Genomic DNA, 45,417 nt, shown 5'->3' with positions numbered 1-45,417 from the left:
GGCCTCTGGGCCCGCTCTGGGTGGGCAGGACGAGGATGACACACCCGACCCATCCACTCTTTCTGGCCGATAACCCGCGATAAACGGACCAAAAACGGATCGGGCCCCTTGTCGGGGCCCATCTGTGTTCCACATACACGTCCTCGATTTCCGCGGAATTCCGCATGTATCAAGGTGGAACTAAGTAGCAGGAGCGGGGCTTGAACCCGCGACCTCACGATTATGAGTCGTGCGCTCTCACCAACTGAGCTACCCTGCCGCGATGCATCCGTGGATGCTGCGAGCCCCGAGTCAGGATTGAACTGACGACCCCTTCCTTACCATGGAAGTGCTCTGCCACTGAGCTATCGGGGCGTGCTGCCTTCAGCAGGCAACCAGAAGAGAATACCATCTCCGCGCGGCGACTTCGAACCAACGACCGCCGCGCGCGTCGGTCACTCCGCCGTGATCTCCGAGCCGAGGAGATCCGTGAGAGCGGCCTCCGCAGCGGCCTCCTCTTCCTTCGAGTAGCGCGTGTTCGCATGCTCCTGGAGCCACGGCAGCGGGTCGGTGGTCTTCCCGTTGATGATGATCTCGAAGTGCATGTGCGCGCCGTACGAGCGGCCGGTGTTGCCCGTGAGGCCGACGACGTCGCCGGTCTCCACGCGCTGGCCCTGCGTCACCTTCAGCGAGCCGTACTGCATGTGCGCATAGTGGCTCGTGACGACCTGGCCGTCGATGACGTGGTCGATGTAGACGGTCACGCCGTACGCGCCGCCCGACTCGGTCGCGATGCGCACGACACCGTCGGCGATCGCCTGGACGGGAGCGCCGTCACCCGGCGTGAAGTCGACACCCTCGTGCATGCGGCCCCAGCGCGGCCCGTAGCCCGAGCTCATGCTCGTGCCGACCGCGAACGGCCACTGGATGTCGGCCGAGGCGTCGTTCGTGAAGAACGCGCCGGCCGTGCTGATGCCATCCGCCGACGCGAGGGTCGGGAGGGTCTCCGCCGAGTACCCCTGGGCACGCGTGACATCGGCGTTCTGCACCTCGGAGGAGGCGACGAAGGCCTGGATCTCCTCATCCTCGAGGTCCTGCGCGTCGCTGCCTGCGGCGATCGAGACGGTGGCCGCCGCGTTCGCGGCGCCGCCCTGCGCGAGGGCGCCGAGCGGCGTGGTCATGCCGACGGCGAGGAGGCCGATGACGCCCATCGCGCCGATCGACGCCGCAGCCGTCGCAACGCGACGGAAGGCGAGCCCACGACGCGGAGCGACGTGCGCCTCCTGCGCGGGAGCCTCCGGCGCGGGCTCGGGAGCCTCCGCGGCGGGAGCGACGGAGACGGGCGTCTCGCCCGTGAAGTGGAGGGCACGCGCGGCGGCGAGGAACTCATCGTCCTCAGCCGTGGGGATGGCGCCGGTGGCGGGAGCGGAGCTCGCCACCTGCTCGGCGACCTTGAGCGGCTCGCCGAAGTCGGCGTCGCCGTCGTGGATGATCTCGGGGGCGGGGGTGGCCGAGGCGAGTTCACGCAACCGGCGACGCGTCAGCGGCGGCTCGGGAAGAGTCGTCTCCACATCGTCAGCACGCGTCGTCGCACCCTGCGGGTCTGGCATGGACGTCGCGCGGAGGTCGCGACGCGAGCGGCGCTGGGGCGCAGCTTCAGCCATGGGTGTGTCGAGCGGCAAGGAGGAGTGCTTTCCGTAGGTCGCTGCGGGGGAACAGCGAGAAACGTGATCGGGGCGATCGGTCACTCCGCAAGATCGGGCTGCGAAAGTAACGATCCGGTAACCAACGTAGCGGATGTTCTCTGGGAGCGCCATCCACGGCGGGAGGTTGGGGACGAATCTAACCGACCGGGCACCCTGTGCACGAATCGACGAGAACGCCCGTCCCGCCCTCAGGTGGCGAGCACCTCGACGAGCCGGTCGTACACGGCCGCACTCGCGGCGACCATCATCCGGCGCCCCCAGGCGTCCGTCTCGAACCATCCGAGTCGCCCGCCAGCCTCGGTCACGAGGAGCGATCCCGCCGCCATGTCCCACGGCTTCAGGCCGCGCTCGTAGTAGGCGTCCAGGCGCCCAGCCGCCACGTACGCGAGGTCCAGAGAGGCGGCCCCCGCACGGCGGATGTCGCGCGCGATGGGCATGACGCGCCGCAGCTCGTCGAGAGCGCTCGCATGCGTCTCGGGGTCGTATCCGAAGCCCGTCGCGACGAGCGCTCCGGCGGGCGCCTCCGCCGTCACGGAGAGCCGCCGGTCTCCCACGAACGCGCCGTGTCCGCGCGCGGCGGAGAACATCTCACCCATCGCGGGCGCCGCGACCGCGCCCGCGATGACCTGCCATCCGAGCGGGTCGGCGGGCCCGGTAACCGCGGCGATGCTCACTCCATAGGCCGGCTGCCCGAACGCGTAGTTGACGGTCCCGTCGATCGGGTCGACGACCCACGTCACCTCGGAGGCGCCGGCGCCACCGCCCGACTCCTCCCCCAGGAACCCGTCATCCGGACGCGCCTCGGCGAGGCGGGAGCGGATGAGCGCCTCGACCTCGCGGTCGGCCTCGGTGACGATGTCGGCGAGGGTCGACTTGCTCGCGGCGATGGCCACGCCCTCGTCGCGGCGGCGCTTCGCGAGCTCACCCGCCTCGCGGGCGATGTCGATGGCGAGGTCGCGCAGGTCGAGTTCGAGAGTCATCCCTCCACGGTATCCGCGCGCGCTGGCCGGATGGCGACGGCGCCGTGAACGGGCGGCTCCCGCCTTCAGCGGGGAGCCGTCAGGACACGGGCGGGACGGGCGGGAGCGGCGGACGCGGCGGCACCTCGGCTTCGCCGGATGCGGCGGGAGTCTGCGGATAGGTCGGGTACCCGGTGTAGTACGCGTTCCAGTCGGGGGATCCGTCGGGCAGCACGGGAAGCGGCGTCACGCCGTCGTAGTACGTCGGCCACGCCGGAGGCGCGTAGCCCGGCGCCTGTGCCTGCGGATGGCCCTGCGGCTGCGCGTACGGCTGCGGCTGGACCTGCGCGTACCCCTGCGCGGAGGCCGGACCCATCGGGTGCGGCTTCCGCGGCACGAAGAGGGCGTTCAGCAGCGGCAGGAGCGTCGTGCCGACGGCCGCGAGGATGGCGAGGGACACGACGATCCGCCAGTACAGCTCGCCGAAGTCGAAGCTGTCGGGGAACGTGAAGAAGAAGACGAGCATCCCGACGAGCACGACGAGGAAGACCGTCGTCGCGATCGCGATGATCCGCGTGAACGTCGTCACGTGGCGCTCGTGGGCTCGCCAGAAGAGGCGCTGGTGCAGCAGCGCGAGCTGGAGCACGCCGATCACGAGGACGAGGTGGAAGAAGCGCTCGATCCCCTCCGCACCGTATCCGTACTCGAAGTAGTCGTCGGACTCCCACCCGCGGGGCACCACGTCGAGCCAGATCTTCACGGCGCCCACGAGCAGGACGACGACCCACGAGATCATGCTTGCGAGTGCGAACCAATCCGGACGCCGCGGCGCGAGGTTCGCGTCGAGCAGCACGACCCCGGCGAAGCCCGCCAGGAGGAGCACCGTGAGGAACGCCTTGCCGATGATGCCGTTCTGGTCGCCCACGAGCACCCACACCACGCAGATGAGGGCGGCCGCGATGAGCGCGCCGATCGCGATCCAGATGGCGCCCTTGATGAGCTTCGACATCGGACGATCGCCCGGCGCGACAGCCTGCTGCGGCTGATCGTGAGGCGGGTACGGTGCAGACATCTGGTCCCCCTTCGGCGGAGCCGGCGCTCCGATGTCGTCATCATTCCACGGCGGGCGGGCGCCCTCCCCGACCGTCGCCGAACCGTGAGCAACGCGCCCGAGAGGCGCTCACCATCCGGCGATTTCACCTTGCCCGTCTCACGGGGTAATATCGTTACTCGCGCATCCGGTCGTCTGGTGAAAGTCGGGCGGGCGCGCACTGGCAAGTTGCCCGAGCGGCCAAAGGGAGCTGACTGTAAATCAGCCGCGTCATGCTTCGGGGGTTCGAATCCCTCACTTGCCACCCACAGAGAAGGCCCCCGCGAGAGCGGGGGCCTTCTCCGTTTCCCAGTCAGCCCAGGCAACGCCCGGTGGGCACCGTGTCGGTCGCTCCGGGAAGCGCGTCGAGCACGGGCTGCAGCTCGGCGTTCGACATCGCGTAGCCGATCTCCGGACGCGCCTCGTCGCGGGCGAAGACGACCCCGGCGACGGTTCCGTCCTCGCTGAGCAGCGGGCCGCCGGAGTTGCCGGGAGCGACCTCCGCCTCGAGCGCGTAGATCGCCCGCTCGGTCGCGCTCTCGCCGTAGATGTCCTCGATGAGCGCGGGGCCGCTCGCCGCGATGCCGGCCGAGACGGTGCGGAACGGGCCGCCGTACGGGTATCCCTGCACGGCCCCGGCGTCACCCGCCTGCACGCTGTCGTCGAGCGCGAGCGGCGCGGCCTCGATGTCGACGGCGATCACCGCGAGGTGGTCGATCGGATCGAAGTACACGATCCGGCCGTCACGGGCCGGCTCGCCGAGCAGCTCGACCATGGGCGTCTCGACGCCTGCGACGACGTGCGCGTTCGTGACGATGCGGTCCTCCGCGACGACGAATCCGGTGCCGCTGGGCCTCGTGCTGCACGCCGCGGCCACCCCCGACACCCTCGCCACCGACCCAGCGGCCGCGGCGAGCGCGGGGTCGTCGAGGTCGGCCGTGCCGGGGTCGGCGGCGTCGGGCAGACCGCCGAGCAGCCCGTCGATCGTCGGGAGCACCGTCTCGCCGAGCACGGCCGAGTGGAGGCGCGCCATGGCCTCGGACAGCGGAGCCGGAGTGAGCGCGTCGATGGTCCGCAGGAGCGACGAGGACGCGACCGACGACGACACGACGGGGATGCCGGCGGACGCGATCCCCGCTCCGGTGAGCGACACCGCGAGCGTGCCGGCGACGAGCCCGAGCGCGCCGCCGAGCAGCCGCTCGAGCGCGCGAAGGCGCAGCCTGTCAGCACCGCGCCGGATGACCCCGCCGATCGCGGCCCCGAGGCTCGCGCCGAGCGCGAGCAGGAGGATCGCGCTTCCGATCACGGCCAGCCCGCGCCATCCCTCATCCGGCACGGCGGCGGCGACGAGGGGCAGGACCCACGGAGCCGCGACGCCCGCCGCGACGAGTCCGCACAGGGCGCCGAGCGCGGCGAAGAAGCCCGCGCGCAGTCCCGACAGGAGCGCGCCGAGGAGCAGCACGACGATCAGCACGTCGACGACCGAGGGCATGTCGTCCTCCTCCCCCACGCGCCGACCGCGTGTCGCCCTCAGGCTATGCACGGCACCTCCGCCTCGGCCGGGAGCGCGCTCTATGCGACACGCGCGCTTCCGCGAGGAAGGTGCGGACCGGGACCCCCGCATCGCGCCCTCTGCGCCCGATCCCGCGCGAGGATGGAATCCATCGACGCCCGTCGGGCGTCGACAGACCGCATCACAGGAGATCGCATGCTCACTGTCAACGCCTACGCGGCGCCATCCGCGACCGAGCCGCTCGTCCCGACCACCATCGAACGACGGGATGTCGGCCCGAAGGACGTCCTCATCGCCATCCGCTACGCCGGCATCTGCCATTCCGACATCCACACGGTCCGCGGTGACTGGGGACCGATCACCTACCCGCAGGTCGTCGGCCACGAGATCGTCGGCGAGGTCGTGGAGGTCGGCCCCGACGTCGTCAAGCACGCCGTCGGCGACCGCGTCGGGGTCGGCTGCATGGTCGACTCGTGCCGCGAGTGCGAGAACTGCCAGGCGGGCATGGAGAACTACTGCCTCGCCGGCAACACCCAGACGTACGCGTCGGTCGACCGCGACGGCACGATCACGCAGGGCGGGTACTCGACGCACGTCGTCGTCGACGAGGACTTCGTCCTGAAGGTGCCCGAGGCCATCCCGTACGAGGCGGCAGCGCCGCTGCTGTGCGCGGGCATCACGACCTACTCGCCGCTCGCCCACTGGAATGCGGGCCCCGGCAAGCGCGTCGCGGTCGTCGGCATGGGCGGTCTCGGCCACATGGCCGTCAAGATCGCCGCCGCGATGGGCGCCGAGGTGACGGTGCTCTCGCGCACCCTCGACAAGAAGGATGACGCCCTGCGCTACGGAGCGACGGATCACTTCGCGACCGCCGACCCCGCGACCTTCACCGAGCTGCGCAACCGGTTCGATCTCATCGTCAACACCGTCAGCGCGCCGCTCGACCTCGACCGCTACCTCTCGCTGCTCCGTCTCGACGGCACGATGGTCAACGTCGGCGCACCGCCCGAGCCCCTCGCTCTGCACGTCTTCACGCTGTTCGGCAACCGCCGCTCGTTCGCGGGATCGAGCATCGGCTCGATCGCGGAGACCCAGGAGATGCTCGACTTCTGCGCCGAGCACGGCATCGCGCCCGAGATCGAGCTGATCCCGGCCGAGCAGATCAACGAGGCGTACGAGCGCGTGCTCTCGAGTGAGGTGCGGTACCGCTTCGTCATCGACAGCTCGACGCTGTAGGTCAGGGCGGAAGGCGCCCGTTCCGGATGGTCGCGGCCGCGACACCGGGACGGGCGCCTTCTGCGGATGGGATGGTCGTCAGCGCGTGAGCTCGCGCACTGCCGCGACCACGGCATCGGGGCGCTCGCTCGCGATATAGTGCGCGGCGTCCTTGACCCAGATGGCCACGAGGTCGTCGGCGCGATCTCCGACATCATCAGTGCGGGCGGCGCGCATGATCGGGTCGCGAGCGCCGAGGAGGATGCGCGTCGGCACCGTCAGACGGCGCCCTCTTCCCAGCGCCGCCATCGTCATCATCCCCGGGAGCACGAGGCTGCGATACGTGCGCGCGAGCGCCCGCGCACGGGCGGGGTCGCGCAACGGCGCGAGGAAGCACTCGAGGTCGTCGACGTCGCACCCGCCGAGGCCGGGCGCATACCCCTCGATCATGTAGCGCACGAGCCGCTGCCGACCGCCCGCGATCAGCCGGGGCCCGAACGGCGAGATGATCGCCTGCTGGAACCAGGCCCGCCACAGCTGGAGCGCCATCCTCGGCGTGATCCCGCTCCACGGATGCGGGCTCCCGAGCGCGGTGAGGCTCGCGAGCCGATCCGGATGGTCGAAGGCGAGCCGCCAGCCGAGGAACGCGGAGTAGTCGTGCACGACGAGGTGCACACGCTCGATGCCGAGCGCGTCGAGCAGAGCGAGGACGTCCGCCGTCTGCTGGGCCTCGTCGTACCCGTGATCGGGAGCGTCCGACCATCCCGCTCCCCTCAGATCGGCCGCGATCACCCGGAGGTCGGCGGCCAGCTCGGGGATCACGCGGCGGTACTCCCACCAGTGCTGGGGCGAGCCGTGCAGGAGGAGCACCGGCACGCCGGCACCCGCCTCCGCGACGTGAAGCGCGAGCGCGTCGCCGTGCTCGTGCACCTGGACCATGCGATGCGTCACGTCGGCCAGGTCCGGCATGCGCAGTTCGAGAGCGCTCATGGCCGCATGTTACTACGATCGTAGTACCAACGCCATGACTACTCTGGAGCGCGATGGCACGCACGCGAGAGCTCGTCGTCGAGGCGGCGATCGCCCTCCTCGGCGAGGAGGGGATGCGCTCCTTCACGCATCGGAGGGTGGATCGACGGGCGGGCCTGCCCGAGGGCAGCACGTCGAACTACTTCCGCACGCGGGAGGCGCTTCTCGCGGGGGTCGTCGACGGCATCGTCGCGTCCGAGCTCGACACCGCCGAGCCCCTGCCCGCCGACCCCGACGCCTTCGTCGATGCCCTCGCCGGAATGGTCGAGTTCATCACAGGCCCCCGACGAACGCACACCATCGCCCGCCACGCGCTCTTCCTCGAGGCGTCGCACGACCCCGAGCTCAGCGCGAAGCTGTCGTCGTCGCGCGAGCGCTATGTCGCGGTCGTGTCCGACGCGGTCGCCCGGCTGGGCGCACGCGATCCCGACGCGGCGGCGGCCGCCGTGATGAGCGTGTGCGAGGGACTGATCCTGCACCGCATCGCCCGCGGCGATACGAGCGACCCGCGGCCGGCGATCGCAGTGGCGATCCGCGGAGCGCTCGCGGACTGAATCAGCGCAGGGCGAACCCGAGGATCCGGTCGTCCTCCGGGCGCGGCTCGCCGCGACCGTCGGTGTTGTTCGTCAGCACCCACAGCTCTCCGTCGGGCGTCACCACGACGTCACGCAGGCGCCCCTCCTCCACGACGAGGTGCTCGATCGAGGAGGCAGGGTCGGCCAGCGGAACCTCGCGCAGGCGCTCGCCCCGCAGGTTGGCGATATAGAGGGTGTCGCCCGCGATCGCGATGCCGCTCGGGCTCGCGTCGGCCGGCGCCCACTGCCGCACGGGGTCGATCAGGCCCGCGCGCCCGGCCGCGCCCTCGACGTCGGGCCATCCGTAGTCTCCGCCCGGCTCGATGACGTTGAGCTCGTCCCACGTGTCCTGGCCGAACTCGCTCGCGTACATCGTGCCGTCCTGCGCCCACGCGATGCCCTGCGGGTTCCGATGCCCGAGGCTGTAGACGAGCGATCCCGGGTACGGGTTGTCGGCCGGCACGTCGCCGTCGGGCGTCATCCTGAGGATCTTGCCGGACAGCGCTGCCGGGTCGCGCGCGCTCGACCGATCGCCCGCGTCGCCCGCCGTCGCATAGAGCATGCCGTCGGGCCCGAAGGCGATGCGGCCGCCGTTGTGGTTGCCTGCGGCGGGGATCCCCGCGAGCACCTCCTGGCCCGGGCCAAACGCGAGCGGGTCACCGTCGAGCGGAAAGCGCTCGATGCGGTTCTCCCCCGCCGCGGTGAAGTAGGCGTACAGCAGCCCGTCGTGCACCGCGATGCCGAGGAGACCGCCCTCGCCTCCCGCGCGGACCCCGGGGATAACGCCGACCTCGCGCACGCCGCCCTCGCCGTCGAGCTCGAGGATGCGCCCGCTGTCGCGCTCGCTCACGAGCGCCGTCGCGCCCAGGAACGCGACCGACCACGGCGCGTCGAGCCCCTCGGCGACCACGCGGCGCTCATCGAGCACGAGGGCGGATGGCTGCGGCGAGGGCGTCGGGGGCGAAGCGGCGGGCGCGGATGGCGAGGGCGATCCGGAGCCCGAGGGCGCGGACGGCGATGGCGCGGTCGGCGCGGAGCTCGCCGACGCCGTCGGGCCGTCCCCGGTCGGAGGCGACGACGGCCCGCATGCGGCGAGCGCGACGGCCGTGACGGCGATCGCCACTCCGGCGACGACCCTGCGCGCCGGCAGCCGGCCCCTGCGCGCCTGGCGCGCCCTGGCCATCCGCTCGCTCATCGTCGGCCTCGCTCGCGCGTCTCCTGCTCAGCGCACGCGCGGCGTCCGCGTCGACCACAGCGCGAGGGCGACGAGGAGCGGCTGGAAGAAGAGGCGCGCGAAGCGCTTGCCGTCGGTGTCGAGTCCGAAAGCGCTCCGGCGATGCCGCCACTGCGCGATGTTGCCCGGGAAGACGGCGGCGAAGAAGAGTGCCGCGAGCGTGCCGACCCGGCGGCGTCGACGGCGCGCGAAGAGCAGCGCGGCTCCGAGACCGACCTCGACGACGCCCGAGGCCACGACCGTCGTGTCGGGGTCGAGCGGCACGAAGTCGGGCACCTGCGCGCGGAACTCCTCGCGCGCGACGGTGAGGTGCGCGACGCCCGCGAATGCGAGCGCCGAGCCGAGGAAGAGGCGGCCGATCGTGCGGACGGGCGTGCTCATGCGGCGAGTCTAGGCGCGCCAGCGGACGTCAGGCCGCTTCCTCCAGAACCCGCTCGACGAACGCGCGCGAGCGCCGCGCCGTGCCGTCGATCTTCATGTCGACGCTCGCGCGGTACTCGTTCGGGGCGAGCGGCAGGGCGAGACGCACGTTCTCGTGGCACGAGAGGTCGGCGCAGATGTACGTGCCGACGCTGTCGCCCTTCTGCCCCGCACGCCCCGCCTTGCGCGCCGTGAACATGGTCACCTGGTTGCCGGGCTGCATCGTGCGGCAGATGTTGCAGATGCCGTGCCGCGCGCCCGAGGTCGTCGAGGCCGCCCGCAGCACGACGCCGGTCGGCTCGCCGTCGATCTCGGCCACGATGTACCCGCGGCTGTGGGTGTGCGGATCGCGCCAGGCGAGGAAGTCGAGGTGATCCCACTCGGTGAGTGGGAAGTCGTGGGGAAGCTCGACGAGCTCGAGCTCACGGTCGTCCGCGTTCACGAACGACTCGAGGACATCCTTCTCTGTCAGCGGGCGCATGGCCATCCTCCTCGCCGTGTTCTCGCGGGCCATTCTACGAAGCCCCGCGCCGCCCGGGATCGGGTGAGTAGGCTTTTCGACATGGCCGACAGCTCATTCGACATCGTCTCCAAGATCGACCGCCAGGAGGCGGACAACGCGCTCAACCAGGCACGCAAGGAGGTCGAGCAGCGCTACGACTTCAAGGGCACCGGCGCCTCCATCGAGTGGAGCGGCGAGGCCATCCTCATCAAGGCGGACAGCGAGGACCGTGCGAAGGCCGTGCTCGACGTCTTCCAGTCCAAGCTCATCAAGCGCGGCATCTCGCTCAAGAGCCTCGAGTCGGGCGACCCCGTCGCGAGCGGCAAGGAGTACCGCATCACCTCCACGCTCAAGGAGGGGATCTCGCAGGAGAACGCGAAGAAGATCGGCAAGATCATCCGCGACGAGGGCCCCAAGGGCGTGAAGTCGCAGATCCAGGGCGACGAGCTGCGCGTGTCGTCGAAGAGCCGCGACGACCTGCAGGAGGTCATCCGTCTCCTGAAGGCCGCCGACCTCGACATCGACCTCCAGTTCATCAACTACCGCTGAACCTGAGGGGTTCCTGAGCCCGCGTCATGGATGGGCCGCTCGGCGGTCTCATCGACGGGGGCTCCGACGCAGGTCGGGTCCCTGCGGGGGCGGGGCTTCTGGGGAGCACCGCCTCCGCTCGGGGGATACGCGCAGGAATGCGGATCGGCCCGGCGCCTCGAAGGCGCCGGGCCGATCGCGTCTCAGTCCCGCGGCGGCGTGGACGGCGGGTTCGCCGTGCCGCCCGGGTAGGACGGTCCCGATCCCGGCGAGCCGGGGTGCTGCGGCCCCGCATATCCCTGCTGCGGCGGATACGGCGCACCGGGTCGGGGCGCGAGCCCGCGCGCCGCGCGCTCCTCGTCCGCGCGCAGGATGCCGTTCTTCACGGCCGTCCGCATGATCAGGTACCCCACCCACAGCATGAGCGCCAGGATCCCGAGGTAGATGACGAGCCCCAGGATCATCATCCCCACGCCGAGCCCGGCCATCCATCCGTAGTCGTCGTTGTACATCGCGTCCCCCTTCATCCGCGGACTTGTCTGCAAGCACAGTATCGAGCGGCGGCCGCCCGCACATCAGGGAGAGGTGCCCCAGGCCGCGCTCAGCGCCGGATGCTAGAGTCGGGATCTGCGCGACCCGAGTGTCGCGCGTCGTCGTGTCTTGATCGCGCGGAGGGACTCCCCCGCCGCGCCTCGCGAACATCCTGCCGCGGCGAACGGATCCGGCATCCGCCGAGTTCGCCATCTGCCGTCGTGCCCCGCGATCAGCGTGTTCCCCTGCACGACGGCCCCTTCTCGAAAGCAGTCATCTGTGACCACTGCGACCACGCAGCCCGAGACCACCTTCGCCGACCTCGGCGTCCCCGCGCACCTCATCGAGGTGCTCGTCGCCGAGGACCGCCCGACCCCCTTCCCCATCCAGCGCGAGACGCTGCCCTCCACCCTCGCCGGCCGCGACGTGCTCGGCCGCGGCAAGACCGGCTCGGGCAAGACGCTCGCGTTCGCCATCCCGCTCGTCGCGCGCCTCTCGGCCGCGAAGCCGAAGCGCATCGCCGGGCGCCCGTCGGGCCTCGTACTCGCCCCGACCCGCGAGCTCGCGACCCAGATCGCGCGCGTCGTCACGCCGCTCGCGAAGGCCTCCGGCCTCACCGTCGCCGTCGTGTTCGGCGGGGTCTCGCAGAAGCCGCAGGAGGCCGCGTTCCGCGCCGGCGTCGACATCGTCGTCGCCTGCCCCGGCCGCCTGGAGGACCTCATGAGCCAGGGCATCGTCAACCTCGACCGCGTCGCGGTGACCGTGCTCGACGAGGCCGACCACATGGCCGACCTGGGCTTCCTGCCCGGCGTCACGCGCATCCTCGCGAAGACGCCTGCCGGCGGTCAGCGCATGTTCTTCTCCGCGACGCTCGACAACGGTGTGGACAAGCTCGTCACGCGCTTCCTCAAGGACCCGGTGCGCCACTCGATCGACCCGGCCGAGTCGCCGGTCCCCGCGATGACGCACCACGTCTTCGAGGTCGACGACGAGGACAAGACCGAGCTCGTCCGCACCCTCGCGTCGGGCGTCGCCCGCCGCATCCTCTTCACCCGCACCAAGCACCAGGCGAAGAAGCTCGCCAAGCAGCTCACGGCGCGCGGCATCCCCGCGGTCGACCTGCACGGCAACCTGTCGCAGAACGCCCGCGACCGCAACCTCGCGGACTTCTCGTCGGGCCGCGTCCGCGTGCTCGTCGCGACGGATGTCGCCGCGCGCGGCGTGCACGTCGACGGCGTCGACCTCGTGGTCCACGTCGACCCGCCCGCCGAGCACAAGGCGTACGTCCACCGCTCGGGCCGCACCGCGCGCGCGGGCTCGGCCGGCGACGTCGTCACGGTCATGCTGCCCTCGCAGCGCCAGGACACCAAGCAGCTGCTGCGCAAGGCGGGCATCGCCGCGCAGCCGCAGCGCGTCACGCCCGAGAGCGCTGCCGTCACGGCCCTCGTCGGCGAGGTCGCGCCGCGCGTCGCACCGGTCCCGGGCGGCCCGGGCTCGGGCAACGCTCCCGCGCCGTCGGCTCCCGGCACGTCGCAGGGGGCGAACGCCCGTCGCAAGCGCGCGGCCCGGGAGGGTCAGGGCGGCCAGCAGCCGGCCGAGCGCGCGGGCGGCCGCGGCGGTGCATCGGCTGGTCGCAACGGCGGCGGCGGTCGCAACGGCGGCGCGGCGCGCGGTCAGGGCGGCCGCGGGCGCGCGCAGGGCGGCTCGCAGCCGATGTACTCGACCTCGTCGGGCGACACCGCTCCCCGCACGCACGCCGCAGGCGCCGAGAGCGCCCCGTCGCGCCCGCCGCGCCGTCGGCAGCCGCGCCGCGTCTCGGCTCCCGCGCAGTCGACCCAGGGCTGATTCCCGTCGACAGAGCCCCGGCCATCCGCTCTCGGATGGCCGGGGCTCTGTCGTTCACTCCCGATGCGGGACAGAACGCAGGAGATCCCGGCCCCGCGCGCACCGCGACCCGCAGGAATCCGGGGCGCAGCCATCCGCACCCCGAAGGAACTCCTGCAATATGTCCCGCAGGGCCGCTCCTAGGCGCGGACCGCAGACACGTCGAGGGGCCCGCGCCCCAGCGCGAGCCCCTCGACGAGCGGTGCGGCCTACTTCACGGCGCCCGCCGTCAGCCCTCCGACGATGTACTTCTGGAGGAAGAGGAACAGCGCCACGACGGGCAGCGCCGCGATCACGGCGCCCGCCGAGAACGCGCTCCAGTCGGCGTAGCGCGGGTTCGACACGAGCTTCGTGAGGCCGACCGCGAGCGTCTGCACGTCGGTGTCGATGAGCAGCACCGACGCGACCACGTACTCGTTCACGGAGGCGATGAACGACAGCAGCGCGACGACCGCGAGGATGGGCGCCACGAGCGGCAGGATGATCGTGAAGAACACGCGCGCATGCCCTGCGCCGTCGATCTTGGCAGCCTCGTCGATCGACTGCGGGATCGTGTTGAAGAACCCGTACATGAGGTACGTGTTCACGCCGAGCGCGCCGCCGAGGTAGACGAGGATGAGCCCGATGCGGGTGTTCAGGCCGATCGCGGGGAACCAGTCGCTGATCGCGCTCATGAGGAGGAAGATCGCGACGACCGCGAGCAGCTGCGGGAACATCTGCACGACGACGATCGCGATGAGCCCGAACCGGCGGCCCGCGAACCGCATGCGCGAGAACGCGTACGCCGCGAGCCCGCCCAGGAACACGGTCGCGACGGCGGTGATGCCCGCGATGATGAGCGTGTTGCCGAACCAGGCCACGAACGGCACCTTCGGGTCGCTCACGATCCGCACGTAGCTGTCGATGCCGATCTTCGAGAAGAGCGCGTTCGAGCCGGTGAGGGTGCCGTTCGGGTTCAGCGAGCTCGAGATGACGAAGACGATCGGCAGGAGCGAGAACGCGACCATGACGACGCCGACGAGGTGGCGCCATCCGGTGTCGGCGAACCAGCGCCCGAAGCCGCGCCGGCGGGGCGCGTACGCGCCGCGGCTGCCGCCGGTGATGGCCACGGTGTCGAGTGAGGCGGTCATCCGTTCAGCTCCTCGAGGGACTTGGTGCGGCGGAACGCGATCACGGAGATGACCGCCACGATGATGAAGATGATGATCGAGTACGCGCTCGCGAGCCCGTAGTCGCGGGTCTGCCCCGTGAAGGCGACCTTGTAGACCATCGAGATCAGCAGGTCGGTGTGGCCGACCGGGATCGGCGCCTCGCTGTCGCGCGGACCGCCGTTCGTGAGCATGTAGACGATGTTGAAGTTGTTGAAGTTGAACGCGAACGACGCGATGAGCAGAGGCGCCACGCTCACGAGCAGGAGCGGCAGCTTGATGAGCCGGAACACGGCCCACGGCTTCGCGCCGTCGACGGTCGCGGCCTCCTGGAGCTCCTCGGGGATGGCCTGCAGCGCTCCCGTGCACACGAGGAACATGTAAGGGAAGCCGAGCCAGAGGTTCACGATGAGCACCGACACCTTCGCGAGCACGGGGTCGGTCAGCCACGGGATGTCGGCGCCGCCGAAGATCACCTCGTTGAGGAACCCGAAGCTCTGGTTCATCATGCCCGCCCACACGAGCGCCGACAGGAACGACGGCACCGCATACGGGAGGATCATGAGCACGCGGTAGGTGCGGCGCCCCCGCATGCGCGCGTTGTTGAACGCGATCGCGAGGAAGAGGCCGAGGAAGAACGTCGACGCGACCGAGATGAGCGCGAACGCGAACGTCCAGATCGTGACGTAGACGAGCGGGCTCGCGAGGCGCGCGTCCGTGACGGCGCGGATGAAGTTGTCGAAGCCGACCGTCACCTGCCACCCGGGAAGGATCTCGGTGCCGTCGGGCGCCGTGAACGCGCCGGTGCCGAGATCGGAGTAGACGGTGCCGCTGCGGAGGTCGGTGAGCGTGCCGGCCGCCTCGTCGTACTCGAGCGTCGAGGTGTAGAGGTACGCGCTCGTCCCGTCGGGGGTGCGGAGGGCGCCGTCGTTCGGGTCGTCCGAGAACGGCACGGCGAGCTCGGTGATCTGGTCGGTGCGCTCGAGCACGTCGGCGAACTGCAGCGTCGTCCAGCCGGGCGCCGACACGGCCTTGTCGCCGTCGAAGCCGGCGTCGACCGGCGCGAGGGGCTGCTCGGCGGTCCCCAGGAGGGCCTCGCCGTCGGGCGTGGTGACGAGGAGGCCGATCTCGCCTCCGGCCTCGACCACCGTGATCGGGTAGCTCGCGGAGTCGGGCACGCGCTCGAGGGCCGAGGCCATGAGCGAGGCGACGGCCTGCTCCTTCGAGCCGTTGTGGCCCGTGCCGTAGTTCGTGAAGGCGACGTAGCCCGTGTACACGAGCACGAAGACCTGGAACAGGCACAGGAAGATGAGGCCGGGCGCGAGGTACTTCGCCGCGAGCGCGCGGCGGGAGAAGTAGACCCAGTTGACGATTCCCGCCACGAGCACGACCGCCGCGAGGACGATCCACTGCTCGTGGCCGAACAGCACGAGAGCCGCGTAGACGGCGATCGCGTCGACGATCGCGAGGGCCGCGATCTTCACGATCACGGAGGCCAGTCCGCCGCCGGCCTGGTCGGCGATCGACCGCGCGCGCCGCTGGCGCGCCGTGGGCTTCGGGTCTTCGGTCGCCGTCTCGGCGCCGGAGAGGGTGTCGGTCATGGGTTCCTATCGCTGTCTCGTGGGGTCAGCGGCCGGTCGCCAGGGCGGGCGGACCGCTGCGGTGCGCTCGGATGGTCCGCGGCCGCGGGCGGGGACGCCCCCGTCGAGGGGGCGGCCCGCCCGCGTCCGCGATCCGAGCGGGTGCGTCAGCCGATCGCGGCCTGCACGTCGGCGGCGAGCTTCTGCCACGTCGCGACGGGGTCGGCGCCGTTGATGATCTCGGCCTCCGCGATGCCCCAGTACTGCCACACGGCGCCCATCTCGGGGATCGCGGGCATCGGCACGGCCTCCGCGCCGACGGTCGCGAAGCCGCCGATGATCGGGTCGCTCGAGGCGGTCTCCGCGGCCGACGAGAGCGCGGGGAGGATGTTGCCGGCCTCGAAGAGCGCGAGCTGCGCCTCCTCGCTGCCGAGGTAGTTCACGAGGAAGTCGTTCGCGGCGACCTTGTCGTCCGACTCGGCCGACACGAAGAAGCCCTTCACGCCCGCGAACGGCGATGCCGGCTGATCGGTCGGGCTCGGGACGGGGTCGATCGCGACGTCGATGCCCGCGTCGACCGCTGCGCCGACGTTCCACGGGCCGGTCAGCCAGAAGGCCGCCGTGCCGTCGAGGAACGCCTGCTTGGCGATGTCGCCGTCGATGTCGGTGTTGAACGCGCCCTTGCCGCCCTGCTCGCCGAGCCACGTCGCGAACTCCTCGCCGCCGGCGTTGCCCAGCTGCAGGTCGGTCGCGTCGTAGCCGTTCTCGTTCGTGCCGAAGACGGGAGCGCCGAACGCGGTCTGGAACGCGTAGAGGTGGTACGGGTTGCCCTCCGCGCCCTGCTCGACGACGAACGGGGTCTCGAGGCCGGCGGCCTGGCCCTTCGCGATCATGTCGTCGAAGCTCGTCGCGGCCTCGGGGACGAGCTCGGCGTTGCGCAGCATCGCGATGTTCTCGACCGCGTACGGGAGCATGTAGACGGTGCCGTCGTACGTCGAGGCCTCGACGGCGACGTCGAGGAAGTCGCCCGCGGCGTCGCCCAGCTCGAGAGGCGCCACGACGCCGTTCGTCGCGAGCTCGCCGAGCCAGTCGTGCGCGCCCATCGTGATGTCGGGGCCCTCACCGGTCGGCACCTGCTGGATGAAGTCGTCCTTGATCGTCGCGTTGTCCTTGCCGACGAGCTCGACCTCGACGCCGCTCTTCTCGGTGTACGCGTCCGCCACCGCCTGCAGCGCGTCGACGCGCTCGGCGTCGACCCACACGGTGAGCGTCGACGAGGGCGCCTCGGCGTCTCCGCCGCCCGAAGCGCCTTCGTTCGCGCTGTCGCTCGCACAACCCGCGAGCCCGAGTGCCGTCACGCCGGCCATCGCGACGACGGCCGCGAAGCGTCCCCTGCTGTTCACCTTCATTGGTGTGTCCTCCTGGTTGATGAGCCCGCAACTGTGCAAGCGTTTACAGGTATACACCGTCGAGCACCGATTTGAAAACCGCGAATCTGCGGGCGTGACCGATTCGATACGAATCGCGGGGCGAGTCACGCGCCCGTGAACTGCAAACGCTTACAACCGACGCGGAAATCCTCTAGAGTTGGCGACCATGACCCCTGAATGGTGGCGCACCGCCGCGATCTACCAGATCTACCCGCGCTCCTTCGCCGACGCCTCGGGCGACGGCGTCGGCGACCTCGCGGGCGTGACGTCGCGCATGGACGCGCTCGCCGAGCTGGGCATCGACGCGATCTGGCTCTCGCCGTTCATGACCTCGCCCCAGCGCGACGCGGGCTACGACGTGACCGACTACCGCGACGTCGACCCGCTCTTCGGGACGCTCGCCGACTTCGACGCGATGCTCGAGGCCGCGCACGCCCGGGGCATCCGGGTCATCATCGACCTCGTGCCGAACCACTCCTCCGACCAGCACGTCTGGTTCCAGGAGGCGCTGACCGCCGCGCCCGGCAGCCGCGAGCGCGCGCGCTACCTGTTCCGCGACGGCCGCGGCCCGGGCGGCCACGAGCCGCCGAACAACTGGCAGTCGATCTTCGGCGGCCCCGCCTGGACGCGCGTCACCGAGGCGGACGGCTCTCCCGGTCAGTGGTACCTGCACCTCTTCGACTCGAGCCAGCCCGACTTCGACTGGACGCAGCGCGAGGTGCGCGACGAGTTCCTCGACATCCTGCGCTTCTGGCTCGATCGGGGCGTCGACGGCTTCCGCGTCGACGTCGCGCACGGCCTCATCAAGGAGGACGGGCTGCCCGACTACATCCAGCCCGAGGACGCCGACTCGATGGGCGGCGAGGCCGAGGACGACGTGCCCTACTGGGGGCGCCCCGGCGTCCACGAGGTGTACCGCGAGTGGCGCGCGCTGCTCGAGGAGTACGACGGCGACCGCGCGCTGTGCGCCGAGGCGTGGCGTCCGACCGCGCGCGAGACCGCGCTGTGGGTGCGCCCCGATGAGATGCACCAGGCCTTCAACTTCCCGTACATGATGACCGAGTGGGACGCCGCGGCCCTGCGCACGGTCATCGCCGACTCGCTCGAGGCCTTCCCGGCCGTCGGCGCGCCCGCGACGTGGGTCCTGTCGAACCACGACGTCATCCGGCACGCCTCGCGACTCGCGCTGGGCGCCGACAGCCCGCAGGGTCACGGCATCGGCCCGCTCTCCCCGGGCAAGCCCGACCCCGTCGTCGGCCTCCGCCGCGCCCGAGCGGCGACGACCGTCATGTTCGCGCTGCCGGGAAGCGCCTACATCTACCAGGGCGAGGAGCTCGGGCTCCCCGAGGCGATCGAGCTTCCCGATGAAGCCCGCCAGGACCCGACCTGGTTCCGCACGAACGGCGAGCGCTACGGCCGCGACGGGTGCCGCGTTCCCATCCCGTGGGAGGCCGGCGCGCCGGCGTTCGGCTTCAGCGCGACCGGGGCGTCGTGGCTCCCCCAGCCGGCCGAGTGGCGGGCGCTCGCGCGCGACGTCCAGCGCGACGATCCCGCGTCGACGCTCTCGCTCTACCGCGACCTCCTGCGGCTGCGCCGCGAGGAGTCCCTCGCGAGCGGCGACCTCGAGTGGGTCGACGGATGGCCGACGCACGTCCTCGCGTTCCGCAACGGGCGTGTGACGGTGATCGCGAACACGGGATCCGAGGATGTCCCCGCACCCGAGGGCATGCGGGTCCTGTGCGCGAGCGGGCCGCTCGGCGAGGGCGTCGTCCCCGTCGACACGGCCGCCTGGTTCATCGCAGGATGACGCGGGATGCCCCGCGTCTCCTACGATGAACGCGTGCATTCCGTGAGCATCGCCGAGGTCGCCCAGCGCGCAGGCGTCTCGACCGCCACGGTCTCGCGCGCCCTCTCCGGCCGCGGCCACGTGTCGGCGGCGGCGAAGGAGGCCGTCCTCGCGGCGGCCCACGCGCTCGGGTACGTCGTCTCATCGAACGCCTCGAGCCTCGCGAGCGGGCGCACGCGCAACGTCGGCGTCGTGCTGCCGTTCCTCAACCGGTGGTACTTCGCCTCCGTGCTCGAGGGCGCTCAGCAGGCGCTCCTCCGGGCGGGCTACGACGTGACGCTCTACAACCTCTCCGGCGGCGGAGAGGAGCGCGCGAGCGTCTTCGAGCACTTCCTCCTGCGCCAGCGCGTCGACGCCGTGATCGCCGTGTCGCTCGAGCTCACGGAGGACGAGGTCGCCCGCCTGCACGCGCTCGGCAAGCCCATCGTCGGCGTCGGCGGGCCCATCCCGGGGGTGCGCACGCTCGCGATCGACGACGTCGCGGTCGCCAAGCTCGCGACGGAGCACCTCACGGGGCTCGGGCACACGCGGATCGGCCACCTCGGCGGCCGACCGGAGTTCGACTCCGACTTCCATCTGCCTGTCCAGCGCCGGCACGGGTACGAGGCGGCGCTCGACGAGGCGGGCATCCCGTTCGACGCCGACCTCGTGGCGAACGCCGACTTCACGGTGCAGGGCGGGTACCACGCGGCCAAGCAGCTCCTCGGCGCTCCCCCGCGCAGCCGTCCGACGGCGATCTTCGCGGCCTCCGACGAGATGGCGATCGGCGCCATCCTCGCGGCCCGCGACCTCGGGCTCGCCGTGCCCCACGACGTCTCGGTCGTGGGCATCGACGACCACGACCAGGCCGAGTTCTTCGGGCTCACGACGGTCGCGCAGTTCCCGCGGAAGCAGGGAGCGCGCGCGGTGGACATCCTGCTCGAGCAGCTCGAGCCGCGCGACGGCTCCGAGCCGCTCGCGGACATCCCGCTGCCGTTCGAGCTCGTCGTCCGCTCGTCGACGTCGCGCCCGCGCGACTGAGCCGACCCGGCGCTCGGGCCGTCAGTCGCGCGAGATCCGCACCATCTCGTCGCGCGGGACGACCTTGATGCGCGCGCGGCCGTGCGGCTGGCCCAGCGCGATCTCGTGCGCGTCGAGCCGATGCCACCCCTCGAGGTCGGTCCAGATGACGCCGCGCTCGGCGAGGAGCGCGGGGATGGCGTCGGCCGACGGGTCCTCCGGCTGCCACCACGAGCCCTGATCGTTCACGATGTGCTGCACGGTCTCCATCGCGTCGGACTTCGTGTGCCCGATGAGGCCGACAGGGCCGCGCTTGATCCAGCCGGTCGCGTACAGCCCGGGCACGCGCTCGTTCGAGTCCTCGTGCAGCACCTGACCCTCGTGGTTCGGGATGACCCCGTGCTTCTCGTCGAACGGCACGCCGGGCAGGGGCGATCCGAAGTACCCCACGGCGCGGTAGAGCTGCCCCATCGGCACCTCGCGCATCTCGCCTGTCCCGATGACGCCGCCGTGGCCATCCGGTCGCGTCCGCTCGTACACGAGGGCGGCGACACGGCCCTGCTCATCGGTCTTCACCTCGACGGGGCGCGCCCAGAAGTGCAGGTGCAGACGACGCGAGGCGGTTCCCCCGGCCCCGTTCGCGCCCGGGCGGGTGCGCCATTCCTGGAGGACGCGGTCGATGACCTTGACCTGCTTGTTCGACGCGACGGCGGCCTTCGACGCCTCGTCGTAGTCGAAGTCCTCGTCGTACACGACCATGTCCACGTCGCGCAGCTCGCCGAGCTCGCGCAGCTCGAGCGGCGTGAACTTCACCTGCGCGGGGCCTCGGCGGCCGAACACGTGCACATCGGTGACGGGCGATGCCGCGAGCACCTCGTAGACGTTGTCCGGGATCTCGGTGGGCAGGAGGTCCTCGGCGTGCTTGGCGAGCATGCGCGAGATGTCGAGGGCGACGTTGCCGTTGCCGATCACGCCCACCGACGAGGCCGTGAGCGGCCACGTGCGCGGGACATCCGGGTGCCCGTCGAACCAGCTCACGAAGTCGGCGGCACCGAACGAGCCGTCGGCGTCGATGCCGGGGATCGCGAGGTCGGCGTCGCGCACCGCGCCGGTCGCGAAGAGCACGGCGTGGTAGTGGCGCTTGAGGTCGTCGAGCGTGAGGTCCTCGCCGAAGCGCACGTTGCCGAAGATGCGGATGTCGCCGCGGTCGAGCACCTCGCGGAGGGCGCCGACGACGCCCTTGATGCGCGGATGATCGGGCGCGACGCCGTAGCGGACGAGGCCGTAGGGCGCGGGGAGCTGCTCGAACAGGTCGATCGACACGTCGAAGCTGCGCTCGGTCTTCAGCAGGATGTCCGCTGCGTAGATGCCGGCCGGGCCTGCGCCCACGATGGCGAGACGGAGCTGGGTCATATCGGTCCCTTCGTTCGGCACCGCGGAGGCGGGCGTCAGCTGGAGCGGATGGCGAGACTCTCCGCGAAGCGCGTGAGCGCCTCGCGGACGGCGCCGCGCGGGAGCGCGTCGAGCGCCGCGATGGCGCCCCTGGTCCATTCGAGCGACAGCTCGCGGGTGGCCTCGGTCACCGGGTGGTCGCGGAGCTCCGCGAGCGGCCCGTCGAGGGTCGCGGGGTCGGCGCCGTCGGCGATGCGCGCGACGCCCTCGTCGATGCGCGCGAGGAGGCCGCGCGACGCGTCGTCATCGCGACGCGACAGGAGGAGGTAGGGCATCGTCGGCACGCCGGCGCGCAGATCCGTCCCCGGCACCTTGCCCGTGTCGTCGGGGTTCGCCGAGAGATCGATCACGTCATCCGCGAGCTGGAACGCGACGCCCACCTTCTCGCCGTACACGCGCAGGGGCTCGCCGTACTTCTCGTCGGCCCCCGAGAAGTACGCTCCGGCCTGGGCGGCCGCGGCGATGAGCGAGCCCGTCTTGTCGGCGAGCACGCCGATGTAGAACTCGATCGGGTCGTCGCCCGGCTGCGCTCCGAGCGTCTCGTGCATCTGCCCGAGGACGAGGCGCTCGAACGTCTGCGACTGGATGCGCATGGCCTCCTCGCCGTTGCGCGACATGATCACGCTCGCGCGGGACAGGAGCAGGTCTCCCGTGAGGATGGCGACGCTGTTGCCCCACACCTGGTGCGCGGCCGCGACGCCGCGACGCCGGTCGGCGCCGTCCATGACGTCGTCGTGATAGAGCGACCCGAGGTGCATGAGCTCGAGGGCCTTGGCGGCCTCGATGACCGGCTGCGTCGCCCCCTGTCCGAGCTGGGCGGTGAGCAGGACGAGCATGGGGCGGACGCGCTTGCCGCCGGCCTCGTAGAGGTACCGGCTCATCGCGTCGACGAGCGGGTCGGCGGCCTTGAGCTCGACGGCGAGCTCGCTCTCGACCTGCTCGAGGCCCTCCTCGATCTTCGCCGCGAGGCGCCGGGCGACGGGTCCGGCGAACACGCGGTCGCTCAGACCGAATCGGCTCGCCAGCTGCGAACCCGGCGCGGAGGGGCTCGGAGTCACCTGCCCAGCCTACCTGCCCGGCCCGCACCGGCGCTCACGGTGCCTTCAGGCCGAGACATCTCCCGATGCCGCCTCGCCCGTCGGCTTGACCCCGCGGTGCAGGGCGACGATGCCGAAGCTCAGGTTGCGGTACCGCACGTCGACCCAGCCCGCCTCGCGGATCCACGTCGCGAGCGTCGCCTGGTCCGGCCAGTGCCGGATCGACTCGTTGAGGTAGTCGTAGGCCTCGCCGTTCGATCCGACGAGGCGCGCGACCCGCGGCAGCACGTTGTCACCGTAGAACCGGTAGAGCTTTCCGAACAGCCGCCCGGGCGGGGTCGAGAACTCGTTGATGACGAGCCGTCCGCCCGGCTTCGTCACGCGGAAGAGCTCGGCGATCGCCTTCTTGGGGCGATCGACGTTGCGGAGCCCGTACGACATCGTCACGGCGTCGAACTCGTCGTCATCGAAGGGCAGGTCGGTGGCGTCCGCCTGCACGAAGGTGAGATTGCGGATGTCGCCGTGCCGCCGGCGCCCCTCGGCGAGCATGCCGGGCGAGAAGTCGGCGGCGACGACCTCGGCGCCGCTGCGCGCGAGCGACGCGGACGACGAGCCGGTGCCCGCCGCCAGGTCGAGGATGCGCTCCCCCGGCCGAGGCGCGACCGTGCGGGTCGTCGCCGCGCGCCAGAGCGCGTCGTTCCCGAACGTCATCGCGACGTTGGTGAGGTCGTAGCGCGCAGCGACCTGATCGAACATCCCCGCGACGCTCGCGGGGTCCTTGCCGAGGTCGGCGCGGTTGGGTTCCTTCGGTGCGGCGCTCACCCTGTCGAGTCTAGGTCGTGCAGCACCCCGAACCAGCGGTCGGCGGTGGCATCGTCGAACGGCGCGACGTCGGCGCGCACCTCCCGCTCGAGGACGAGCGTGCGGGCCTCGAGCTCCTCCTGCACGTCGGCGGGATAGCCGTAGTGCGCACGGTGCTCGTCCCACTCGTCACGGTCGTCGACGTAGATGCCGCGGTCGTCGAGGCGGTGCACGACGTCGAGGTCCATGTCGATCGCCGTCGGCTCAGGGCCATCCCAGCGCGCATCCCACGCGAGATCGATGTAGACGCGCGTGAGCGACGGCGCCGCGTTCCGCGTGAGCGTCCACGTGGCCTCGCCCGCGGGGAGGAGCGTGATGCACGCGGCGTCGAGGACGACATCGCGACCGGGGCGCGCGCTGCGCCACCCCGGGAGCTGGCCGAACCAGTCGCCCCAGTCGTCCGACCCGAGATACACGCACTCGTGCACCCAGTGCGGAGAGCTGTCCCACTTGCGCCAGCGGAAGAGCAGTCGGGTTCCCACGGCGGGTCGGTCGGCGCTCACCCTGCCGAGTGTAGACGCGCACGACGTGCGCTCAGCGTGAGTCCCTAGGCTGGAGGCCGTGCCCGACCCGCTCTCCCTGCCGCGCCTGCGCGCGGTGACGCGCCCCATCGACGCCCCCGAGGATCCGCTGCTGCTCGCCTCCGCCGAGGACCCGCTCGTCTGGATGCGCCGCGGCGAGGGGATGATCGGATCCGGAGCCGAGGTGCTGCGGATCGACGTCGGAGAGGACGGCCGGCTCGAGGCGATCGCCGACGTGTGGCGCGCGATCTCGGCCGCGGCCGAGGTGGACGACGCCGTCCGCCTGCCGGGAACGGGACTCGTCGCGTTCGGGGCGTTCGCGTTCGACGAGACCTCGCTCGCGCCGAGCACGCTCATCGTGCCGAGCATCGTCGTGGGGCGCCGCGGCGGCCGCGCGTGGATGACGCGCATCTCGCGGATGGATGGCCCGGAGCCGGCCGCCCCCGATCCGCTCGCGTATGGCCCGCACTGGTCGGCGACGCTCGGTCCCGGCGAGCTCGACCCCGCAGGGCACACCGCGGCGGTTGCCGCCGCACTCGAGGCGATCGCCGCCGGCGAGGTCGAGAAGGTCGTCATCGCGCGGGACATCGCGGGCACGCTGCCCGCCGACGCCGACCTGCGGCGGCTCGTGCGCGCTCTCGCGGAGGGGTACCCCGACACCTGGGCCTATGCCGTCGACGGCATCATCGGGGCGAGCCCCGAGACGCTCGTCACGGTCTCGGGCGGCACCGTCACGGCGCGCGTGCTCGCCGGCACCCGCCCGCGTGGCGCGAACGCGGATGAGGACACGGCGATCACCGCCGAGCTCGCGACGACCGCGAAGGACCTCGACGAGCACCGCTACGCCGTCCAGAGCGTGCTCACGGCGCTCGAGCCCCACACGTCGGCTCTCGTCGCCGCCGAGCAGCCGTTCACCCTGAAGCTGCCGAATGTGTGGCACCTCGCGACGGATGTCGAGGGCACGCTCGCGAACGGCGACTCGGCTCTCGACATGGTGCGCGCGCTGCATCCGACCGCCGCCGTGGCCGGGACCCCGACGCCCGACGCGATCGCCGCCATCCGGCGCATCGAGCCGTTCGACCGCGGTCGCTACGCCGGGCCCGTCGGCTGGGTGGACGGCGACGGCGACGGCGAATGGGCGATCGCGCTGCGCTGCGCCCAGATCGGCGCACCCGAGGGGGCGCACCGCCCGGTCACCGCGCACGCGGGCGGGGGCATCGTCGCGGGCAGCCAGCCCGAGGCCGAGCTGCTCGAGACGCGCGTGAAGTTCCGTCCGATCGTCGACGCGCTCGCGTAGCCGGCGGCTCAGCCCGCTGCGGCGAGCACCCGGTCCAGGAACGGATTGCGCAGCTTCCCCTCGGGGTCGAAACGCCGCGCGAGCTCCGCGAAGTCGCCCAGGCGCGGCCAGACCGACCGGAGCATGTCGGCGTCGAGTCGCGTGAGCTTGCCCCAGTGCGGGCGCGCGCCCCACGGCTCGAGGGCCTTCTCGAGCTTCGCCACGACGGTCTCGACCTCGGCCTGGCGCTGGTGCCACGTGAAGTGCAGGCCGATCGCGTCGTGGCCGGAGGCAGGGCTCAGCCAGAGGTCGTCGGCGCGCATCGAGCGGATCTCCATCACCTGCACGAGCGGCGCGACCTCGTCGGCGAGCGCGCGGACGGCCTCGATCGCCCCCACCGCGTGCGTGCGCGGCACGAGGAGCTCCGACTGCAGCTCGGCGCCGTTCGACGGCGTGTGGCTGAGCTTGAAGTGCGCGAGCCGGTCGAGCCACGCGCCGCGCTCGCCGAGCTGAGGCGTGGTCGCCTCGGGGGTGACGCCGGCGAGCATGTGCACCTGCTCGGTCGCCTCGGCGATGTCGCCCGGCAGCCGCGGTGCCTCGTCGCCGCGCGCCTTCGTCCAGACCTGGTCGATGACGTCGGGGTCGTCCCAGCGGTGGAAGAGGCTGACGCTGTACGCCGAGGCCATGAGCACGTCGAACTCCGCGAGCGCGACCTCGAGCGGCAGCCGCTCGTACACGCGCTGGCGGATGGCGAAGGTCGGCTCGATGTCGAGCGTCACCTCGGTGACGATGCCGAGCGCGCCGAGGGAGACCACGGCCCCGTCGAAGTCGCGGTCGCCACGGCGCAGGGTGACGACCTCGCCCGTCGGCGTGACGAGCTCGAGGGCCGCGACCGCGGAGGAGAGCGTCCCGACCGTGTCGCCCGATCCGTGCGTTCCGGTCGCGATCGCGCCCGCGATCGAGATGTGCGGCAGCGATGCGAGGTTCGCGAGCGCCCATCCCTCGGCCTCGAGCGCGGGCGCGAGCTCGCCGTAGCGCATGCCCGCGCCGACCGTGACGGTGCGGGCGCCTGCATCGATGCGCGGCGCGGCCGTGAGCCGCGCCGTCGACAGGAGCGTGTCGTCGGTGTCAGCGATGAGGTTGAACGAGTGCCCCGACCCCAGCGCGCGCACACGGCCGGCCGAGGCCAGCACCGCACGGACCTCGTCGACGCTCGACGGCGTCTCGACCCGCTGCGCGCCGAAGCGCACGTTCCCCGCCCAGTTGGCCTGCGCCATCCTCGTCTCCTTCATCGCCGTTGATTTGTTGCCACTATAGCGTTATTGAGGGCGGGGCGCATCCGCGCCCCGCCCTCCCGACCGTAGCGCGGCTCAGCGCAGCGCGATGGCCGACCACGACACGGGCTCGAGCCGCACCCGCAGGGTGCCGCCGTCGAGCCGGGCGTCGAGGGGCTTGAGCCCCACGCGCTCCTGGTCGTCGATCGTGTTCTTCGCGTACACGTCGTCGTCCCACAGGGTGACGGCCTCCGCCACCGCGGCGCGCCCCAGACCCGAGACGTCGATCGTCACGTCGACGGCCTCGCGCGAGCGGTTCACGAGGAACACCGCCGAGCCCTCGTCGCCGTCGGTCGCGACCGCGTCGACCGCCGATGCCTCTCCGTACTTCTTCGAGGTGACCGTCCCTGCCTCGACGCGCGGCTTGAGCACGCGGCCCTGCGCGAGGCGCGAGGTGACCGAGAACGGGAAGAACGTCGTCTGGCGCCACGCGTCGCCGCCCGGCTCGGTCATGATCGGCGCGATCACGTTGACGAGCTGCGCGAGCGAGGCCGAGCGCACGCGGTCGTGGTGCTCGAGCAGGGTCATCAGCAGGCTGCCGAAGACGACCGCGTCCGCGACCGAGTACACGTCCTCGAGCTGGCGCGGAGCGATCGGCCAGGTCTCGTTGACCTCGTCGGACTCCTGGTGCTCCTTGAGGTACCAGATGTTCCACTCGTCGAACGACAGCATGATCTTCTTGTCGGTCTTGCGCCGATGCCCCACCGCGTCGGCCGTCGTCACGACCGTCTCGATGAAGTAGCGCATGTCGAGGGCCGACGCGAGGAAGGAGTCGAGGTCGCCGTCGAACTCCTGGTAGTAGGCGTGGCACGAGACGAAGTCGACGTAGTCGTACGCGTGCTCGAGGACGGTGCGCTCCCACTCCCCGAAGGTCGGCATCGACGATCCCGACGACCCGCACACGACGAGCTCGAGGTCCTTCTGCGCGGCCTTCATCGCCTGCGCGGTGCGCGCAGCGAGCTTGCCGTAGTCGTCGGCCGTCATGTAGCCGGTCTGCCAGGGGCCGTCCATCTCGTTGCCGAGGCACCACATCCGGATGTCCCACGGCTCGGGGTAGCCGTGCGCGGCACGCAGGTCGCTGAGCGCGGTGCCCGACGGGTGGTTGGCGTACTCGAGCAGGTCGAGCGCCTCGAGGATGCCGCGCGTGCCGAGGTTCACCGCGAGCATGAGCTCGCTGCCGATCTCCTGGAGCCACGAGGCGAACTCGTTCAGGCCGATCTGGTTCGTCTCGAGCGCGTGCCAGGCGAGGTCGCGGCGGACGGGGCGGCTCTCCCGCGGCCCGACGCCGTCCTCCCACCGGTAGCCCGACACGAAGTTGCCGCCCGGATAGCGGATGGTCGTCGCGCCGAGCTCCTTCACGAGGGCGGTGACGTCCTTCCGGAAGCCGTTCTCATCGGCCTGCGGATGGCCGGGCTCGTAGATGCCGTCGTAGACGCAGCGACCGAGGTGCTCGACGAACGAGCCGAAGATGCGGCGGTCGATCGGTGCGACGACGGCCTCGGGGTCGATGCGAATGCTCGCGGTGGACATGCGTACCTCTCGGTTTCTCTCTCAGGGGGTGGCCGGTGCCGGCCTTGGTGTCACGCGGTCGCGCGGTCGACGGCGGGGCCGATGAGCGCCGCGTGGACGAGGAGCGGCGCGCTCGCTCCGAAGAGGAGCGCGATGGGCGGTGCGGTCAGGAGCGCCGCGGCGACGGCGCCGAGCGCGGCGAGGACGACGAGGGCCCGGCCCGGGGTCAGCCAGGGCGCCACGACCGCGAACCGCAGGACGGTGCGGGTCGTCGCCCGCGGCGCGCGGGCCAGGGCGACGACGGCGTACGCCGCCGACACGGCGGACACGGCGCCGACGATCGTGACGGCCGCGAGGGCTGCCGACGCGATGCCCGCCGGCAGCGACGACGAGACGGCGACGTCGAGCGCGACGACGAGCCAGGCGACCTGGAACCCGGCGCCGGCGAGGTTCGCGCGCACGAACGCCTCGCGATAGGCGGCGACGAACGCGCGGACCGGCGCGGACGGCGCCTCGAGCGCGCGCACGGCGGCGACGGATGCCGGGAAGACGCCGAGCACGACGAGGCCGGCGAGCGCGCCCCCCAGCCACAGCCCCTGCACGAGCAGCAGCCGCGAGACGTGGCCGAGCACGTCCATGACGCGCCCCGACCATCCGATCGCCTCCTCGCCTGCCGCGCCCCGGACATCCGTCGCCGCCACGATCAGCCCTTCGATCCCGTGAGGGCGATCGACTCGATGATCTGCTTCTGGAAGATCACGAAGACCGCGAGGACCGGCACGAGCGCGATGCACGACGCCGCCATGATGAGCGGATAGTCGGTCTGGCTCGCGTACGTCGCGTTGAAGCGCGCGATCACGAGCTGCAGGGTCTGCACCTCGGGCGAGTTCAGGTAGATGATCGGCGCGAGGTAGTCGTTCCACACGGCCATGAACCACAGGATGAACTGCGCCGCGATCGCCGGGCGGATGATCGGGAAGATCAGGCGCCAGAAGATCGTGAAGTGGCTCGCGCCGTCGATCACGGCCGCCTCGATGATCGAGTCGGGCACCGTGTCGAGGTACTGGCGCAGGAAGAACACCATGACGATGTTCCCGAAGATCCCGGGCAGGATGAGCGGCCAGAGGGTGTCGACGAGGCCCGCGCGGGCGAACATCTGGAACTGCGGGATCATGAGCGTCGGGAACGGGATCATGATCGCCGCGAGCAGCGACAGGAACAGCGCTCCCTTGCCGGGCAGGCGCATCTTGGCGAACGCGTAGGCCGCGAGCGCCGACGCGGCACCGCCGATGAGCGTCACGCTCACGGCGACGATCGCGCTGTTGGCGATGCCCGTGAGGAGCGGCCCGGCCGTCCACACGCGCACGTAGTTGTCCCACTGCACGGGGTCGGGGATCCACTGCGGCGGCAGGAAGAACACGGCCTCGCGGGTCTTGAGCGAGGTCGTGAGCATCCACAGGAGCGGAGCGACCATCGTGATGCCGCCGAGCGACAGGATGATCGCGACGATCACGTTGCCGGGGCGGGAGCGGCGCGTGCGGCTGCCCTCGGGGCGGCGGCCGCCCTTCTGCGGCTGCACGAGCGCGCGCGTCGACAGGCTCTGCGTCGTGGTCGGGGTGGGGGTCTGGAGAGCGGTCATCGTCGGCCTCACTCGATCGAGAACGTGCTGCGCCGGTTGAGCGCGAACTGGATGGCCGTGACGACGAACACGAGGATGCCGAGGACGATCGACATCGCCGTCGCGTAGCCCATGTTGAGGTACTCGAACGCCTGGCGCCAGATGTACCAGACGATCGTGGCCGTGGAGAACTCCGGGCCTCCCGTCGGGGTCATGATGTTGATCTCGACGAAGATCTGCGCTCCGCCGATGATGTTGGTCACGACGAGGAAGAAGGTCACGGGCCGCAGCATCGGCACGGTGATCGCGCGGAACTGCTGGAACGCCGACGCCCCGTCGAGGCTCGCCGCTTCGTACAGCTGCCGGGGAACGGACTGCAGCGCCGCGAGGTACAGGAGCATCGAGTAGCCGAGGCCCTTCCACACGGTCATGAGGATGATCGCGGGCTTCGCGGTCGCGGCATCCTGCAGCCAGTTCGGCCCGTCGATGCCGACGTACGCGAGCGCCTGGTTCACGAGACCGAAGTCGCCGTTGTACGCCCACTGCCACAGGATGGCGATGGCCGCGATCGAGGAGATGACCGGGATGTAGTAGATCGTCCGGAAGAACGTCGTGCCGCGCATCTTGCGGTTCATCGCGAGCGCGAGCAGGAGCGACAGGATGAGTCCGAGCGGGATGCCGAGCATGAGGAAGACGGTGTTGCCGAGCGACTTCCAGAAGTACTCGTCGCCGAGCATGCGCACGTAGTTGGCGATCCCGTTGGGCGCGGGGGCCGTGATGCCGTTCCAGTTCGTGAACGACGTCGCCGCGGCGAACACGAGCGGGTACGCGACGAACGCGAGGAACCCGATCACGGGGATCGCCACGAAGAGCGCGGCGGCCCGGTGCTCGCGCCGATGCAGCGCGCTGCGCCGGCGGGTCGCCCTGGGTGGGGCGACGGCGGAGGTGGTGGTCATCGTCGAGCTCCTTCGTTCGACAGGGAGAGGGAGGGCAGGGGCAGCGGCGCCGCGATCATCCGCCGGTCCTCGCCATCTCGGACTGGTCGTTGGCCATGTCGAGGAACTCCTGCATCCTCGGCTGCGCCTGCGCGAGGTACTCCTCGGCCGTGACCTTGCCGTCGATGACCGGCTGGATGTTCGTGAAGAGCTCGTCGTACCACTGCGCGTTGTACGTGTAGGTGGCGGGCAGCGCGCGGCCGTAGTCCTGCAGGACCTGGAGGAACTCCTCCTTGTTGGCCGGCATGGTGGAGTCGTCGGCCGCGTACTCCTCGGCCATGTCGATGAGGTTGGGGATCTGCACGCCCGCGTCGACGAGCGCCTGCTGCGTCTCGCGGTCCGCCGACAGGTACGCGGCCAGGTCGACGGCGGCCTCGGTGTTCGCGGTCGAGGCCGACACGGCGATGCCCAGGGTGCCGATCCAGGACGCGGTCTCCCCCGTCTCGCCGACCGGCCACGGGATGAGGTCCCACTCGAAGGGGAGGTCCTTGTAGATCGGGACGTCCCACGGGCCGACGGGGAAGAACCCGATCTCGCCCTGCATCCAGCGCTGGTAGGTGTCGAGCGTCTGCGCCTCGGCGACCGAGGGCGTCACGGCGTGGACGTTCTGCAGGTCCGCGAAGAACTGCAGCGCCTCGGCGAACTCGGGGGTGTCGACCGTGACGCTCTCGGCGTCCTCGTCGATCCAGTCGGCGCCGTTCGACCACGCGAACGACTGCAGGTTCCAGACCACGTTGAGGCCCGTGCCCCACTGGTCGAGCTCGCCGTCGCCGTCGGTGTCCTTCGTGATCGCCTTGAGGACCTCGACCCACTCCTCCCACGTGTACGGGTCGTCGGGGTCGGGCCGCTCGACGCCCGCGGCGTCGAGCATCGTCGCGTTGTAGCCGAACGAGAACGGGCCGACGTCCTTGGGGAGCGCGTAGAGCGGCCCCTGCCCGAGCTTCTCGCCGTCGTAGCGGTACGAGTCGATGCCGTAGTCCCACATGTTGTCGAGGTCGATCGCGTCGGACGCCTCGACGTACTCCGTGATGTCCTGGATCACTCCCGCGTTCACGTAGGACTCGACGCTGCCCGGATCGATGTAGAACACGTCGGGCACCTGGCCGCCGACGATCGCCGCACGCAGCTTCGTCGCGTACTCGTCGGCCGTCGTCATGATGATCTCGACGTCGATGCCGGTGTCGGCCTCGTACTGCTCGATGGCGGCGGTGTACGCCTCCTCCTCGGCGGGTCCGCCGCGGAACATGAACGTCAGGGTGTCCTCGTCCTGCGCAGCGGCGCAGCCGCCGAGCACCGGCGCGGCGATCGCCAGCACGGCGGTCATCCCCGCGATCGCGATCTTCCTCGCCATCGCGACCTCCTTCTTCTCAGGCGGCGACAGCGCCGCTCGAAACGCTCTTCTCCGAGCCTGGTTTCCAACGTTGTAAAGCCAACGTTGTAAAGATAGACCGCCGACCCCACGACGTCAAGACGACGCGGCGCCGTCAGGCAGCGGGGGCGTCGGCGCGCCGGGTCGACTCGCGCTCGACGATCCGGAACGGCGTCGTGTAGCGGCGCGGAGCCGCTGCAGCGCCGCCCGAGCGGCGCTCCTCGATGCGCGACAGCAGCACCCGCACCGCCTGCTGGGCGATCTGGAGGCGCCCGGGGTCGACGGTCGAGAGGGAGGGCGCCGTGTACCGGGTCTCGTCGAGGTCGTCGAAGCCGATGATCTTGACCTCGTCGGGCACGCGGCGCCCCTCGTCCTGCAGGGCGCGGAGCGCGCCGAACGCGAGCGTGTCGTTCATGCCGAAGACGCCGTCGACGGCGACGCCGCGCGCGAGGACCTCGTGCATGGCCTGCGCGCCGTCCAGGCGGTGCCAGAGGCCGACGTAGCCGACGAGGCTCTCGTCGTAGGGCAGGCCGGCCGCCTCGAGCGCCTCGCGGTATCCGCGCAGGCGCAGGGCCGCGGAGCCCTGGTCCTCGCCGAGGTGCGCGCCGATGGCGGCGATCCGCCGGCATCCGGCCGCGATGAGGTGCTCGGTGGCCGCGCGCGCGGCGACCACGTTGTCCATGACGACGTGGTCGCAGGGCGGATCGAAGATGCGCTCGCCGAGGATGACGAGCGGGTAGTCGACCTCGAGGCGCGCGACGTCGTCCTGGCTCATCGCCAGCGGGCTGAAGATGAGCCCGTCGGTCAGCTGGAGGCTCGGGCTGCGCAGCACGTCGTACTCGGCGTCGAGCTCGGCGCCGGTCTGCTCGATGAGCACCGTGACCCCGTGCTCCTTCGCCTCCGAGATCACGGCTCCCGCGAGCTCGGCGAAGTACGGCAGGGCGAGCTCCGGCAGCGCGAGGCCGATGACGCCGCTGCGCCCGATCCGCAGGCTGCGCGCGGAGATGTTCGGCTGGTAGCCGGTCTGCTCGATCGCCGCGAGCACGGCCGTCCGCGTCGACTCCTTGACGTGCTTGTAGCCGCGCACGACGTTGGAGACCGTCTTGATCGAGACGCCGGCGAGCTCCGCGACATCACGCAGCGTGGCGGCCATGGCGCCCCTCCTCCCCCGCGCCGCTCACAGCGCCTCCGCGAGCGCGGATCCGGCCGCGCGCAGGTGCGTCGCGGGGTCGGCGATCGCCGCCTCGGATGACCCCGCGAGCTCGGTGAGCGAGAGGGCGCGCCAGAGCGCCGACGTGTCGGCGGCGATGCGCCCGGCCACGATCGCGACGCGTGCGCCCGCGGCCTCGGCCAGAGCCGAGACGTGCGCGGGCGCCTTGCCCGAGGCGGACTGGCCGTCGTACGAGCCCTCGCCCGTCACGACGAGATCGGCGCCGGCGATCGCGTCGCCGAGGCCGGTGAGCTCCGCCACGCGCTCCGCCCCCGGGACGATCTCGGCGCCCCACACGAGCAGCCCGTAGCCTGCGCCGCCCGCGGCACCCGCGCCGGCCTCCTCGGGGTCGGCGACGCGCGCGAGCGAGCCGGCGACGGTGTCGCCGCTCACGCCGCGCAGCACATCGACGAGGCGCGCGAGGCCCGCGTCAGCGCGCGCGACGCCCTCCTCGTCGAGGCCCTTCTGCGGGCCGAACACGGCCGCCGCGCCCCGTCCGCCGAGCAGCGGGTTCGTGACGTCGCAGAGCACCTGGACCCCGCCCTCCGGCAGCGGGCGCAGCCGCGAGAGGTCGACCTTCGCGACGTCGTCGAGGCCCGATGCCCCGGGCGCGATCGACGTGTCGAACGCGTCCGTGAAGCGCGCGCCGAGTGCGGTGAGCAGGCCCGTTCCGCCGTCGGTCGAGGCGCTCGAGCCGATGCCGAGGACGAGCTGCGAGACGCCGGCGTCCAGGGCGGCCGCGATCGCCTGCCCGAAGCCGAGCGTCGACGCCTCCCACGGACGACGCGCGTCGCCCAGCAGCTCGATGCCCGAGGTCGATGCGAGCTCGACGACGCCGATGCCGCCCGGGGCGGCGTCGGTCGCGGGAAGGCGCAGCCACGACGCGTCGACGGCGAACCCCGACGGGCCGGTCACGCGGACGGGCACGCGCACGGCCCCAGGGACGGCCTCCGCGAACGCGGCGAGGGTGCCCTCGCCGCCGTCGGCCATCGGCCGCGCGACGATCTCGTCGTCGGGGCGCACCGCTGTCCATCCCTCGGCGAGCGCCGCGGCGACATCGGCCGCCGCGATCGTGCCCTTGAAGCTGTCCGGTGCGATGACGATGCGAGCCATGCCCCCATCCTCCCGCATCCGCGGAGCGCGCACGGACCGCGGCCATCCGCCGTCGCGCGGTCAGCGCATGGTCGCGCGCAGCCGCGCCTTCTCGGCCTCGACGTCGAAGTCGGCGGTCGGCCACTGCGGGTCGATCTGCTCGAGCGTCTCGAGGAGGAGCTCCTGCACGGCGAGCCGCGCGTACCACTTGCGGTTCGCCGGGACGACGTACCACGGGGCCTCGGGGGTCGAGGTGCGGTCGAAGACCGTCTGATACGCCTCCTGGTAGGCGGGCCACTGCGCGCGCTCGTCCACGTCGCCGGGGTTGTACTTCCAGTGCTTGTCCGGGCGCTCGAGGCGCTCCATGAGCCGCTCGCCCTGCTCGTCGTAGGAGATGTGCAGCATGACCTTCACGATGCGCGTGCCCTGCTCGACGAGGCGCTTCTCGAACGCGTTGATCGCGTCGTAGCGTCGCTCGATCTCGTCCGCCGGCGCGAGGGCGCGGACCCTCCCGATGAGCACGTCCTCGTAGTGCGAGCGGTCGAAGACCCCGATGAAGCCCGGGCGCGGCACGCGCTGCTCGATGCGCCAGAGGAAGTCGTGCTCGAGCTCCTCGGGTGACGGCGCCTTGAAGGCGACGAGCTCGATCCCCTGCGGATCCACGCCGCCGACGACGTGGCGCACGATGCCGCCCTTGCCCGCCGAGTCCATCGCCTGCAGGACGAGCAGCACGCTGTCGCGGCCGTCGCCGCCGTGGCTCTCGGCGTAGAGGCGCTCCTGGTACTCGGCCAGCTGCGTCAGACCGGAGGCGAGGTCGACAGCGCCGTCCTTCTTGTCGCCCGCGTAGCCCGGGGTCGCGTCCGGATCGAGATCGGCCAGGCGGAACCCCGCCGGGGCTCGGAGCGCGGTCAGCGCGTCCTCGGTCCACTTCACCTGGCTCTTCGCGATCATGGTCCCCATCCTGCCGCGCGCGGTCGCCGCGGCGCCAGGGCGGGTCAGCGCGCGAGCGGGACCTCGATGATCCGGCGGCGGCCGACGGTCGAGGTGAGCGCCTGGTCGAGCGCGCCGCGTGTCGTGACGCGGTGGTGCTCCCACCCGTACGCCGCGGCGAGCTGCTCGATGCGGGCGGACTGCGGCGTGTAGAGCACGCGCGTCATGTCCTCGTCGGAGGCCGTCGCCGCGACCTCGAGCCCGTCGAAGATCGTTCCGCCGCGGTCGTTGCCGACGATCACCTGCACACGCGGCTCGTCCTCGAAATCGGGCAGGAGGAGCGCGCCGGCGTCGTGGAGGAAGGCGAGGTCGCCGAGCAGGACGCGGGTGACGCCCGGCCGGTCCGGGCCCTGGCTCGCGAGCGCGACGCCCATCGCCGTCGCGACCGTGCCGTCGATGCCGGCGAGCCCGCGATTCGCGTGCACGGGCACCTTCTTGCCGGGCAGCAGCGCGTCGGCCACGCGCACGAGCCGCGACGACCCGAAGACGAGCCGGTCGTGCGGCCAGGTCGCCGCCCAGACCGCCGACACGAGCTGCGCACGGTCGAGGGGCCGCCGCACGGCGTCGAGCTCCGCGCGCACGGCGTCGAGGCGCTCGTGCGGATCCGCCGAGCGCAGCCCGGGCAGGTCGGGCGCGGGCGCGTCGAGGTCGGCGGCGTGCGCGTGCGAGAAGCGCATCCACGCGCCCAGCCACACGTCGTCGACGGGTCCGTCCTCGACCGCGACGGCGTCGGCGGGGTGCGTGCGGCCGTTGAGATTCAGCTCCTCGCCCCCACGGCGGACGGCCACGACGTCGACCGCGGGGTCGGACAGGAGCGCGGCGACTTCGCGGCTCAGGGTCGGATGGCCGAGCACGACGGCCCGCTCGACGCGGCCGCCCAGCTCAGGATCCCGTAGCGCAGCGCGGTAGCCGTGGATGATCCGCCGGCCGAACCGCGCGCCGCTCACGATCTCCGCGACGAGCGGCCAGCCCGCCTCGTGGGCGAGCTGCTCGGCGTCGGCGCCCGCACCCTCGCCCGCGACGACGATCGTCCGCGGGCCGCGCGGCAGGACCGTCGTCGTGCGCGCGCGTGCGCTCGGGGGGACGTCTGCCGACGGCCCCGGCTCCCCGTCCGGCTCCGGGATGGCGCCCGCGAGCGGCTCGCGGTACGGCAGGTTCAGGTGAACAGGGCCCGGCACGGCGTCCCCCGCCCGCCCCGTCGCGTGCGCGAGCGCGAGCGCCGCGAGCCGCGCCATCCGCTCGCCCTCGCCATCCGCGCCCGTCGGCGTCTCGGCATCCGTCGCGAACCGCGCGAGCGCGTCGAAGAGGCCCGGCTGCCGCGTGGTCTGGTTCGCGCCGACGCCGCGCAGCTCGGGCGGCCGATCCGCGGTGAGGAGGAGCAGGGGCACGCCCGAGTGGTGCGCCTCGAGGGCTGCCGGGAGGAGGTTCGCGACCGCCGTGCCCGACGTGCAGACGACCGCAGCGGGCACGCCGAGCTCGCGGCCGATGCCGAGCGCCGTGAACCCCGCGACGCGCTCGTCGATGCGGACGTGCAGGCGGATGCGCCCCTCGCGCTCGAGACGCGCCGCGGCGAGCGCGAGCGCCTGCGACCGCGAGCCCGGGCTCAGGACGACGTGCGAGACCCCGCCGCGGACGAGCTCGTCGAGCAGCCGCCACGCGGCCGCGGAGGCCGGGGAGGCGATGGCGTCCGGCATGTCAGCGGAGGCGTCCGTCGCCGTCGGGATCGTCGCGCTTGTCGTCGCGGGTCGGGTCGTCTTCGGCGTCAAGCCGGGCGAGTTCCTCCTCGAGCTGGCGGATGCGCTCGTCCTGGTCGGGGATCGGCCGCACGGTGCCGAGGAAGGTCGGGTCGTCGTCCGGCGCGATCGGGCGCTGGCGCTGCGCGTCGGGGCGTGTGCGCCCGATGACGAACCAGAGGATGCCGCCGATGACGGGGATGAGGACGACGATGGCGATCCATGCGCGCTTCGAGACGCCGCGGTGACGCGACGGCGGCTGCACCGAGCAGTCGACGATGCTGAACACCCAGAACACAGCAGCGGCGACCGCCAGGACGATGAGAGCGCGGGCCATCCTCACATCCTAGGCGGGGGAACCGGGAGCGGCCCGGGTGTCCCGGATTCCCTCAGACGACGCTCCGTAGGATGTCAGCGTGAAGATCCGGTCTGTCGTCGTCTACTCGGTGCTGCGTCTGCTCGCGTTCCTCGTGCCGTTCGGCGTGCTGATGATCTTCCCCGTCTTCCAGCAGCTGTGGTGGCTCGCGGCGATCTTCGCAGCGCTCATCGGGCTGAGCCTGTCGATCCTCCTCCTGCGCCGCCCGCTCGACGACGTGTCGACCGGCCTGTACACGTCGCGCCAGGAGAAGCAGTCGCGCCGCCGCTCCGCCGCCGAGCTCGACGCCCAGGCCGAGGACTCCGCCACCGGCGCGTGACGCGCCCCGCGGCGTCCCGGGGGTGCATGTCTCACGCCAGGCGGTGCATGTCTCACGCAGGCCGTGCATGTCTCACTCCCTGCCGGAAAGGCCCGGTCTAAGCCGCGGCGCGTGAGACATGCAGAGTGGGAGTCTCACGCCAGGCGGTGCATGTCTCACTGCCTGCGGGAAAGGCCCGGTCTAAGCCGCGGGCAGTGAGACATGCAGAGTGGGAGTCTCACGCCCTGCGGTGCATGTCTCACACTCTGCGTGAAAGGCCCGGTCTAAGTCGCGGCGAGTGAGACATGCGTGGTGGGCTCAGCCGACGAAGGCCCAGGCGAGGAAGGCGCCGTACGCGAGCGACCCGAGCGACGTGAGGGCGAGGGCGAGGATGAGCTCGCGCGCGGTCTGATACGTCCACACGATGAGGATGGCCGGTCCGACCGCCAGGAGCGCGAGCAGCGCGAGCCACGCGATCGGATAGAAGAACGCGAGGTACACGGCGATCGCGAACGCGAGCGCGACGAGCGCCGTGAAGAGCGCCTGCGTCGCGCGCTTGCCGATGAGCACCGTGAGCGTCCGCTTGCCGGCCGCGCGGTCCTGGTCGATGTCGCGGAGGTTGTTCGCGAGAAGCACGGCGCACGCGAGGAAGCCCGCCGCCACGGCGCCGAAACACGCCTCCTGCGGGAGGGCGAGCGCCTGCACCCACGTCGTCCCGAGCGTCGCGACGAGCCCGAAGAACACGAAGACGAACACCTCGCCGAGAGCGTTGTAGCCGTAGGGGCGCTTGCCGCCCGTGTAGAACCAGGCGGCGACGATGCAGACCGCGCCGACCGCGAGCATCCACCACTGCTGCGTGCGGATGACGATGGCGAGCCCGGCCGCCGCGGCGATCCCGAAGAAGACGAGGGCGACGACGAGCACCGACTTCGCGGACACGCGTCGCGACGCGGTGAGCCGTGCCGGGCCGACGCGGTGGTCATCCGTGCCGCGGACGCCGTCGGAGTAGTCGTTGGCGAAGTTCACGCCGATCTGCAGCGCGACCGCGACGACGAGGCACGCGAGCGCGATGACCCAGTGGAAGAGGTCGCCGACGAGAACGGCGGCGCCGGTTCCGATGACAACCGGGGTGATCGCGAGCGGCAGCGTGCGCAGTCGCGCCGCGCCGATCCAGTCTCCGAGCGTGACGGGCTTCGGCGGAGGGGCGACGACGCTGCCGCGCTTCGCCGGGTTGCCGCTGACGTTCTTCCTGCGGTTCTTCGCCTGTGCCACGGCTTCCGATCCTACGACGCAGGCTCGCCCTGCCCGCGCACGAGGCTCCGGATGGCCTGACGGTCGGGCTTGCCGGAGGCGAGCCGCGGCAGCGCGTCGACGAGGACGAGGTGCGAGGGCCTGGCCGGCTTCCCGACGGCCGCTGCGACGGCCGCGCGCACGACGTCGAGGGACGGCGCGTCCCCCGCTCTGCGCGTCGCGACGACGACGGGCGTCTCTCCCCAGCGCTCGTCGGGCGCGCCGACGACGACCGCGTCGGCGAGACCGGGCAGCTCGCGGACGGCGCGCTCGACACGGTCGAGCGAGACGTTCACTCCGCCGGAGACGATGACGTTGTCGATCCGGCCCGTGACCGACACCGCGCCATCCGCGACCGCTCCCGCGTCGCCCGTCCGGTACCAGCGGATGCCGTCGCCATCCGTCGCGAAGGTGCGCGCCGTGAGCTCGGCGTCGAGGTAGCCGTCCGCGAGCACGGGGCCCGCGATCCGCAGCTCGCCGCCGACCTCGGCGACGCGGACGCCGTCGAGCGGCACGCCGTCGTACACGCAGCCGCCGCTCGTCTCGGTCGAGCCGTAGGTGCGGACGATCCGCGCACCGAGCTCGGCCGCGCGCTCGCGCAGGGCGACCGGCAGGGCCTGCCCGCCGACGAGGATGGCCTCGAACGACGCGAGCGCGCGCTGCACCTCGGCGCTCTCGGCCGCGGCATCGACGAGGGTCTGCAGCTGCGCGGGCACGAGGGATGTGTAGGTCGGCACGCGCTCGCCGCCGCGCGACGATCGCATGCCCGAGACGACATGCGCGAAGGCCTGCGCGGAGAACCGCCCGGACAGCACCGCAGGCTCGGTGCCCTCAACGAGTCCGCGCACGAGCACCTGGACGCCGGCGATGTACGTCGGCGCGAGGGGCAGGAGCCACTGCCCCGCGCCGATCCGCTCGCGCGTCGCGAGGGCGCTCGCGGTGAGCGCGTGCCGCGACAGGACGACGCTCTTGGGCACCCCTGTCGAGCCCGAGGTCGTGAGGACGACCGCGGTGCCCGCCGGGACATCCGCGGGCAGGCCATCCGCCGCCCCCACGGCGATCGCGGGGCCCGCCCCGAGCGCGCTGCGCAGAGCCCGCAGGAGGTCGCGCGGGTCGTCGCCCGCGAAGCGCTCGAGCTTCACCGCGCCATCCGGATCAGAAGTGCCACGGGAACGGCGCCCAGTCGGGATCCCGCTTCTCGAGGAACGCGTCGCGGCCCTCGACCGCCTCGTCGGTGCCGTAGGCGAGACGCGTCGCCTCGCCCGCGAAGAGCTGCTGCCCGACGAGGCCGTCGTCGACCGCGTTGAAGGCGTACTTCAGCATGCGGATGGCCGTGGGCGACTTCCCGAGGATGGTCCGGGCCATCGCGATCGCCTCGCGCTCGAGCTCCGCGTGCGGGACGACGCGGTTGACTGCGCCCATCTCGTACGCCCGCTGCGCCGAGTAGGTCTCGGCGAGGAAGAAGATCTCGCGCGCGAACTTCTGGCCGATCTGCCGCGCGAAGTACGCCGAGCCGTATCCCGCATCGAACGAGCCGACGTCGGCATCCGTCTGCTTGAACTTCGCGTCCTCCGACGCGATCGAGAGATCGCACACGACGTTGAGGGAGTGCCCGCCTCCTGCGGCCCAGCCGGGGACCACGGCGATGACGACCTTCGGCATGAAGCGGATGAGCCGCTGCACCTCGAGGATGTGAAGCCGCCCCGCGCGCGCGGAGTCCGTGACCGACGTCTCGTCCTCGGAGTACTTGTACCCGTCGCGGCCGCGGATGCGCTGATCCCCGCCCGAGCAGAACGCCCATCCGCCGTCCTTCGGGCTCGGGCCGTTGCCCGTGAGGAGCACGACGCCGATGCGCGGGTCGGTGCGCGCGAGGTCGAGAGCGCGGTAGAGCTCGTCAACCGTCGCCGGACGGAACGCGTTGCGCACCTCCGGCCGGTCAATCGCGATCCGCGCGATGCGGCCGTCCTTCGACACGTGCGCCGTGATGTCTCGGTAGTCCTCGGAGCCGGGCGCGGCGTCCCACTCGGCGGGGTCGAACAGGTCGGATACGAAGGCGTCGCTCACGTGGTCCAGCCTATTCCGGGGCCCGGGGAGGCGGTTCGCCGCGTTTCGCGGCGAACGGGCTCGGGTTCGCCGCGTTTCGCGGCGAACCCGTCGCGCCTCAGCCGTTCTTCGCGTCGCGCCAGGCGAGCCAGCGCCGCACGAGGTCGAAGTCGAGCTCGGGGCCGCTGATCCCGAGCGTGAACAGGCGCACGCCGGCCGCGAAGAGCTCATCGGCCTTCGCCTCGTCGCGCCCCTTGAGCTCGTTCGAGACGACGAGCTGCGACAGGTCGCGCTCCTCCTTCTCACCCCAGCTCGCGAGCACATCGAGCTTGCGCGCGAGCTCCTCGCCCTCCGTGAAGCTGTGCCAGATGTCCGCGTGCCTCGCGACGAGGCGCAGCGTCTTCTGCTCGCCCTTGCCGCCGATGAGCACGGGGATCCGCCGCGTCGGTTCCGGGTTGAGCGCGTCCCAGCGGCGCTCGATCCGCTCCATCCCCGCGGCGAGGTCCTTCAGGCGCGTGCCCGGGGTGCCGAACTCGTAGCCGTACTCGTCGTAGTCGCGCTCGAACCATCCGGCTCCCGTGCCGAAGATGAAGCGCCCGGTCTCGCCGCCCTTCGCGGAGATGTGGTCGACGGTCCGGGCCATGTCGGCCTGGAGATCCGCGTTGCGGTACGAGTTGCAGTTCACGAGGCAGCCGAACTCGACGCGCTCGGTCTGCTCGGCCCACGCGGCGAGCATCGTCCAGGCTTCGAAGTGCGTGCCTTCGGGATCGCCCGAGAGCGGGAAGAAGTGGTCCCAGTTGAAGAGGATGTCGACGCCCATGTCCTCGAGGCGGGAGACCGCGTCGCGGATCGTGGCGTAGGAGGAGTGCTGCGGCGCGATCTGGACGCCGAGTCGGACCGGGGTGTCGAGAAGAGGCATGTGGCCAGCCTATGGGCGCGCGGATGGTGCGGGCTCGGACGGCAGGCCGCTCACGGGAGCTTGGCGCGCGCCTCTCTCCGGACGGAAGCCGGGAGGCGCTCCCCCACCCGCTCCAGGAAGGCTTGCACCGCGTCGGGCGCGGCGGCCCCGGCGTGCTTGAGGGCGATGCCGACCGGCTTCGAGACGAGCGGATCGGGGTCGTCCGCGAACAGCTCGGCGAGGCGGAGGAGGTCGTCGATGCCCGCAGGGTGCGGCGGTCGCGTGTACGCGAGCGGCGCGGTCATGGCCGTGCGCCGCCGGAGCGGGTCCGGCGACACCGCGAGGTCGAAGAGGATGTCTCGCGGGCGCTCCCGCAGGAATCCTCCGACGACGCGCGGCGCCGCGCGGTCGACCATGTCCCACGAGTCGATGCGATCATGCCGGTCGAGGTAGAGACGGAAGCATGACGCCCGGTCGGCGTCGGCCATGCGCGGAGATCGGACGGCGAAGTCCAGGACGCAGAAGGCCGCCAGGCGCGCCTCGTAGGGATCCTCGTCGAGCAGCCGGCCGATCTCATCGAGCGGCAGCGCGACGAAGGCCTTCGCGATGTCGAAGACCGTGCCCATCCGCACGCCCATGACCCGGGCGTCGCCGCGGTAGTGGCGGTTCGGGTGCGCGAGAGGATCCGCCGCCGCCTCGAGCTCGGCGACGAGGGCATCGGCAGTCAGCGCCATGCGGGCATCGTACCGGCCCCCGTGCACCGGAGGGGCGCCCCGCCCGCCGGCGAGGCGCCCCTTCTCAGTCAGCGCGTCGCGCGACGGGCCTTCGCGAAGCCGTCGACGATCGACCACCCCGCGACGGCGATGATCACGACCCCGAGGACCGCCTTCGTGACCGGGAGCGCCGCGCCCGGCAGGAACGTCGCGGTGAACGCGGGGCTCAGCAGACCGTCCTGCACGAGCAGCACGAGGGCCGGCACCGCGAAGGCGAGAGCGGCGACCGCGTTGAGCGCGGCGAGCGCGCTCGTCCACCGCCCCTTCGCGTACACCGCGATCGCGACGAGCGCCGACAGCACGAGGGTCGCGAACAGCCACGCGATCCCCCAGGGCCACAGTCGCTGGTCGAGCACAGGCATCCATCGCTCGGGCGTCCGCGCGAACCCGACCGCGCTGTCCCAGAGGATGGCCCCCGCGAGCGCGCCGAGCAGGACGAGCGACGCGATGAGGTCGCTGCGCCCCGTGCCGTCGCCGCCCGGCTCGGGCAGCTGATCGACGCTCCACCGCACGCCGGTGTCGGTGCCCGTGCGCTCGAGGATCGCGAACACGAGCGTCGTCCAGAACGCGACATGGACCCCCACGGAGAGGCCGAGCGCGATCGACCCGCCGATCACCTCCCCGATGAGGTTCGCGCTCGCGTCCAGGCCGGCCGCGCGCCTCGTGAGCACGAGGGCGATCGCATGGCCGACCATGGCGCACGGGATGACGATCCACAGCAGGAGCTTGAGGAGCCGCCACCACACGAGGTAGTAGCGCGGGCCGATGAGCTGCAGGGGCCGGTCGGCGTAGCGCGCCGCCAGCACGTCGGGGTCGCCGAGCTCGGTGAGCACGGCGCGCTCGGCGTCGACGAACGGCTGTCCCGCGTCGACGCGCGCGTCGATCGCGTCGGCGATCGACGCCTGGAGCTCATCGCGGACGTCGCCCTGGGCGGTGGGCGGAAGCGTGCGGATGGCGGCGGCGATGTACCGCTCGGTGTAGCTGGTCATGTCAGTCCTCCGAGGGGTCGGTGAGGGAGGTGATGGAGGCGGTGAGCGCGCGCCACTCGCCGGTGAGGGTCTCGGCGAGGCGGATGCCCGCCGCCGATGTGCGGTAGAACTTGCGCGGCCGCGCCTCGTCGGTGTTCCACTCGCTCGTGAGGTGTCCCTGCTTCTCGAGGCGACGCAGCAGCGGGTACAGGGTGTTGGCGTCGGTCGCGAAGCCGTGGCGTTCGAGGCCTTCGAGCAGCCCGTACCCGTAGCCCGCGTCCCGCAGGAGCTGCAGGCACGCGAGCACGATCGTGCCGCGCCGGAGCTCCTGCAGGTGCGTCTCGAAGGCCTCGTTCTCACTCATGCGATTCACATTACTGTGCGACACACACTATTGCAATGGGCACTACTGACCCGGGTCGCACACGCTGCGTCCCGCGGCGAGGGGCAGGATGGTCCCATGACCGCTCCGCTGCCCCCGCTCGCCGAGATCCTCGCGGGCACGCGCATCGTCTCGCTCCCGCTCGCGACCCGGTTCCGGGGTGTCGACCACCGCGAGGCCGCGCTGTTCGAGGGGCCGGAGGGGTGGGCCGAGTTCTCCCCCTTCCTCGAGTACGACGACGAGGAGGCGAGCACCTGGCTCGCGGCGGCGATCGACTTCGCCTGGAACCCGCAGCCCGCGGCGCATCGCTCCTCGATCCCCGTCAACGCGACGGTGCCCGCCGTCGCCGCCGCAGACGTCGCGGCCATCCTCGCCCGCTATGACGGATGCCGCACCGCGAAGGTCAAGGTCGCCGAGCGCGGGCAGACTCTCGACGACGACGTCGCCCGCGTGAGGGCGGTGCGCGAGGCTCTGGGTGTCGAGGCGCGCATCCGCGTCGACGCGAACGGCGGCTGGAACGTCGACGAGGCCGAGCGCGCCCTCCACGCCCTCTCCGAATTCGATCTCGAGTACGCGGAGCAGCCGTGCGCGAGCGTCGACGAGCTCGCCGAGATCCGACGTCGTCTGCATGACTGGGACATCCCGGTCGCAGCGGACGAGAGCGTGCGGAAGGCGGCCGACCCGCTGCGGGTCGCCCGCGCGGGAGCGGCCGACATCCTCGTCGTGAAGGCGCAGCCCCTGGGTGGCACGAGGCGCGCCCTCGACATCGTGCAGGCGGCAGGGCTCCCCGCGGTCGTCTCGAGCGCCCTCGACACCTCGATCGGCCTCGCGCAGGGCGCGGCCCTCGCCGCAGCTCTCCCCGACCTCGCATACGACTGCGGCCTCGGCACGGCCGCACTGCTCGCGGCCGACGTCGTCGATCCGCGCCTCGTCCCCTCAGGCGGCGCGATCCCCGTCACCCGGCCGGAGCCGGATCCCTCCCTGCTCGACGCGCACGGGGCATCCGCCGAGCGCGAGCAGTGGTGGCGCGCCCGCATCACCCGCTGCCACGCGCTCCTGGCGTAGCGGACGCCGACCGCGACCCGAACCACACACCACCCCACCCAGGTCGCAACTTCCGTCCCCACAGACGCCGATACCGACGGAAACCGCGACCCGAACCACACACCACCCCACCCAGGTCGCAACTTCCGTCCCCACAGACGCCGATACCGACGGAAACCG

General features: G+C 71.8%; 43 protein-coding genes and 3 tRNA genes. 10 read left to right on the top strand and 36 right to left on the bottom strand.

Translation table 11 applies throughout. The features are described from left to right. Positions 1-185 precede the first annotated feature (185 nt). The 5 genes from ACWXWW_RS15290 to ACWXWW_RS15270 form a co-directional block, all read right to left on the bottom strand. Positions 186-259: transfer RNA gene (locus ACWXWW_RS15290), tRNA-Met, on the bottom strand. A 23-nt stretch (positions 260-282) separates the two neighbouring features. Beyond that, positions 283-354: transfer RNA gene (locus ACWXWW_RS15285), tRNA-Thr, on the bottom strand. An 80-nt stretch (positions 355-434) separates the two neighbouring features. Then, positions 435-1,643 (bottom strand): M23 family metallopeptidase, encoded by a 1,209-nt coding sequence (locus ACWXWW_RS15280; RefSeq protein WP_455970717.1) that lies wholly within the window; start codon positions 1,641-1,643, stop codon positions 435-437. A 230-nt stretch (positions 1,644-1,873) separates the two neighbouring features. Further along, complete coding sequence (locus tag ACWXWW_RS15275; RefSeq protein ID WP_455970715.1) at positions 1,874-2,665, bottom strand: inositol monophosphatase family protein; 792 nt, start codon at positions 2,663-2,665, stop codon at positions 1,874-1,876. 79 nt (positions 2,666-2,744) lie between these two features. Further along, complete coding sequence (locus tag ACWXWW_RS15270) at positions 2,745-3,716, bottom strand: hypothetical protein (RefSeq protein ID WP_455970713.1); 972 nt, start codon at positions 3,714-3,716, stop codon at positions 2,745-2,747. A 201-nt stretch (positions 3,717-3,917) separates the two neighbouring features. On the opposite strand from ACWXWW_RS15270, the gene ACWXWW_RS15265 reads away from it, so the two are divergent. Next, a tRNA-Tyr gene (locus ACWXWW_RS15265) sits at positions 3,918-3,999 on the top strand. A 48-nt stretch (positions 4,000-4,047) separates the two neighbouring features. Here the strand turns inward: ACWXWW_RS15265 and ACWXWW_RS15260 are convergent. Next, positions 4,048-5,226 carry a MarP family serine protease gene (locus tag ACWXWW_RS15260; protein ID WP_455970711.1) on the bottom strand — a complete coding sequence of 393 codons (1,179 nt, stop codon included), beginning with the start codon at positions 5,224-5,226 and terminating at the stop codon, positions 4,048-4,050. Positions 5,227-5,442: 216 nt separating this feature from the next. Here ACWXWW_RS15260 and ACWXWW_RS15255 point away from each other — a divergent pair, with 216 nt between their 5' ends. Further along, positions 5,443-6,483, top strand: a complete 1,041-nt coding sequence (locus tag ACWXWW_RS15255; protein WP_455970709.1) for an NAD(P)-dependent alcohol dehydrogenase — start codon at positions 5,443-5,445, stop codon at positions 6,481-6,483. A gap of 78 nt (positions 6,484-6,561) precedes the next feature. Here the strand turns inward: ACWXWW_RS15255 and ACWXWW_RS15250 are convergent, their stop codons facing one another. Next, positions 6,562-7,452 (bottom strand): alpha/beta fold hydrolase, encoded by an 891-nt coding sequence (locus ACWXWW_RS15250; RefSeq protein ID WP_455970707.1) that lies wholly within the window; start codon positions 7,450-7,452, stop codon positions 6,562-6,564. Between the two features lie 53 nt (positions 7,453-7,505). Between ACWXWW_RS15250 and ACWXWW_RS15245 the strand changes: the two genes are divergently transcribed. Then, the gene (locus ACWXWW_RS15245; protein WP_455970705.1) at positions 7,506-8,045 is read left to right on the top strand and encodes a TetR/AcrR family transcriptional regulator; all 540 of its coding nucleotides are present in this window, start codon (positions 7,506-7,508) and stop codon (positions 8,043-8,045) included. 1 nt (position 8,046) lies between these two features. Here the strand turns inward: ACWXWW_RS15245 and ACWXWW_RS15240 are convergent, their stop codons facing one another. The 3 genes from ACWXWW_RS15240 to ACWXWW_RS15230 are packed head-to-tail and all read right to left on the bottom strand — an operon-like array spanning position 8,047 to position 10,201. Further along, entirely contained in the window at positions 8,047-9,249 is a 1,203-nt protein-coding gene (locus ACWXWW_RS15240; protein WP_455970703.1) for a PQQ-dependent sugar dehydrogenase, read from the bottom strand. A gap of 39 nt (positions 9,250-9,288) precedes the next feature. Beyond that, entirely contained in the window at positions 9,289-9,681 is a 393-nt protein-coding gene (locus tag ACWXWW_RS15235; protein WP_455970701.1) for a DoxX family protein, read from the bottom strand. A gap of 28 nt (positions 9,682-9,709) precedes the next feature. After that, on the bottom strand, positions 9,710-10,201 hold the full coding sequence (locus ACWXWW_RS15230) for an FBP domain-containing protein (RefSeq protein ID WP_271173680.1): 492 nt from the start codon (positions 10,199-10,201) through the stop codon (positions 9,710-9,712). Positions 10,202-10,282: 81 nt separating this feature from the next. On the opposite strand from ACWXWW_RS15230, the gene ACWXWW_RS15225 reads away from it, so the two are divergent. Further along, positions 10,283-10,771: a YajQ family cyclic di-GMP-binding protein gene (locus ACWXWW_RS15225; protein ID WP_271173681.1), complete on the top strand. Its 489-nt coding sequence runs from the start codon at positions 10,283-10,285 to the stop codon at positions 10,769-10,771. A 182-nt stretch (positions 10,772-10,953) separates the two neighbouring features. Here the strand turns inward: ACWXWW_RS15225 and ACWXWW_RS15220 are convergent, their stop codons facing one another. Further along, on the bottom strand, positions 10,954-11,277 hold the full coding sequence (locus ACWXWW_RS15220) for a hypothetical protein (RefSeq protein ID WP_271173682.1): 324 nt from the start codon (positions 11,275-11,277) through the stop codon (positions 10,954-10,956). A gap of 283 nt (positions 11,278-11,560) precedes the next feature. Here ACWXWW_RS15220 and ACWXWW_RS15215 point away from each other — a divergent pair, with 283 nt between their 5' ends. Then, complete coding sequence (locus ACWXWW_RS15215; protein WP_455970699.1) at positions 11,561-13,126, top strand: DEAD/DEAH box helicase; 1,566 nt, start codon at positions 11,561-11,563, stop codon at positions 13,124-13,126. A gap of 248 nt (positions 13,127-13,374) precedes the next feature. Here ACWXWW_RS15215 and ACWXWW_RS15210 read toward each other — a convergent pair whose 3' ends face one another. From ACWXWW_RS15210 to ACWXWW_RS15200, 3 genes are all read right to left on the bottom strand, one after another. Next, complete coding sequence (locus ACWXWW_RS15210; protein WP_455970697.1) at positions 13,375-14,295, bottom strand: sugar ABC transporter permease; 921 nt, start codon at positions 14,293-14,295, stop codon at positions 13,375-13,377. Beyond that, on the bottom strand, positions 14,292-15,914 hold the full coding sequence (locus ACWXWW_RS15205) for an ABC transporter permease subunit (RefSeq protein WP_324014053.1): 1,623 nt from the start codon (positions 15,912-15,914) through the stop codon (positions 14,292-14,294). The genes ACWXWW_RS15210 and ACWXWW_RS15205 overlap by 4 nt, the downstream gene beginning before the upstream one ends. 146 nt (positions 15,915-16,060) lie before the next feature. Then, positions 16,061-17,302, bottom strand: a complete 1,242-nt coding sequence (locus tag ACWXWW_RS15200; RefSeq protein ID WP_455970695.1) for a sugar ABC transporter substrate-binding protein — start codon at positions 17,300-17,302, stop codon at positions 16,061-16,063. A gap of 187 nt (positions 17,303-17,489) precedes the next feature. Here ACWXWW_RS15200 and ACWXWW_RS15195 point away from each other — a divergent pair, with 187 nt between their 5' ends. Together ACWXWW_RS15195 and ACWXWW_RS15190 are read left to right on the top strand one after the other, a co-directional pair. Continuing rightward, a complete protein-coding gene (locus tag ACWXWW_RS15195; RefSeq protein ID WP_271174591.1) occupies positions 17,490-19,130 on the top strand; it encodes a glycoside hydrolase family 13 protein in 1,641 nt (546 codons plus the stop codon). Positions 19,131-19,163: 33 nt separating this feature from the next. Continuing rightward, on the top strand, positions 19,164-20,189 hold the full coding sequence (locus tag ACWXWW_RS15190; protein WP_455970693.1) for a LacI family DNA-binding transcriptional regulator: 1,026 nt from the start codon (positions 19,164-19,166) through the stop codon (positions 20,187-20,189). Positions 20,190-20,210: 21 nt separating this feature from the next. On the opposite strand, the gene ACWXWW_RS15185 is transcribed toward ACWXWW_RS15190, so the two are convergent. The 4 genes from ACWXWW_RS15185 to ACWXWW_RS15170 are packed head-to-tail and all read right to left on the bottom strand — an operon-like array spanning position 20,211 to position 24,021. Continuing rightward, entirely contained in the window at positions 20,211-21,581 is a 1,371-nt protein-coding gene (locus ACWXWW_RS15185; RefSeq protein ID WP_282980364.1) for an FAD-dependent oxidoreductase, read from the bottom strand. 35 nt (positions 21,582-21,616) lie between these two features. Beyond that, positions 21,617-22,678: a polyprenyl synthetase family protein gene (locus ACWXWW_RS15180; protein ID WP_455970691.1), complete on the bottom strand. Its 1,062-nt coding sequence runs from the start codon at positions 22,676-22,678 to the stop codon at positions 21,617-21,619. A gap of 45 nt (positions 22,679-22,723) precedes the next feature. Beyond that, entirely contained in the window at positions 22,724-23,479 is a 756-nt protein-coding gene (locus ACWXWW_RS15175) for a class I SAM-dependent methyltransferase (RefSeq protein ID WP_282980362.1), read from the bottom strand. Beyond that, the gene (locus ACWXWW_RS15170) at positions 23,476-24,021 is read right to left on the bottom strand and encodes a DUF402 domain-containing protein (protein ID WP_455970689.1); all 546 of its coding nucleotides are present in this window, start codon (positions 24,019-24,021) and stop codon (positions 23,476-23,478) included. The genes ACWXWW_RS15175 and ACWXWW_RS15170 overlap by 4 nt, the downstream gene beginning before the upstream one ends. A 58-nt stretch (positions 24,022-24,079) precedes the next feature. Here ACWXWW_RS15170 and ACWXWW_RS15165 point away from each other — a divergent pair, with 58 nt between their 5' ends. Then, a complete protein-coding gene (locus tag ACWXWW_RS15165) occupies positions 24,080-25,336 on the top strand; it encodes an isochorismate synthase (protein WP_455970687.1) in 1,257 nt (418 codons plus the stop codon). Positions 25,337-25,344: 8 nt separating this feature from the next. Here ACWXWW_RS15165 and ACWXWW_RS15160 read toward each other — a convergent pair whose 3' ends face one another. The 11 genes from ACWXWW_RS15160 to ACWXWW_RS15110 all read right to left on the bottom strand — a co-directional run bounded on the left by ACWXWW_RS15160 (position 25,345) and on the right by ACWXWW_RS15110 (position 37,502). Next, the gene (locus ACWXWW_RS15160) at positions 25,345-26,592 is read right to left on the bottom strand and encodes an FAD-binding protein (protein ID WP_455970685.1); all 1,248 of its coding nucleotides are present in this window, start codon (positions 26,590-26,592) and stop codon (positions 25,345-25,347) included. 93 nt (positions 26,593-26,685) lie between these two features. After that, on the bottom strand, positions 26,686-28,179 hold the full coding sequence (gene arfA, locus ACWXWW_RS15155) for an arabinosylfuranosidase ArfA (protein ID WP_271174583.1): 1,494 nt from the start codon (positions 28,177-28,179) through the stop codon (positions 26,686-26,688). Between the two features lie 50 nt (positions 28,180-28,229). After that, positions 28,230-28,859 (bottom strand): DUF624 domain-containing protein, encoded by a 630-nt coding sequence (locus ACWXWW_RS15150; RefSeq protein WP_455970683.1) that lies wholly within the window; start codon positions 28,857-28,859, stop codon positions 28,230-28,232. Positions 28,860-28,861: 2 nt separating this feature from the next. Further along, positions 28,862-29,797 (bottom strand): carbohydrate ABC transporter permease, encoded by a 936-nt coding sequence (locus ACWXWW_RS15145; protein WP_455970681.1) that lies wholly within the window; start codon positions 29,795-29,797, stop codon positions 28,862-28,864. Positions 29,798-29,805: 8 nt separating this feature from the next. Beyond that, positions 29,806-30,732, bottom strand: a complete 927-nt coding sequence (locus ACWXWW_RS15140; RefSeq protein ID WP_271174580.1) for a carbohydrate ABC transporter permease — start codon at positions 30,730-30,732, stop codon at positions 29,806-29,808. A 55-nt stretch (positions 30,733-30,787) separates the two neighbouring features. Further along, positions 30,788-32,122 (bottom strand): ABC transporter substrate-binding protein, encoded by a 1,335-nt coding sequence (locus tag ACWXWW_RS15135; RefSeq protein ID WP_455970679.1) that lies wholly within the window; start codon positions 32,120-32,122, stop codon positions 30,788-30,790. Positions 32,123-32,255: 133 nt separating this feature from the next. Continuing rightward, positions 32,256-33,293, bottom strand: a complete 1,038-nt coding sequence (locus ACWXWW_RS15130; RefSeq protein WP_271174578.1) for a LacI family DNA-binding transcriptional regulator — start codon at positions 33,291-33,293, stop codon at positions 32,256-32,258. Positions 33,294-33,317: 24 nt separating this feature from the next. Continuing rightward, on the bottom strand, positions 33,318-34,463 hold the full coding sequence (locus tag ACWXWW_RS15125) for a glycerate kinase (protein WP_455970677.1): 1,146 nt from the start codon (positions 34,461-34,463) through the stop codon (positions 33,318-33,320). A gap of 60 nt (positions 34,464-34,523) precedes the next feature. Further along, positions 34,524-35,393 carry a polyphosphate kinase 2 family protein gene (locus ACWXWW_RS15120; protein WP_324014033.1) on the bottom strand — a complete coding sequence of 290 codons (870 nt, stop codon included), beginning with the start codon at positions 35,391-35,393 and terminating at the stop codon, positions 34,524-34,526. 44 nt (positions 35,394-35,437) lie between these two features. Beyond that, positions 35,438-37,126 carry a 2-succinyl-5-enolpyruvyl-6-hydroxy-3-cyclohexene-1-carboxylic-acid synthase gene (gene menD, locus ACWXWW_RS15115; protein WP_455970675.1) on the bottom strand — a complete coding sequence of 563 codons (1,689 nt, stop codon included), beginning with the start codon at positions 37,124-37,126 and terminating at the stop codon, positions 35,438-35,440. A gap of 1 nt (position 37,127) precedes the next feature. Beyond that, entirely contained in the window at positions 37,128-37,502 is a 375-nt protein-coding gene (locus ACWXWW_RS15110; protein ID WP_271174574.1) for a PLD nuclease N-terminal domain-containing protein, read from the bottom strand. Between the two features lie 79 nt (positions 37,503-37,581). On the opposite strand from ACWXWW_RS15110, the gene ACWXWW_RS15105 reads away from it, so the two are divergent. Beyond that, entirely contained in the window at positions 37,582-37,860 is a 279-nt protein-coding gene (locus tag ACWXWW_RS15105; protein ID WP_455970673.1) for a DUF4229 domain-containing protein, read from the top strand. Between the two features lie 297 nt (positions 37,861-38,157). Here ACWXWW_RS15105 and ACWXWW_RS15100 read toward each other — a convergent pair whose 3' ends face one another. From ACWXWW_RS15100 to ACWXWW_RS15070, 7 genes are all read right to left on the bottom strand, one after another. Next, positions 38,158-39,111, bottom strand: a complete 954-nt coding sequence (locus ACWXWW_RS15100) for a 1,4-dihydroxy-2-naphthoate polyprenyltransferase (protein ID WP_455970671.1) — start codon at positions 39,109-39,111, stop codon at positions 38,158-38,160. 11 nt (positions 39,112-39,122) lie between these two features. After that, a complete protein-coding gene (locus ACWXWW_RS15095; protein ID WP_455970669.1) occupies positions 39,123-40,271 on the bottom strand; it encodes an AMP-binding protein in 1,149 nt (382 codons plus the stop codon). A gap of 13 nt (positions 40,272-40,284) precedes the next feature. After that, positions 40,285-41,193: a 1,4-dihydroxy-2-naphthoyl-CoA synthase gene (locus tag ACWXWW_RS15090; RefSeq protein ID WP_271174570.1), complete on the bottom strand. Its 909-nt coding sequence runs from the start codon at positions 41,191-41,193 to the stop codon at positions 40,285-40,287. 97 nt (positions 41,194-41,290) lie between these two features. Further along, positions 41,291-42,091: an LLM class F420-dependent oxidoreductase gene (locus ACWXWW_RS15085; RefSeq protein WP_455970667.1), complete on the bottom strand. Its 801-nt coding sequence runs from the start codon at positions 42,089-42,091 to the stop codon at positions 41,291-41,293. 50 nt (positions 42,092-42,141) lie between these two features. Beyond that, the gene (locus ACWXWW_RS15080) at positions 42,142-42,804 is read right to left on the bottom strand and encodes a DNA alkylation repair protein (protein ID WP_455970665.1); all 663 of its coding nucleotides are present in this window, start codon (positions 42,802-42,804) and stop codon (positions 42,142-42,144) included. A gap of 68 nt (positions 42,805-42,872) precedes the next feature. Then, positions 42,873-43,832: a permease prefix domain 1-containing protein gene (locus ACWXWW_RS15075; RefSeq protein WP_455970663.1), complete on the bottom strand. Its 960-nt coding sequence runs from the start codon at positions 43,830-43,832 to the stop codon at positions 42,873-42,875. Position 43,833: 1 nt separating this feature from the next. Beyond that, the gene (locus ACWXWW_RS15070) at positions 43,834-44,175 is read right to left on the bottom strand and encodes a PadR family transcriptional regulator (RefSeq protein WP_455970661.1); all 342 of its coding nucleotides are present in this window, start codon (positions 44,173-44,175) and stop codon (positions 43,834-43,836) included. 96 nt (positions 44,176-44,271) lie between these two features. Here ACWXWW_RS15070 and ACWXWW_RS15065 point away from each other — a divergent pair, with 96 nt between their 5' ends. After that, a complete protein-coding gene (locus ACWXWW_RS15065) occupies positions 44,272-45,258 on the top strand; it encodes an o-succinylbenzoate synthase (RefSeq protein ID WP_455970659.1) in 987 nt (328 codons plus the stop codon). The last annotated feature ends 159 nt before the right edge of the window (positions 45,259-45,417 follow it).

The organism is Microbacterium sp. KNMS, assembly GCF_053851835.1.
Note: the sequence above shows the minus strand (reverse complement) of the source record. Positions and strands in the feature narration are given on the sequence as shown.

Coding starts and splice junctions, on each gene's coding strand:
- ACWXWW_RS15280 (WP_455970717.1), bottom strand. CDS start 1,643: ATGGCTGAAGCTGCGCCCCAGCGCCGCTCGCGTCGCGACCTCCGCGCG.
- ACWXWW_RS15275 (WP_455970715.1), bottom strand. CDS start 2,665: ATGACTCTCGAACTCGACCTGCGCGACCTCGCCATCGACATCGCCCGC.
- ACWXWW_RS15270 (WP_455970713.1), bottom strand. CDS start 3,716: ATGTCTGCACCGTACCCGCCTCACGATCAGCCGCAGCAGGCTGTCGCG.
- ACWXWW_RS15260 (WP_455970711.1), bottom strand. CDS start 5,226: ATGCCCTCGGTCGTCGACGTGCTGATCGTCGTGCTGCTCCTCGGCGCG.
- ACWXWW_RS15255 (WP_455970709.1), top strand. CDS start 5,443: ATGCTCACTGTCAACGCCTACGCGGCGCCATCCGCGACCGAGCCGCTC.
- ACWXWW_RS15250 (WP_455970707.1), bottom strand. CDS start 7,452: ATGAGCGCTCTCGAACTGCGCATGCCGGACCTGGCCGACGTGACGCAT.
- ACWXWW_RS15245 (WP_455970705.1), top strand. CDS start 7,506: ATGGCACGCACGCGAGAGCTCGTCGTCGAGGCGGCGATCGCCCTCCTC.
- ACWXWW_RS15240 (WP_455970703.1), bottom strand. CDS start 9,249: ATGGCCAGGGCGCGCCAGGCGCGCAGGGGCCGGCTGCCGGCGCGCAGG.
- ACWXWW_RS15235 (WP_455970701.1), bottom strand. CDS start 9,681: ATGAGCACGCCCGTCCGCACGATCGGCCGCCTCTTCCTCGGCTCGGCG.
- ACWXWW_RS15230 (WP_271173680.1), bottom strand. CDS start 10,201: ATGCGCCCGCTGACAGAGAAGGATGTCCTCGAGTCGTTCGTGAACGCG.
- ACWXWW_RS15225 (WP_271173681.1), top strand. CDS start 10,283: ATGGCCGACAGCTCATTCGACATCGTCTCCAAGATCGACCGCCAGGAG.
- ACWXWW_RS15220 (WP_271173682.1), bottom strand. CDS start 11,277: ATGAAGGGGGACGCGATGTACAACGACGACTACGGATGGATGGCCGGG.
- ACWXWW_RS15210 (WP_455970697.1), bottom strand. CDS start 14,295: ATGACCGCCTCACTCGACACCGTGGCCATCACCGGCGGCAGCCGCGGC.
- ACWXWW_RS15205 (WP_324014053.1), bottom strand. CDS start 15,914: ATGACCGACACCCTCTCCGGCGCCGAGACGGCGACCGAAGACCCGAAG.
- ACWXWW_RS15200 (WP_455970695.1), bottom strand. CDS start 17,302: ATGAAGGTGAACAGCAGGGGACGCTTCGCGGCCGTCGTCGCGATGGCC.
- ACWXWW_RS15195 (WP_271174591.1), top strand. CDS start 17,490: ATGACCCCTGAATGGTGGCGCACCGCCGCGATCTACCAGATCTACCCG.
- ACWXWW_RS15185 (WP_282980364.1), bottom strand. CDS start 21,581: ATGACCCAGCTCCGTCTCGCCATCGTGGGCGCAGGCCCGGCCGGCATC.
- ACWXWW_RS15160 (WP_455970685.1), bottom strand. CDS start 26,592: ATGGCGCAGGCCAACTGGGCGGGGAACGTGCGCTTCGGCGCGCAGCGG.
- arfA (WP_271174583.1), bottom strand. CDS start 28,179: ATGTCCACCGCGAGCATTCGCATCGACCCCGAGGCCGTCGTCGCACCG.
- ACWXWW_RS15145 (WP_455970681.1), bottom strand. CDS start 29,797: ATGACCGCTCTCCAGACCCCCACCCCGACCACGACGCAGAGCCTGTCG.
- ACWXWW_RS15140 (WP_271174580.1), bottom strand. CDS start 30,732: ATGACCACCACCTCCGCCGTCGCCCCACCCAGGGCGACCCGCCGGCGC.
- ACWXWW_RS15135 (WP_455970679.1), bottom strand. CDS start 32,122: ATGGCGAGGAAGATCGCGATCGCGGGGATGACCGCCGTGCTGGCGATC.
- ACWXWW_RS15130 (WP_271174578.1), bottom strand. CDS start 33,293: ATGGCCGCCACGCTGCGTGATGTCGCGGAGCTCGCCGGCGTCTCGATC.
- ACWXWW_RS15125 (WP_455970677.1), bottom strand. CDS start 34,463: ATGGCTCGCATCGTCATCGCACCGGACAGCTTCAAGGGCACGATCGCG.
- ACWXWW_RS15120 (WP_324014033.1), bottom strand. CDS start 35,393: ATGATCGCGAAGAGCCAGGTGAAGTGGACCGAGGACGCGCTGACCGCG.
- menD (WP_455970675.1), bottom strand. CDS start 37,126: ATGCCGGACGCCATCGCCTCCCCGGCCTCCGCGGCCGCGTGGCGGCTG.
- ACWXWW_RS15110 (WP_271174574.1), bottom strand. CDS start 37,502: ATGGCCCGCGCTCTCATCGTCCTGGCGGTCGCCGCTGCTGTGTTCTGG.
- ACWXWW_RS15085 (WP_455970667.1), bottom strand. CDS start 42,091: ATGCCTCTTCTCGACACCCCGGTCCGACTCGGCGTCCAGATCGCGCCG.
- ACWXWW_RS15080 (WP_455970665.1), bottom strand. CDS start 42,804: ATGGCGCTGACTGCCGATGCCCTCGTCGCCGAGCTCGAGGCGGCGGCG.
- ACWXWW_RS15075 (WP_455970663.1), bottom strand. CDS start 43,832: ATGACCAGCTACACCGAGCGGTACATCGCCGCCGCCATCCGCACGCTT.
- ACWXWW_RS15070 (WP_455970661.1), bottom strand. CDS start 44,175: ATGAGTGAGAACGAGGCCTTCGAGACGCACCTGCAGGAGCTCCGGCGC.
- ACWXWW_RS15065 (WP_455970659.1), top strand. CDS start 44,272: ATGACCGCTCCGCTGCCCCCGCTCGCCGAGATCCTCGCGGGCACGCGC.